Here is a 40717-nt window from a genome sequence, read left to right as displayed (position 1 = left end):
ATAGGGCTTTACAATCAACTCCGTAACACCTATTATGCGCGCCGTACGGAGAGATGGCAGAGTGGTCGAATGCACCGGTCTTGAAAACCGGCATGGGTTTGTAGCCCATCTAGGGTTCAAATCCCTATCTCTCCACCATATTTAAAAAGCCGCCTTATGGGCGGCTTTTTGCTATCTGGAGTTTATATGTCTGAGCCTCGTCAATTAAATACATTACAACGTTTACTAAAACACAGTTTATTGTGGGTTGTATTTGCATATTGTTATCACAGTGCCATAAATTTACTTGTTAAAATGGCTATTGATGCGCAACCTGATGCTGTACTTTTTACTTCATTATTATACTGCTTAGGCTTCAATGTATTAACTGCGCATTTAATGACTAAGTATGATAAGTATTGGCCGGTAATTGGGGCATGTGTGATTGGCGTAGTGGGGCTAATCTTAGTGCCAATTATATTTGTAGGAGCTCATGCGTTACTCAGTCGGGAGTTGCTTGCAGGTATTTTAATCAGCTTACCGATATTTACCCTAATAATGGGTATAGTTAAGCAAAAACTCCATAAAAACTAAGCCCAAAAGGGCTTTTTTTTATGATAGCATAGGCGCGTCTTTTAACTGGTATCAGTGCAGGTTCGGCTGGTACAAACAAACGTGAAACACATTATGTCAGATAATTTTACTACAGATGCTGAAAAAGCAAGTTACGGTATTGGTTTACAAATGGGCGAGCAACTTAAAGCGAACCCTTTTGAAGGTCTAAACTTAAATTCAGTATTTGAAGGCATGAAAGATGCTTATGCCGGCGGTGAATTCCAAGTTGAAATTCCTGAGATCCAAGCTGCATTTGAAAAAATCAACACTGAAATTCAAGCTCGTCGCGAAGAAGAAGCTAAAGTACTTTCTGCTGAAGGTATCGCATTTTTAGAAGAAAATGCTAAGCGTTCAGAAATCACAGTGACTGAATCTGGTCTTCAATATGAAGTACTTGCAACAGGTGAAGGCGAAAAGCCAACAGCTGAGTCAACAGTACGTGTTGATTACCACGGTACGCTTATCAACGGTACAGTGTTTGATAGCTCTTATGAACGTGGTCAGCCTGCTGAATTCCCAGTTGGTGGCGTTATCAAAGGTTGGACAGAAGCATTACAAATGATGCCTGTTGGTACTAAATGGCGTATCTACGTTCCTCATGAGCTTGCTTATGGTGAACGTGGTGCCGGTGCTGCAATCGCACCTTTCTCAACTCTTGTATTTGATGTTGAGTTACACGCTATTCTTTAATAGTAGTCACTGAGCTAACAAAGCTCATGATATAAAAAACCACGCTTATTTAAGCGTGGTTTTTTTATATTAAGTAGTAGTAGCTCAACTATATAGTTATAGATGAGTAACTTATAATCAGAAATATCCGCGTACGCCAATTTTAAAGTTACGCCCAGGTAAAGGAGCCTTTTCTTTAATAAATGAGCTGTGCACAAAGCCAAGTTCATCAGTTATGTTGTCAACGTTAATATAAAACTCTGAATCAACAGGTCCTACACTTAATTGATAATTTGCCTGTGCATCAAATAAGGTGTAGCTCTGTGTGGTTGTTTCATAATTTGTAATATCATTTTGCTCAAAATAATGAGTACCTGTGAGTGTAAACTGCCAATCACTAAGCGTATATTGTAACTCTGAGCCTATTTTATTGGCTGGTATCCTTGGCAGGTTTTCATCATCTTTAAGTTTTGCTGTTGTTGAATCACCAAACACTTTAACCATTGCGTTTGCGTTCACCTGGTAATGAGCATCAAATTCGATACCATAAAGTTCAGCGTCTTTGCTTACGAATTGATATACCGCGACGCTTTCTTCGTGCTCTTCACTATTTTGTTCAAAACCATGCTCTTCATCATAAACAAGGCCTGTATTTTGTTGATAATAAAAGTTTTCAATATCGTTGTAGAATAAATTGACTGTATAACCAAAGTCTCCGCTGAAACGTCTAAAACTTAAATCGAGATTGGTCGATGTTTCTTGTTTAATGTCTTGCGGCTCAAAATGCGCTTTACCATCTTCAATCACATAACCTAAGCCAAGTTCATACGTACCTGTTGCAATATGTAGTCCATTTGACAGCAGCTCTGCAGACAGTGGTGCACGTTCTGAATGTGATACACTTAACGCAACACTTTGACCTGATGTATATTGCCAAATAGCGCCGGCAGATACACTTAAGTTAGTAAAGCTTTTGCTGTAGGCAGTTATTTCATCGTGTTCTTCTTCAGCTTCATCATGCTCTTCATGGTCATGGTCATGGTCATGGTCATGGTCATGCTCATCGTGTGCTGCGATATTACTATCAATGTTGTAATCTTCTAAGCGGGCACCTAACTCAACCGTGACATCACCAAATTGCTGCTCTTCTAAAATAAAGACAGCATGGCTCGTTGTTTTACTCGCCGGCGTAAAGGCTTCTTCGCCATCGGCATCATAGTCAGAGTCGCTAAAGTGGTATCCTGCCATCCCATGCCAGTTACCAAATTTATGCTCTATGTTTAAACGCGCTTCAGTTGTTTGATTTTTAAAGGTTGTGCCAATTACGCCGTCTTCAATTTCACTATGTTGATAATCAGTGTAACCTAAGCGTAAGTTAATAGTTTCAATCCAATTATTGTGCAGTGCATAACTCATAAGACCTTGCCAACGATCTTGCTCTACACTGGCATAAACAGATTCATCTTCATCATGCTCTTCTACATGGTTTTCTTCGTCATGATCTTCTTCTTCCTCATGATCATGACCAATATGCTCATGCGCTGGGATACCATAATCTGTATCGATACGACCATAAGCAACACCTAGGGTGAAATGCTCACCTACATAACTGGTACCAAAATTTACTGTTTGGCTATCAATAAAAGTGTTTTCTACAGAGGTCGCTGTTTCGTGGGCTTCTTCTTCATGATCGTGGTCATCATGCTCTTCGTGTTCATCCTCTGGTAGCTCAAATTCTGGCGTTTGGTAATCATCACCAGTACGCTTTGTTCCATCGAAGTGAAAGTTAAAGTTGTCATGACCTGTTTCAAGCTTTGCAGCATAAGTATTGGCATTTGATACCGTATCGTGGCTGTACTCCATGGCACCAGTAAATTGCTCAATATTGTCAGTAGGAATTCGGTTATCAACCACATTTACCACACCACCAATTGCACCGGAACCATACAGTAGGGTGGCTGGGCCTCTAAGCACTTCAATTTGCTCGGCAGATAGCGTGTCATTAGATGTTGCGTGATCTGGACCAATACGGGATGCATCGCTGCTATCCAAACCATTTTGAGTGATTTTGACTCGTGGACCGTCTAAGCCACGAATAATAGGGCTTGATGACACTGGACCAAAGTAGCTGGCATTAACACCTGGAAGACCTTTTAACGTTTCACCAAGTGTTGGTTTTGATTTGTTTTTTAGTTCATCACCTGACAATACACTCACAGGTGAAATCATCTCTAAACTATTTTTATGTAAAGCAGATGCATAAACAACGACAGTTTCTACCGATGTGGGCGTTAAAGTCACGTTTACAGTTGAATTGGCTTCATTTACGTCAACACGTACATCAAGGTAGTTATTTTTACTGATATGCAATTGACTGTTGGCATCTATATCAATACTAAAGTTACCTTGGTTATCTGTTTTTATAGACTGCGTTTTGCCATGTACGTGAACATCGGCATTAGCTATTGGTTGATTATTAGGATTTACAACATGACCATTTACAGTTGCAGCATGGACAGAGTAAGAGCTAAGCGCTGTAATGATCGCAGCAGAAAGAATTGAATATCGGTTCATAATTACTACATTAATTGATTTTTATGTTGTGATATAATGTAACATCATTATCTTGAGTTATCAATAATGTTATACCATAACCTCGATATGCCAGTTTAGTTATTCTCAACTATACTTATCATTCGTTCACTGCTGGAGTCATGAGAATGACTGACAAAAGCCGTATATTTAAAGCACGATTTACCATTGCAGATTTACGTCAACAACGAAATCATCGCGAAGTTTTTACTACGTCACTGACTAAAAACGAAACACTTGATCATTTCATTTTGAAGCTATTGGGTTACAGTTTTTTGTCATATGATAAATCTGCGAAAATAAATAATTTTTCTGATAAATATAGACCAGATGTTTCTGTCAAAGCGCTAAATGAACACTATACAAAATGGTTAAGTGTTGATAAGCCAGATTTACAACGCATGCTTAAGGCTACAAAAGTCGTCGATGAATTTATTATTTTAACAACTGCTAAAAGTGAGTGGTTAAACCAGGCAAAGCCCCAATTAAGATTATTACCTAATAGCCATTTAATTGAAATTGATAAGCAGTTTATAGATCACATTAAATCAAACCTAACGAGAAACCTTGATTGGGATATTACTATTGATCAACACTGTGTGAGTATTAGTGATGATCGTTATTTTTATCATACTCAAGAGTTTGTATGGCATTAATAATTTAAGTTTATAGTAAAAGAATAAACTTTATTGTTGCATGAAAATCCTGAGCGCTTTAACTGATACATTTACCTTTATTAGCCTGTAATGTAGAGTGTTTTTTAATAGGCAGATTTGTAATTGTGCGAAAAACACTCATTGACGAATTTTAGTAAAACCTGAGTGTATGAACGTTTAAATTATGGGTAAACTATAAATGTTGTATAACTCTAGGAATAGTAAACTAGCAAATGATAAATTATTCAGATCAAAGTGAAAGAAAGTTAATTATAAAATCTTTTGCTTTTACAGGCTCTATTGCAACCGCAGTAATGTCTTTTTTTGCAATTATTGATGCTAATTATCCATTGTTTGCAAGTTTAATTATTGCTTCGAGCTTATTTATACTTCCATGGTTTATTAAAAGTAACGACAGGCTTTCATCTTGTATTGTTTTATACACTTTGTTTATATTGATGCTGTATTTGGTCTATACAGGGGGAAGCCATGGTACAGGCCCTATTTGGATTTTTATCGTTTCTCCTGTTACTTTCTTTATGCGAGGACTGCGTAAAGGGATTATAGATATAACTATTTTCATTTTAGCTGTGATAGCTGCCTTTGTGATAGCTGATAACTTTAATGGTTATCAATATAACTCCCCAGAGTTACTTTCCCGCATATTATTATCTTTTATAGTGGTTGCTTTATTAAGTGGCTTCTATGAGTACTTTCGTGAGAGTTACAGCAGAAAACTCATCCAATTAGCTAAAAGTAATGAGATTCTAGCGACTACGGATCCTCTTACCGCATTACCTAATCGACGGTATACCATGGAACGTTTGTACGAAGAAAAGTTACAAAGTGATAAATCAAATACTTCGTTATCAATTATGCTTTTTGATGTTGATGATTTTAAAAAAATCAATGATAAATATGGTCACCAAGCTGGGGATTTAGCACTCATACATTTAGCTGATACTTTTCGTAAATTTTCTAGAGCAAAAGATATTTTCTGTCGCTGGGGTGGTGAAGAGTTTTTATGTGTACTACCACAAACGAGTGTCGATGGGGCGATTGTGTTGGCCAAAAGTATTCAGCAAGACTTACTTGCACAGCCAGTTAGTGTCGAGCAGGAAAAGATAAACTTATTTGTAAGTGTGGGAGTGTGTGAAGTTATTCGTACGGGTAGTATCGACTGGGCAATAAAAAAAGCAGATGAAAATTTGTATTTAGCTAAGAGTACCGGTAAAAATAAAGTGTGTAGCGCATAAAGCTCAGGCATTCAGATCAAAATCACCAAAGTTAGACGCATCAACTTGCGAATCTATTTGACGAACAAGGTAAGAGCTGAGCTCGGCTTCTTTAATTTTAGATTTTATGTTCAGTACTTTGAAAGTTACAGTACTGAACATAATATTTTATTGGTTATTATAATTAGTTGTGGGTTCGACAATATCTAAAGGATATATTGTGGCATCGTACATATTACCGTTACTTGATGCAAAAGTGGCGCGCAATAAATAAAAGTGTCCTTTTGGTAATTGTGCTGTTGGCGTAAGGCCGTCAAGCGATAGCGTCATTGTTGATTGCCCTGATTGTGTCCCTAATACACTGGTGTCTTTAAGTACGGTGTCTTTTACAGGGATCCACTTTGATTTAAAATGCCTTAGCCAAAAGCGAATACCGCCTTCATCAGCAGCAATGACGGTATTATTTGATCCAGCGTGATAGTCGACATTGAGTACAATATCGTCACCAACTTTAAATCGCATTCCTTCAAGCTGGCTTGCATTGCTTATTCGAATGTATGGGTCAATTTTTTGTGTTACTTTAATTTCAATTTGGTCACTCACTTTTGTATTAGCTAATGCGGTTGCTGAAATGATAGCTTTTCCACTATCAATAGCTGTTACAGCCCCTGATTGATCTACTGTTGCGACAGAGGTGTTACTACTTGTCCAGTTGACCTTACTATTATCTGCGATTCTGGGCGTTGGTTTGGCCGCCAAGTTTAAAGTTTGCCCAACAAACAACGTTGGTTTATTATTTAATTGCTGATTAGTTGAATCTTTATCAAGCGATAGAATATTTATTGATTCGATAGGTATAGGTTGCCATTTAGTAATAGTGACTTGGCGGCTTGTAGAAAGGTTATTAGCCTTGCTGGTGGCCGTAATCGTTGCTTTATCTGCGTTTTTACCTAAGGCTGTGACGATTCCATGTTGATCTACGCTAAGAATAGCTTCATCACTGGATGACCATATCAAACGGGTGTCTGCATGATTTGGCGTTACCTTAGCTTGAAACTTAACTGCCGTACCTTCTCTGATTGAAGTAGGGTTTTGCTCTGATAAAATTAAGCTGGTTGGATCAAGGCTATCTGTTGTATATAAGTGGTTAACGGGCTTATTGCTAATACTGACTGTTTCACCATTTCTCCAGCTAACGTTAATATTTTCAATCGTTTCGGCTTTTCCTAGGCCAAAGTGAACAATGTTAAGTAAACTTTGTGAAAATACAGCTCCTGCAGAACCGACTCGCTTTCGATAGCTGTGGTTCGATGTTTCAACAGTCACTACAGCAGAGGTTGCATCAATATTTGCATCTGGGGAATAGCCCACTTCAACTAACGCATAGTTATTGTTAGCGTTTTCGGTGGACGTGTTGTTATATAAATACCACTGGCCACCTTCACTACCACTGAGTAAATCAAGGTTGCCATCCAAGTCAAAATCAAAAGCTTGTCCCATATCACCATTGCCGGGGCCGCCTATATCATTAGCTCCATGGCTTGTAAGGGCATGGAACTGCCCGTTACCGTCATTTAATAACATGACATCTGAAATTCTATTTCCAATATTACCCCAGCGATAAATTAACAGGTCTTGATGACTATCATTGTTAAAGTCACCGCGAGTAACACCTAAAGAATTTCCACCGAGAGGAATATTCCATGCGCTTGAAACATCAGTAAATTTACCATTATCATTACGAAGTAAGGTATCAGTGATATTGCGGTTTTCGGGTTGAAAATCAGTTTCTATGTTATCAACACCTGCTAAACTAAATTTAAACCCCCAAAATATATCGTCGTTACGAACTAGGGCTGCTTGCCAATGGCCATTTCCTAAGTGTCCAAAGTAAACCCCATTTTCTGAGATATCGGCGGGCCAGCCTTGTGCTTGTTCAGCACTAAAAGACATCTCCTCAGTACTGGCAAGTACGGTAGCTGTTTTTTCTTTCCCTAAGAATAACGGGTAATCTTTGCCTCTAAATGCACCTTGAGCTAAATAGTAATATTGGTGGAATTTAATCACTCCATCAGCATCAAAACTAAATTTATCGACTCCTTTATAACCTCTTGGCTTTATTGAAAACGTTTTTTCAATTGGATCGTGATCGACAAAAGGGGCCTCGCCTTTACCGGTTTCAAACTCTTTACCTCTGGCTAAATATAAATCGAGGTCGCCATCATTATCGATATCAATATCAGTAATTGCCATTATATCTTTATCGTTAATGATGCTTTGCGGTAGGGTATGCGTGACATCAGTAAAAGTAAAATCGCCATTGCCTTGCCAAATAGATAAAGGTGCATACAAAATAATGTCATCAATATGATCATTATTAATATCTGTGATTAATGCCCTTGAAGGGTGCTGATCTTCTATGCCTTTAACACGTTTACGTTTAAACTTTCCATTTCCCGTATTTTCATAAAAAAAATGCTGGGGCTTGTCACCGTTTAAGCTGGTTTCATTTATCAGCATTAAATCAAGGTCGCCATCTAAATCCATATCAGAGAATTTTGCGCCTCGACCGCGGCCGCCTTTATCAATAGCAACATCACCGGTAGTCAATACCAAGGTGCCATTATCGTTAGTATAAAAATTAGCTTTAGAGGGATTAGTCCCATTACCACCACCTTGGGTGACCACTAAATCCAAATCACCGTCATTATCGTAATCTCCAACAGCTGTTCCATGTAAGTCATGCATAAACCAACGAGCTAAGTTTTTGTCGTGTTTGGTTACGGTACCATCACCATTGTTCCAGTAGAGTTTGCTGCTTTCTTGATTGTGATTGTTTACGATAAAATCATAGTCACCATCACCGTCTATATCAGCAATGGTAGGGCCTGCGTATTTAATAGAGTTCACACTATCTAACCCGGCCGTTTTGGTTATATCTGTATAGGTTGGTAACGTTAAATCTGCTACATCTTCAAATGAGGCACTGTGCAGCGTGATATCGCTATTGTTAACTTTGAAACTGAGGGTGGTGTCACCTAGTTGAGGAAATTCTACTAATGCATTAAAAGTGTGTTTGCCAGTACGCGCTATGTTAAGGTTTTCAAATAATAGCGTGTTGTTGGCATAAATATTTAAAGTTGCATAGTCACCGGGATTTGATATGACGAGGTTTATTTTTTTAATCAGGCTTCCTGTCACATGATAGTTAATAGTTAGCGGGTCAGTCGTTTTAATAAGTTCTGTTTGTAGGTTTTGTAAATGAACTGAATTGACATTATTTTTAGTATCACTACACCCCGTCACCATTAGCACACCAAAAGTTAGCATTATAAGAGGGGGTATCCCCTTGATTATTTTATTTTTTAGTACCATGAAAGCCCTTCCATTGTTGTATTATCTTTTGATTGAGACGCGCATAACCAATGAGTTATACACAACTTGATGCAAAACTGACCATAGCGCATTTGACTTATTGTTAAAAGTATTTTGTTGACAATTTATTTATTTTGTTCCTTATTTGTACTAGTCTTTGTTGGTCACATTTTGTGGCTAAAATGACAACATCAATTTAAAGAGGCAAAAATGAACAAAATAACATTGTTTATCGGGTGTTTACTCACTACTACCAACTTGTTTGCAAATGATTGGGACTCAATCCCTTTACCAGTTTCACCTGATGATGGAAAAGTATGGCAACTACAAGAAGACTACTCAGATTCATTTAATTACACCGGGAAACCAGCGACATTTACCAGTAAATGGAATGATACTTACTTTAATAGTTGGACTGGTCCCGGCCTGACCTATTGGCAGCAGGACGAGTCTTGGGTTTCAGATGGTAACCTTATTATTAGTGCTTCGCGTCGTGCCGGCACAGATAAAGTTAATGCAGGGGTGATTACTTCTAAAACAAAAGTTAGTTTTCCGATATTTTTAGAGGCAAATATCAAAGTCAGTAATCTGGAATTATCTTCAAATTTTTGGCTGCTTAGCGATAATGACCAGCGAGAGATTGATGTACTCGAAGTATACGGTGGTGCGCGTGATGATTGGTTTGCGAAAAATATGTCGACTAACTTTCATGTATTTATTCGTGATCAACAATCTAACCAAATAATTAGTGATTACAACGACCAAACGCATAATACTCCTAGCTGGGGAACGTATTGGCGTGAAGGTTTTCATCGTTTTGGCGTGTATTGGAAAAGCCCAACAGACGTCACATTTTACATAGATGGCCAGCAAACGCCTGATGGTTCGTGGGCACAAGTGGTCATGAAAGACAAAGACTACACTGGGGCTACGTTAAATAAGAACACACATAATATGGATCAATCTGCTTATATTATTATTGATACTGAAGATCATGATTGGCGCTCAGAGGCTGGAAACATTGCTACAGATGCCGATTTGGCTGACGGTAGTAAAAATAAAATGTTTGTCGATTGGGTGAGAGTTTATAAACCTGTTAATGCGCCGAACACAAACAACGTTAGTAATGGCGGACAGCTCAAAGCTAAGCATAGTCAAAAGTGTATTGATATAACAGGTGGCGTAATGAGTAATGGCTCTTATTATCAGCAGTGGGGTTGTGGCTCTGATAATGAGAACCAACAATTTAACCTTGTTGAGTTAAGTAATAATGAATATGCAATTAGCTCGCAGTTAACTGGCTTGTGCATGCAGATTGAAAACGCCAGTTCAAGTAATGGCGCTAAGTTGCAGCAGTGGGTTTGTGACAATGCAAAAGCCAGTCAACGCTTTACTCTCAATAGCACGGGTGATGGCTACTTCGAGCTCAAATCAAGTTTAAGTAATAAATGTGTTGATATCGCAGGTAAACTGCAAGCAAATGGTGCTGATATTGTGCAGTGGCAGTGTTATAACGGCGACAATCAACGTTTTCAATTTATTGAATAAAACGATTAGCAAAGTTTTTATATTGAGCGTATTGTTGACAATTAATTGTTATTTATTTTGTGTTGTGTAATTATTCAACATAGTACCTAACCGTTTTTGTACAAAAGCGGTTCTTTAATAATAAAAGAATAGGCTTGCTATGAAACACACACATAAAACCATTTATATCCCAATAGCTCTATTTTTAGGCACTGGGCTTGTCGGCTGTACTAATAATCAACCCAAAGAAAGCACAAAGCTTAGTAATACTATACAAAAAGAACACATGCTGTGGGATTTTGAAAAAGCTGACTATCAGCCATTTTTAAAAAGTCACAATGCCACTACAAGCCTTATTGAACGCCAAGGCAACCATAAATTAAAGGTTACATTTGCTGCAAAAACGCATCACGAAAGTGATATTGAATTTGTAAATAACCAAACTTGGAATTGGCAAGCTTTAGGTAATTTCGCTTTTGCTTTAGATATTGAAAACCCTGATAAAGTGTCTACCCAGTTATATATAAAAACAATCGATAAAACTGGCAAAGCGCAAAGCCGCAGTGTAGTGGTGCCCAGCGAATCAACTAATACTTATTATATTGAATTAAAAGGCGTTGATTTAAATATAGAGTCGGGTATACGCTCTAACCCTCCAAGTTGGCAAAGCAGCTACACACCGGTATTGTATCGAGGTGGTGCAAAAAATATTGATGTCAGCCAGGTCATAAAAGTGAGCTTTGGCACTAAGGGCTTACTAGAAGACAAACAATTATTCATTGATAATGTAAGACTAATAAAGCCAACAAATTTTGATACCGAGTACCTAGTAGGCTTAGTGGATAAGTTTGGCCAAAACGCCAAGCGTGATTTTGCCAATAAAGTGTCTTCAATTGAGCAGTTAATTGCGGTTTCAAAACAAGAGCAAGCTAACCTTAGCAAAGTCCCTTTAGCTGGTCGCTCTAAGTTCGGTGGATGGCAGCAGGGGCCAAAACTGCAGGCTACAGGCTACTTTAGGACCGAAAAGTACAATGGGAAATGGAGCCTAGTTGACCCTCAAGGCTATTTATTTTTTTCAACCGGTATTGCCAATGTACGCTTAGCCAATACCACTACTATTACAGGTTTCGACTTTGATCAAAAATACATAGTACAAAGAGAACCCGGTGATTTAACACCTGAAGATTCGATTGGTTTAAACCCTGCGCCTAAATCGGCATGGCCATCACGTTATGTTAGCTCAGAATTAAGATCAAATATGTTTAATTGGCTACCCGCTGTTGATGACCCACTCGCAGATAATTATGGATATCGCCGTGAGCTTCACAGTGGTGCGTTAAAAAAAGGCGAGACATTCAGTTTTTATAGAGCTAATTTACAACGCAAATATGAAAGTCAAAACGAACAGGTATTAATGCAAAAATGGCGAGAGTCCACCATTGATCGTATGCTCACATGGGGTTTTACCTCGTTCGGTAACTGGATTGATGAAGATTTTTACCAAAAAGATCGCATGCCCTATTTTGCGAATGCTTGGATCATTGGCAATTATAAAACCGTTAGCAGTGGTAACGATTACTGGAGCCCACTGCCTGATCCCTTTGATCCTGAATTTATTAAACGCGCTGATGCGACGTTAGCAACACTCGCCGCGCAAGTTAAAAATAACCCATGGTGTGTTGGCGTATTTATAGATAACGAAAAGAGCTGGGGCATGATGGGCTCAGTTAATTCGCAATATGGTTTAGTGATCAACACATTAACTGTTAATGCAAAGCAAAGCCCGACAAAAGCTGAATTTGTGTCACTGATGAAAGAAAAGTATCAAGACATATCAGCATTAAATATGAACTGGCAAACTAATATTTCATCTTGGCAGGAATTTGCTTCAGGGGTGGTTATCCATGATATCAACGAAGCGGTACAAGCCGATTTTTCAGTGATGTTATACCACTACGCAAAACAATATTTTGCCGTTGTTGAGCAAGCGACAGCTAAGCACTTGCCTAATCATCTATACATGGGTGCGCGATTTGCTGATTGGGGCATGACACCTGAGATCCGACAAGCTGCGAGCGAGCACGCAGATGTAATGAGTTATAATTATTACCGTGAAGGCTTAAATGATGATTTTTGGGATTTTTTAGCCGCACTTGATAAGCCCAGTATTATTGGTGAATTTCACAATGGTGCGTTAGATTCTGGGCTATTAAACCCAGGCCTTATTCATACTCAGTCACAACATGAACGTGGCGTTAAATATCAACAATACATGAAGAGTGTTATCGATAACCCATATTTTGTTGGAGCGCATTGGTTTCAATACATAGATTCGCCATTAACAGGGCGTGCCTATGATGGCGAAAATTATAACGTTGGCTTTGTTAATGTGGCAGATATTCCTTACATGCCCCTTGTAAATGCTGCTAAGGAAGTTAATCAGCAACTTTATCAACGCAGGTATACAAATAATGTTAACTAGTTATATTCAGGCTTGGGTAGTGCTTACAGCTGTGCTTATTAGCACCGCTGTAGATGCAGAGCCAATGATAAAACAAGGCCCGTATGAAGTCTACGATAACAGGGCGTTGCAGGTTTTAAATTTAGATGCACCAATCGAAACACTGGCTACCGGCTTTGAGTGGCTTGAAGGGCCAGTATGGGTTGAAGACGAAGGGTATTTGTTGTTTTCAGATATTCCCACCCACCAAGTCTATCGCTATCAGCCTGACCAAGGTGTGCACCTTTATTTAGCAGATAGTGGTTACTCAAATGGCCTAGTTATGAACAACCAAAATGAGTTGGTGTTATTGCAATCTCGCTCACGAAAAATTGTCACTATGGCATCCTCGGTTAATGATCCTAAAACAAACTACCGCGAATTAGTGAGTCGTTATCAAGGGCAACAGCTCAATAGCCCTAACGATGGTATTTATGATCAGCAAGGTACTCTATTTTTTAGTGATCCCCCTTATGGGCTTGCTAAGCAACTTGATGATCCCGCTAAAGAGCTAAGCTTCCAAGGGGTATATTCATTGAATGCAAAAGGCCAACTCAGGGTGCTTGATAAGCAATTAATTTACCCAAATGGAATTGCGTTATCAAAGGATGAAAGCACCTTGTATGTAGCGGCATCCAATCCGCAAAAGCCTGCATGGTATCAATACAAATTGCATAAAGACGGGACGGTAATAAATAAAAAGTTACTGTATCAATTGCCTGCTGTTACATCGGATAGTCATGGCTTGCCAGATGGCTTAAAAATACACGCGGATAGCGGGATTATTTTTGCAACCGGGCCTAACGGACTTTGGCTATTTGATGAACAAGGGACGTTATTGGCACGGGTAAGGCTTCCTCACATCAGTGCCAATTTAGCCTTTAATGCTCAGCAAAATCGGGTGTATATCACTGCACATCAACACTTGTTGGCGCTCTCATTAAAGAATTAAGCTACTAAGGCTCACCATTACAACTCATAGAGCAAGTCAAGTCAGTTGATTAACTTGCTCGCGCTTCATTCTAAAGCAAATTTCCGCGTTAAGTTATTTTCATTTTATTAACTATATATCCTTTACAATAAATTGGCATTGTTGTAGATTGTTAACAATAGACAGTATCATGTAAACTAATTTGGTGGCTAGATGAGAAATTCATTACTAAAAATAAAAAGCGTAAAGGTGGAGTATTATCAAATTCCTCTGGCTGAGGTGTTAAGTGATGCTAAACATGGAGATCATACCCATTTTGAAGTGATTGCTGTGCGCATCATGACAAACGACGGCTATGAAGGCATGGGTTATACCTACACAGGTGGCAAAGGTGGCCGTGCTATTTATTCATTATTAAATGATGAAATTAAACCAGGCTTAATTGGCGCTGACTCATCAGCCATCATGTCAATTTGGGATAAATTACAGTGGGATCTGCATTATGTTGGTCGCGGTGGTTTATTAAGCTTTGCTATTTCTGCAGTTGATATTGCGCTGTGGGATATCAAATGTAAGCGGTTATCAGCACCACTGTGGCAAGTCGCTGGTGGTCATAGCGATAAAACAGCGTGCTACGCTGGTGGAATTGACCTTAATTTTGATCAGAAAAAGCTGCTGGCGAATATTCAAGGCTATCTAGAGCGTGGCTTTAACGCCGTTAAAATCAAAGTTGGTAAAGAAGACTATAAAGAAGACGTTGCTCGCGTTGAAGCTGTCAGGCAGTTGATTGGTGATGACAGAACATTAATGGTCGATGCTAATTACTCAATGAACGTAGAGCATGCAATTCGTTTTGCCAAAGCTATTGAAAAATTTGATATTACTTGGTTTGAAGAACCAACCATTCCTGATGACTACAAAGGTTTTGCACGTATAGCACAGGCGACATCAATTCCTTTAGCGATGGGCGAAAACCTGCACACTTTGCATGAATTTGGCTATGCAATTGATCAAGCCAAATTAGGCTTTTTACAACCTGATGCCTCTAACATTGGCGGTATCACGGGCTGGCTGCACGTAGCAAGCCAAGCTTATACCCACAACTTACCTATTTGTAGCCATGGTATGCATGAATTACATGTATCGCTTTTGGCTTCACAACCTCATGCGGGATTTTTAGAAGTTCACTCGTTCCCGATTGATGAATACACAACGCGGCCGTTACAACTTGATGATAATGGTAAAGCCTGCGCCCCAGATATTATCGGTACTGGCGTAGAGTTTGACGCGCAATTAGTTAAACCACATTTAGTAAAACAATCATAAGGTATCACTATGCAAGCAGCAGAATATATTGGTAATAAATCGTTTCGTATCGTTGCAGGTCAAGCGATAAAGCCACAAGCAGATGAAGTTCGTTTAGATGTTGGTTTTGTTGGTATTTGTGGTACCGACATGCACATTTACCATGGTGTAATGGATCAACGTGTAAACCCACCACACACCATAGGTCATGAGATTTCAGGTGTTGTCGCTGAGCTTGGCAGTGAGGTTACACATTTAAAAGTAGGCGAGCGAGTAGTTGTGCGACCTTTGGATCATTGTGGTGATTGCCCAGCCTGTAATGCAGGTCATGAACACATATGTCATAACCTTAAGTTTATGGGTATTGACTCAGTAGGCGCGTTTCAAAATTCATGGACTGTAAAAGCCCGTACTATTCATAAATTACCTGATAACGTATCTCTTGAGCAAGGCGCACTGATCGAACCGTTATCGGTTGCTTGCCATGATATTTCACGTTCTCGTTTAAAAGCCGGCGAAAAAGCGGTTGTTATTGGTGGCGGCCCAATAGGTCAGCTTGTCGCACTGGTGGCTAAAAGTGTGGGTGCTGATGTACTTATCTCTGAGGTAAATAATGACCGTCGTAAGTTCTCATCACGTTTTGATATCGAAACAATTAATCCACTTGAGCAAGACTTACAAGAATATGTATCAAAATGGTCAGATGGAAAGGGTGCTGATGTTGTTTTTGAAGTATCGGGTGTGCAACCGGCAGTTGAAGCCATGACCCAAATTGCAGCTGTGCGTGGCCGCATCTGTATGGTTGCTATCCACTCACAAAAACCGCCAGTCGATTTATTTCAATTTTTCTGGCGTGAGTTAGAGCTGGTTGGTGCTCGTGTATACGAAGATGCTGACTTTGAAATGGCGATTGATTTAGTTGCTACGGGCCAAATTGACTTAGAACCATTTATTACCTCTGTCAGTGAGCTTGCAGATATTAGTACTGCATTTGCCAGTATGGATAACAATCCAACGGGTATGAAAGCCCTTGTATCTTGCCAAACTAAGTAATGGAACAAATCATGTTAGATAAATTTAGCTTAAAAGGTAAAACAGCGTTAGTCACCGGGTGTAGCCGAGGCATTGGTAAAGCAATGGCACTTGCATTAGCAGAAGCGGGTGCCGATATCATAGGTGTATCAGCAAGCTTAGCAAAGTCAGGCTCAGATGTAGAAACGCAAGTGTTGGAGCGTGGGCAGAATTTTTATGCTTATCAATGTGACTTTTCATCACGAGAAAGCTTATATAGCTTTATCAATGAGGTGAAAAGCAATCATACGCAAATCGATATTTTAGTGAACAACGCCGGCTCAATATTACGTGACCCAGCCGTTGAACACAGCGATGAATATTGGGATAAAATCATTGAGATTAATTTAAACTCACAATTTATTCTAAGCCGTGAGTTTGGTAAAGAAATGGTAGAGCGTGGCCAAGGTAAAATAATTTTTACTGCGTCATTGCTTACTTTCCAAGGTGGTATTACTGTACCTGGCTACGCAGCAAGTAAAGGTGCGATTGGGCAATTAACTAAAGCATTGGCTAACGAGTGGGCGAGTAAAGGCGTTAACGTTAATGCTATTGCACCAGGTTACATTGCCACCGATAATACCGAAGCACTCAGAAATGATGCTGATCGCGCAAAATCTATTTTAGAGCGAATTCCGCAAGGTCGTTGGGGTACACCCGATGACTTTAAAGGGCCGACTGTATTTTTAGCATCAGACGCCTCAAACTACATGAACGGCAGCGTACTGCTAGTTGATGGCGGCTGGATGGGACGATAAAAAATGACAATTAAAAATAACGTAAACTTTATCAACGGTGAGTATGTTAGCTCATCAAATAGTGAAACTATTTCTGTGCTGTCACCAAGTACGGGTGAACAAGTGGGGACTATTCCTAAAGGCAGCATTGAAGATGCTCAACAAGCGCTTGAAACCGCAACAGTTGCACAAACTCAATGGGCACAAAAAACACCACGAGAGCGCGCGACAATATTACGCCGGTTTGCACAAAATATTCGTGATAATAATGAGCGCTTGGCTGAGTTATTAGTACAAGAGCAAGGCAAGCTGATTGATGTGGCTCGTATGGAAGCTAATGTCACAGCAACCTTTATTGAATATGCGTGTGATAATGCGTTAACGATCAAAGGGGATGTTATTGCCTCAGATCACGAAAACGAAAAAATTTATATCCATAAAGTACCGCGTGGTGTGGTTGTGGCTATTACAGCATGGAACTTTCCGCTGGCATTAGCTGGTCGTAAAATTGGTCCTGCCCTTATTACTGGTAATAGTATTGTTATTAAGCCAACACAAGAAACACCATTAACAACCATGGAACTAGGTGAACTTGCTAACCAAGCAGGTATTCCAGCGGGTGTACTAAACATTATAAATGGTACTGGCTCAGTAGTTGGTCAGCATTTATGTGAAAGCCCGCTAACTAAGCTGATTACGATGACAGGCAGTACCCGTGCTGGACAAATTATTCACCAAGCCAGTGGTAAAAACCTAACTCCTGTTATGTTAGAGCTAGGTGGTAAAGCCCCGTTTATTGTTATGGAAGATGCTGACTTAGATAAAGCAGTAGATGATGCAGTTGCTGCGCGTTTTGCCAACTGTGGACAAGTATGTACCTGCGCCGAGCGTTTATATGTGCATAGCGATGTTTACGACAGCTTTATTGAAAAGTTTATTCCTAAAGTTAAAGCGTTAAAAGTAGGCGACCCGATGGATGCAAGTTCAGATATGGGCCCTAAAGTTAACCAGAGCGAAATTAATAATATTCATTCAATTGTTGAAAAAGGCATTGCCCAAGGCGCAAAGCTGGCTACCGGTGGTAAAGTAGCCACAATAGCAGGCTTTGAAGGCGGCAATTGGTACGAGCCAACGGTACTGGTTGATGTTGAACAAGATAATATCTTGGTGCACGAAGAAACCTTTGGTCCGGTTTTACCAATCATCAAAATCAACAGCATTGATGAAGCCATTGCCTACACTAACGACAGTGAATATGGTTTGTCAGCGTATTTATATACGCAATCAATGAAATATATTCATCGCTCAATTGCAGAGATGGAAGTAGGCGAAGTGTATGTTAACCGTGGTTTAGGTGAGCAACATCAAGGCTTTCATAACGGTTGGAAGATGAGCGGTATGGGCGGTGAAGACGGCCAATATGGTTTAGAGCAATATCTTGAGAAGAAAACCGTATATTTGAATGAGAAGTAATTAGGTAGGGTGGATTCTCTCACATTTGCCCACCTAAAGCCGATGCAGTGCATCGGCTTTTTTGTGCTTGTGGTTTTTTAACAAAAAATAAATAGGACATGAAATTACCATTTTTAAGCGTTAGTTGTGTATTTTGAGCAAAAATAACGGACTAGTATGGTTCATCAAATTTATATTTTACGGTGAAGGTATTAAGTCATGACAACAAAAAACACAAAGGTGAGTGAATTTCCTGATGCATTTAAAGCGCAACGCACTACAGCAGGAATAGGCCAAATGGATGACCAAAATGATCCCGTAAATATGGTCTTAGGCTTAAAAGACGTACGAAAAGCCGCGCATAACTGTGCTGTTTTTCAATCAGGTGCAAAACCTGGTCGCATTGTTATTCCTTCGGAAGTTGCCATTCGTGAAACCCGACAAATTCCTTTTGAAGTTGACCCACCTGAGCATGGTGGTTTTCGTGAATTACTAAACCCATGGTTTAAACGTCCACTTGAACAGCCATATCAGGCTAGTTTACAACAGATCATCGACGAGACAATCGAGAAGGCACTCAATGCTAAATCACTCGATATTGTTAGTGAATTTGCACTACCGCTGCAATCAAAAGCATTAACTTTATTACTTAATACAGCGATGGATAAAGCACAAACATGGATTGATTGGGGTACTCACGTATTTAGAAGTGAAGACAGCGACCTAGACGGCGATAAAGCCAATATTCTTTATGACTATATAGATAATGAAATAGATAAAGCGATTGCTAACCCTAGTGACGACTTGTACTCAGTATTATTGGCTGCGCAAGTTAATGGTAAAACAATGACAAAAGAGCAAGTAAAAGGAGTGATGATTTTAACATTTGCTGGTGGCCGCGATACCGTTATTAACGCTATAACAAATTCAATTGCTTACTTTAGTGAAAACATTAGTGATTTACAGCGTATTCATGACGAGCCTGAGATTGTAAATCGCGCTGTTGAAGAGCTTATTCGTTACTTCTCGCCACTAACACAGATGGGACGTGTTGCAACCGAAGATACTCAATTATGCGAGCATGCAATAAAAGCAGATAGCCGTATATCTCTGTGCTGGGCATCAGCGAATCGTGACGAAAACATTTTTAAGAATCCAGATAATGTTGATTTTGACCGTAAAGTAAACCCCCATGTAAGTTTTGGCTTTAGTCATCACAACTGTTTAGGGGCCACTCATGCACGACAATTATTACGTCAATTAGTGTTATCCCTAGCAAGTAAAGTAGCCAGCATAGACACCTTAAAAGCAGATGAAAATATCGAAAAGCTGGGTGAGTTCTCAAGAAAAGTGGGTTTTAACAGCTTCCAAGTCAGCCTGAAAGCAAAATAATTAATTTAATAACACACTATAGCAAGTGTAATAAGAGCGAGAGGAATCTACTCATGGCAAAAGTAATATTTATGACCAAAACCAATGGCGCAGTTGAAGTTGAAGGTAGTAATGGTTCATTAATGGAGTTAGCCGCGGCGAATGGTGTTGCGGGTATTGATGGCGATTGTGGCGGGGTGTGCTCTTGTGCAACTTGTCATATTTATGTTGCCCCTGAGGATTTTGAAAAAGTGGGTGCAGCAGAGGAAATTGAAAGCGATATGCTAGAACTTGACGATAACGTGACAGAGTATAGCCGTTTATGTTGTCAAATTGAGGTGTCTGACGACATTGATGGCATGACATTTGTTGTTGCGAATTAATCGGTAAACTCTCATGCAAAATACATTTACAGAGCAAAACGACATGGACTCAAATGCAGTGGTAATAGGTGCTAGCCACGCAGGGGTTAACTTTGCGTTTAATTTACGCCAACAAGGCTGGCTTGGGCGTATTACACTCATAGATAGCGACCCTGAATTACCTTATCACAGGCCGCCATTATCTAAAAAAACCTTACAAGCAAGTGAAGCTGTATCAACCCCGTTAAAGGCAGAAAAAGCCTACACAGATAACAACTTAGAGCTATGTTTAGGACAAACGGTAACGGCTATCGATGGTGAAGAAAAAGTCATTACATTAGCGTGTGGTCGATTCATTTCATTTGACAAGCTTGTTATAGCCACTGGCTGCTCAGCGTTTATTCCTCCCATTACCGGGTTGGATGAAACCGTTGATGATGCAGGAAATAATCAGTATTTTGCTATGCGCACGTTTGCCGATGCAAAAGCGATAAAAAATGCACTTAATAGCAGTCGCGATAAACAAGTAGTGATTATTGGGGGCGGTTATATCGGGCTTGAGTCTGCATCGTCTTTTGTGTCATTAGGTGCCAATGTCACTGTGATTGAAAAACAAGACAAAATATTATCCCGCGTGACTTCAGCGGTGATGTCTGATTTTTTAACTGAATTACATAAAACGAAAGGTGTTAGTTTACAAACCAGTAAAGACGTAGTCGAAATAAAACACCAAAGCAATAAACACATCGTGGTATGCGGTGATGGCACTCAATACCCCGCAGATTTTATTTTAGTGGGAGTGGGTGTAAAACTAAATACTCAATTGGCAAGCTCAGCAGGGTTAGAGGTTGAGCAGGGTATTAAAGTAAACGATGTTTGCCAAACATCTCACCCAGATATTTTTGCTATCGGTGATTGCACTCGTCATTTTAGTACACTTTATAATCGTTGGATCCGTTTAGAGTCAGTGCAAAATGCCGTTGATCAAGCAAAATCCGCAGCCTTATTTATTGCCAAAAATCAGCAAGGGCCATCGGCTGTGCCTTGGTTTTGGTCCGATCAATACCAATACAAACTACAAATTGTCGGTTTATCACAAGGGTATAACGAGTTAATTGTCCGTGAAGAAACACAAGAGCAGTTTTCTGTTTGGTATTTTCATGATGACACCTTGCTATGTGTTGAAGCCGTTAATAGCAGTAAAGCTTATGTATTGGGCACTCAAGCAATAAAGCAGCGAGTGTCGGTCAATAAGTCGTTACTAAAGGATACCGCAACAGCATTGAGTAAAACGTTGTTGCAAAGCACATAATTGTGCTTGTCAGCGAAGTTGTTGGCGATACTGGTGTGGGGTGACTTTGAAGTGAAACTTAAATTGCTTAATGAAATAGGAAGGACTAGAAAAACCTAAGTCATAAGCAATATCAGTCACTGAAATATCACTTTGGCCTAATAACCGCGCTGCATTATATAGCTTATGTTGAATAAGGTAATCAGAGTAGGGTATACGGAAGTGCTTTTTAAAGACGCGAGAAAAATAAGACGGAGATAAATGGCACATATCGGCTGCTTGCTCCAACGAAAAGTTAATGCCGGCATTGGTTTTTAGTACATCAATAATTGGTATTAACTTTTTAAAACTTGCGGAACTAGAGCGCGGTTTTTTAACTGTTTCTGTTCCATTTTTACCATATTCGCAAACGAGCGTGATGAGGCTATTAAATAATTGCTTACAGGTTTTACTTGTTGGATTTTCATTATATTCACTGAGTAACCACGCTAATAAATTGTGAAGTTTCTTTTGTACTGCAACAGAAAAGCTAAGGTGTAATCCGGTCTTTAACAGTTCATTAAATTCGCGCAAAGCCTCAGTATTTAACTGTTGTGGCATAAATTGCACTATATACCAAGACTTAGAGCGAGGTTTAAGCTCAAAATCGTGAGTTTCCATAGCAGGGGTAAATACGGCGTCATAGTCTGATAGTTTTGATTCGCCCTGATGATAGAAATAAGTGCCATCAATATGTTCAAAAAAAATAAATTCATGAACTTGGTGAAAATGCATAAAACACGAGTAGCTATCGTGTTGAAGGTAGCTCACGTGATGAATTTCAAAATCGTAGCCATCTTTTATGGTAAATGGCTCGCAATAGATTGCAGGCTTAGACATATAGTTTATTGTTAACAAAGTATGTTTTAAGTGTATCGTGCCTAACACAAAGCTGCAATGTTTGATGAGCCCATTTAATTTATGAGGAAAAGAATATGGAACTAAAATTTTTATGCCCATACTGGGGCTCTGAAGGGATAGCAGCAGAGAAGTTTGTTGCCAATGTAACCGACGCTGGATTTGACGGGGCTGAAATCAACTTCCCTGATGATGATGAGTTTATTGAAACAGTTAAACGTGCTGCCAGTGAAGATAATTTTATTGTGGTAGCACAACAATGGCTTGCACCAACCGTTGAATCGTTTGAGCAATATCGCGCTAAATTTAATGCGCGACTTCGCTTCCTAGCCTCACTTAACCCTGTGTTTATAAACTCACATACCGGGAAAGACTTTTATAGCTTTGCGCAAAATAGCTTATTACTTAAAGATGCTTTAGCGTTAGAGCGCACTTTGGGTATTACTATTACCCATGAGACTCACCGAGGACGGTTTAACTTTGCAGCTTTTGCTACAGAGCCTTTCCTTAAGCAATACCCTGAACTTAAATTAAATGCGGATTTATCTCACTGGACCAATGTCAGTGAAAGTTTACTTGAAGAGCAACAAGGTGCCTTGTTAGCAGCCCAGCAGCAGAGCTACTATATCCATGCAAGAGTAGGGCACACTCAATCCGCGCAAGTGAATGACCCCTTTAGTAGCCAATGGCATGACACATTAAATGTGTATGTACAGTGGTGGCAAACGATTATTGACTTAGCAAAAGCACGCGGTCAGCAAATATTTTATATTTGCCCCGAGTTTGGTCCTTGGCCTTATATGCCGAATGAATTCAATTCTAATAAACCAATAACAGAGCAATGGCAACTGAATGTTACTATGAAAGATTACCTAAAGCAGCACTTGGTTGTGTAACTAGAGGGTATATTTTATAACCGGCTTTAATTTAAAAAAAGCCGGTCATATCAGCGTTTGTATTATTTACCGTAGCGTTTTTCGTACATGGTCGATGTGACTTCTTTTACCGCCTCAATCATTTTAGGGTAAGGAATATCGGTGCCCGTGACGAAGCCGATATTGGCATTTTCGCCATCAAAGGCTCGGCCAGATACAGGTTCATCAACATACTGGAACCAATGCGCGCCAACCATGTAAGGTTTTTCGAGTACGCTTTGCATGTAATTTTTATACATAGCAGCACGGTCTGTTTGATTCGCTGCATGGACAATGCCTGGATTGAATAAGCCAGAGTCAGTAGCTGTACCAATGTGGAATTCGCCAATGACAACCGGTAGGTCGACATCTTCTAAAAATTGCCAATAATGATCTTGCATACCTTCTTCATAAATATTAAAGCTCAATACATCTGAGTATTTTACCGACGCTTTAATAATTTCATCTGGCATGCCCCAGTTAGCCATGCGAGCACCCATGTATAAGTGATTAGGGAGCTTTTTAGCTAACGTACTATTAACCACTTTAAAGTATTGTTCGCCGAGCATTTCTAGCATTTTAGATATATCGGCTATTTGTGCATCGCTGTAAGTGGTAAATGTAACGCCCTTGTCGAGTTCATTCCAGCTAGTGATATCACTTTGCCATGCTTTATTTAATGCATTAATTGAGCTGTACTTTTGTTTAAGGTGCGTAGCAAATGCGTGTTTAGCTGGGCTTTGCTGTGCATCTTTTGAAAGGGCATCGAGTATGATCCCGTAGCGTTTTTCTACGCTGCCTTCACGCTCGCCCCAACTTTTTTCGTTATCTATAAAAATACCGATACACCAAGGGGATGCTTTAATCTTTTGTGCTATTGCATCAATGGTGATTTCAGCGCGTTTTTTAAATTCAGGATCATAAAAGTCCGGCATCAGCCCCCAATGGTTAGTATGTCCAGAGAGCGTTTTGAAGTCGCCAATAATCCAACCATTGGCAAAATAGGGTACTGATTCTTTATCGTAAAAAGCTGGATCGACCCAGTTGCCAAATGATGTAAAACCCCAATCTTTCATGCGGTCAAGTGTTACCTCGTGCCATTTGTCTAAATATGACTGAGGTGATGTTTCGCCGTAGCGACGTTGTAAATTTGCACGATAAAAACTATATGTTTCGCCATGTGCAACAGGGCCTTTATGTGTAGAGCGTCGGTAGCTGTAATGCTCGCTCAGTGGTTCATTGTAATCGGGCAACCATTGAAACATATTATGACGTAAATCAGAGGTAACAAAGCGGCTCTGGCGAGCTTGATCTGAGACTTTAATGATCCCCATCGAATCTTCAGGGGTGATCTCATCGCTACTGCGGTTGCGTACAGAATCATCTTTGAAGTCTACGCCGGTAATAGTGGTAAGATTAGCCATGCGAACGTTGGCCGGGCCATGAGAGAAAAATAAATAGCCTTCAGGGTCAACCATCCACCATTTACCGTCTACTTTTTCAGTTCTGAAATAGCCTGTGGCCTCTAACTTAGGTCCGTTGGCGTAACCACCAAATCGAGAGCGGTCGCTCATGCCTTTGGATTTTGCAAGTTCAGCTAGTTCAATATCAGCCAAACGTTTAAGCTGCTCATCAGAGGTGATTGTCAGTGCATTGGTTTGTTTACTGTATTGACCGTATTTGTCGATGATATTGACCATCCAATTGGGATCGGATGGTGGGTTTTTTCTGAGTTTAATATCGCCAATTAATATTGATTTATCTTCTAACACGCCGATAGTGAAGAGGTTCATTGCGCTAATTTTAGTAAATTCGCCACCGTCATCACGCCAAGAGCGCCACACCATTAATCGATCATTTGTTTGCCAAGGTGGCGCATCTCCCCACATGCCAGTATTGGTTAAGGCTTCTTTACCATCTAAAGGAAAATAGACAGTACCTGAGTAATTCGCCGGTAAACTAACCGAGCGGCTTTGTAGTTGTCCTTCTGGGTTTTCTATTGAAAGGTAAACGTGTACTGAGCTGGCGCTGGTATTTTCAACGTCAAAAGCCACGTTATAGTTATTATATGCTGACAGGTCCCACGGGCTCTGTGGAGCTACTTTTAGTTCAGAAATATTTCCCTTTGCAGAAAAACTTAACGCTAATTGTTTATTATTTGCAGACTCAATCAGTTGATGGGATGTATGACTATCAAAAAGCCAATCTTGCTGTTGTTGATCTGAAAAATCAACCAACTTAGTAAGTGTTTCTACCTCAGTAAATGGGTCTGCTTGTGAGTTAACGGCTGGCTCTTGCACTGGTGCTTTATGTGTATCGCTGCAACCATTGGCAAACACACAGGCTAAGCTTAGCGCAATTAAATTAAGTGTTATTGAAGGGAGAGGTGTTGTCATTATAGTTTGTTCCTGTTGTAAACTAGAATGAATAACATACGATCATTGTTAACAATAAACAATGATCGTATTCACTTTTATCATTATTAATTCTGTTTTACTAACTTCATAGGATAACTATTTGACGAGTTCCATTGGCCAACATAAAGATTGTCATCTTGATCAACACAAATACAGTGCACATGATTAAATACTTGCCAATCAGTTTGCATCGGTTGTAGTTGGCCGTCCAGATAAACTGGTTGCGGCGCACCTACGTTAGCCACGATTTTATTTGTTTCATCAAAAATACTAATAAAACCTGAATCATCGGCATTGCGATTATCAACGTGTGACCAACACACCGGCGCATAAAAAACTGATCCCTTGAATACGGGGCCACCAATATAGGCGCCATTAGCACTGATTGTTTTAAGGTATTGGCCATCTAAAGAAAATACTTTTAAACATTGCTCAAACCGAGAGCTTACGAGCAAAGTTGGGTTATTTTCATCACGTAAGTCCACCTCGATGCCATGGGTATTATGTAAGTTGTAATTGTCATCGTTGTTATCATGCCCACCCCAGTGCTTGATATAGCGGCCGTGTTTATCAAAGTGCAGTAAAAAGTCGCTGCCGTAACCATCAGTAACATATAAGTCACCATTTGGGGCTATGGCGATATCAGTGGGACGAAAAGGTTGCTCTGGTGAATAAGCGCCATAGGTTTGAGGGTGGCCAATCGTGTAAATAAGCTTGCCGTCAAGGGTCATTTTGGCGATAAAACCAGCTTGTGGTATTACATTGTTGGTAGGGCTGTCCCATTGTTCTTTGCTGTGACCATCCCAATGTCGGTTGACAACCCAGCCGCTATCGACAACATATAAGAATTCTTGCTCGCCTTCTTGCACAATTTTAATAGCATGGCCACCTGGAAATAGTGTACCAAATGCATCTAGTAACTCACCTTGTTGCGAGTAAACTAAAATGTTATTGCGCGTGTTATCAGTGATCATAAAAATACGCCCCTGTGAATCCATTACCATGGCGTGGCAATTTTCGATTGGATATTGTTTAGGATCGAGTTTGCCCCAATGCGCATCTACTTTATATTTGAATTTACCATGACCAATTATTTTACCGTGGGGATCTTGGCCGTTTTTAGGGAATGGGTGCGCAAGTTGTTGTTTTTGTTTTTCAGTTAGGCTACAAATCATTGGTTTTCCAAATTAAAAAACCAACTCAGAAAAGGGCTAACAATCTATGAGTTGGTTTGGCTAGAATTACGGATGAACAGTTAAGCGGGATTCCAGTTCAAAATGGCATCGTCGTTAACGGGGTCTAACGGATAATACACAGCTTCGTTTTCTTTAAACGATTGATTAGTAACTGCGTTAAATGCGCAGATCATTGACCAACGCGGCTCTGCAGCACGGTTTTGGTTGGATTTATGTAATAAATTACAGTGGAAAAACAACACATCGCCAGGCTCAAGTTCAACGTTAACCAGCTCATGATATTTCATAGCCTCTTCGACAAACTCTAAGCACGCGCCTTTTTGATCGCCAGTTTTGCTGTGATCTAAACGCCCTAAATGATGAGAGCCTTTTAAAACTTGTAAGCAGCCATTTTCAATCGTTGCTTTATTAATCGCCACCATACAACTGATTGCTTTAGGGTAAAGCATATAGTTATCACGATGCCAGTAACCAAAGTCTTGGTGCCACTCCCAAGCACCGCCTACAAATGGTTCTTTCATCATAATTTTGGTGCTGGTATGGTAAACCTCTTCACCGATGAGGGTTTCACAGACATCAACTAAACGACGACCACGGGAAAACATACTGTAAAAGTCATCTCCCGTTTTTTGCCATAAACACACTTTACTTACTGCACCATCAGCATCTTTTTTATGCCATGCTCGCTCGTATAGCGAATCATCGTTAAAGGCGGTTTGCTGTAAGCGGGCAATTTCTTGTTCGTCGTAATAGCCTTTTGCAATAACGTAGCCGTCTCGATGAAAGTCAGCAATTTGTTGTGGTGTAAGTTGTCTGTTATTCATAACTGGGTGTCCTGTTGGTGACCATTTTGTTGTAAATTGTTGACAATGATGATTTGGTTTACTTGAGCGGTCAAGCTGTAATTTATATGAAAATATGATATTTATATATGAATGCTATCGGAATAAATTAACTAATTGTTTCTTCATAAATTCACTGTAAATACGGTAGAAAAATTATTTTTTAATTCATATATGAAGATGGCAAATTGATGTGTTATTGCGCTAATGGTGGTTTATGAACACAAAAGTAAAAAATAAATACGCAGTACCCGCGCTAGATAAAGGCCTCGATATTCTTGAGTATTTAGCGCACAAGGGCAGTGCATGTTCACAAAGTGAAATAGCAGCTGGGCTTAATCGAAGTGCAAATGAAATTTATCGGGTTTTGGTAGGCTTAGATTCTCGGGGCTATTTAATACGGGATGAGTTTTCTGGGCGTTATAGCTTATCTTTAAAGCTTTATAACTTATCCCGTTCTATTTCACCCATAGATCAAGTACGCCAATGCGCTATTCCATATATGGAAGACCTAGCAGTTAGTTTAGGGCAGTCGTGCTACTTAACTATGCTGTATCAAAGTCAAGCTATGACGGTAGTACAAGCACGCAGCCACAGTGCAATGCATTTGAGCATTGCTGAAGGATCATTATTTACCTTAAGTAAATCAACCGCAGGACAATTACTATTAGCATATAGCAACGAGGACGTACGCAGCATGTTGATTGAGCACGATATAAGTTATAGTAAATTAAAGCCCAAAGGACTAAACCTGTTACGCCAAGAACTTGATGATATTGTTGCAGACTCTCAGCTTGTGCAAAGTAACCCATTGATCTCAGGTGTTGATGATTTTTCAGTGCCAATAGGTCAACCCAACGCAAAGTTGATAGCGGCATTGAGCATCTCCTCTTTTGATGCAGCATTAACATCAAGGGTAAATAAACACGCCATGCTTGTAGAGCTTAAAAGTACGGCAACTAAAATAACCTCTTTACTCAACACTTAGCTTGTTCACAGCGTTAGCCTCATTATTTAAGTGAGGCTCTATCACTACTAGCTGTTTATAATTTCCTCAAATTTAGATAGTTACTTTCTAGCTCCCTTTGCACAAAGCTCTCCCAGTTGTTGATGGTCGTTCTTAATATCAGCGTATTTGTAAAATTTTTGTTTAATTTCGATTGACTTATTGAGTGCTATTCCATTACTGTAAAGTTAATTGTTAACAATGTTTTGGTAACAATTTAGGGGAAACTAAAAAATCATCTATGGCAACTTCGTCTAAACACAACATTTAGGTGTAAAAATGATAAGTACACAATTTAAACTCAATGCAATTTGCATGGCCATGTTAGTCGCAACACCATTGGCTAATGCGCAAATACAAGACACAACTGAAGCTGATAATCTAGAGGTTATACAAGTTACAGGTATTCGTAGTGCGTTAAGTAAATCTGCATCAATCAAACAAACCTCATCGGGTGTGGTGGATGCTATTTCGGCTGAAGATATAGGTAAATTACCAGATACAAATTTAGCCGAGTCATTACAACGTATTAGTGGTGTGTCAATTGATAGAGCCAATAACGAAGGTAACCAAGTAACTGTGCGTGGCTTTGGCCCGAGCTTTAACTTAGTGACGTTAAATGGCCGTCAGATGCCAAATTCATCAGTCATACAAGAAGCAGGCGTGTCACGTAGTTTTAATTTTAGAGAAATTGCAGCTGAAAGTGTCTCAGGCGTATCAGTGTATAAAACAGGTAAAGCGAATGTCGCATCAGGTGGTATTGGTGCAACCATTGATATTAATACTGCTAAACCATTTGATTACGATGGCTTTAAAGCGTTCGCGAATGTTAAAGCGATAAAAGACACCAGCTCAGAAAAATCTAATGTTACACCTGAAATATCCGGCATGATCAGCCAAACATTTGCTGATGATATGTTTGGGGTATTGTTGTCAGTTTCTCACTCAGAGCGTGAAAGTGGTCGTGAACGTGTAGGTACGTCGCAGGGGTGGGTGAAAAATCGTGCTAACCCTGATGGCGTTGATAGCAGTGCGATTGATACTTCAGTAAACCCTACGGGTACTTACTGGGTGCCGTGGACACCAGAAATGGAGCGTTTTGAAACAGAACGTACCCGTGATAACGCCCAATTAGTATTACAATTTGCACCTACAGATAATATAACCGCAACTTTTGACTACACTTTATCGCGTTTTGAAGAAGTTAGTGAAACCAACAAAATGTCGTTTTGGTTCGATAACCCAGGTGGTACAGCAGATCAAAATGGCACTTTATTGGACATCACCAATCCTAATGATGAACTTAATTTTTGGGCATGGGAGCTTTACGAGAAAAAAGAAAATGATTCTTTAGGCCTGAATTTAGCGTGGCAGGCAACTGACTCTCTGAAACTAAGCTTTGATGCTCATGACTCTACCTCTCATTCAAACCCTGATGGTAATACGGCAGAAACCATCGCTAATTTGAAAAATATTCCAGGTTCTGTCGCTTTGATTGGCGCTAACTTCTCTACTGAAGTACCCAGTATCACTATAGATGATTCGACTTTACCCGGTGGTGCATACGCACAAGAAAACATTGTATCTGATTTATACCAGCGCCGTGGTTATGAAATGGAAAACAATATCAAGCAATATCACGCCAGTGGTATGTGGGAAAACTTAAACAGCGGTGCAATTTCAGCAGTTCATTTTGGTGCTATGTACACTGATTATCAAATTGATACCTATTTATCTGAGCAATTTTCATTTGTAGATATTCCTTTAGATAACTTAGGGTTGACGTTTGATGACGCAGCAGGTTTTGCCGATGGTTTTACAGGCTCAGATCAGTTATTCCCTTATATGCCAAGATACAATGCCCATGACTTTGTGGATATTGTTAAAGGCGAAGGGCTATTTAGAGAGCCAGATGTTTCAACCAATGGTGTTCAAGAACAAACCTTGGCGTTTTATGTATCATTAGATGTCAGTACTGAGTTTAATAATATTCCAATTGATATGAACGTTGGTGTCCGTTATGAAAGCACAGATGTAACCGGTTATTCTGTGAAACCAGCTATCATCGCGCTTAACTATCGCCATGCTGAAGAGCTACGTCCTGTGTATGCTGATGAAGCCACACCACAAGAGCTGGAAGGTGAATACACACGTATTTTGCCAAATCTTGATTTAAGTGCAGATCTAGATAACGGCTATAAAGCGCGCTTTTCTTACAGTAGAACACTAGCTCGTGCAGGTATTGATGCTATGTTCCCGTCTACCACAATCAATGCACGTCCTGAAGGCCCATTTGATGCCTCACAGGGTAATCCAAATCTATTACCAATTACCTCAGATAACTTTGACTTTTCATTTGAGTGGTACGGTGATGATGGCAGCTATGCATCAGTAGGTTACTTTAAAAAGTTTGTTGAAAACTTTATTGGTGCAGGGGTTGTACAAGGCACACTTGATGACATTAATGGTGAGCCGCTGCGCGATCCAAGTGTAAACCCGCGCTCTGGCTGTCCAGATGGCTCCGACACACCTAATCCTGCATGTTTGAGCCAACCCTCTGATCCGGTTGTTACCTTTGATATCTCAACACCTGATAACTTACAAAATCGTGAAGTAGATGGCTGGGAATTAAATGGTCAGTACATGATTGAAGATACTGGCTTTGGTGTTGTTGCTAACTATACCTTAGTTAACAGTGATGAAGAGTTTGAACCGTATAACTTTGATCAAACTATTGCATTAGCAGGCTTAAGTGACTCTGGTAACCTTGTTGGTTTTTACGAGAATGACGACTTTGAAGTTCGTCTTGCTTATAACTGGCGCGATGAATTCTTACTTTCGCTAGGGACAGAGCCTACGTTTACTGAAGCCTATGGTCAGCTCGACTTTAACTTTAATTACACGATTAATGAATCGTACTCAGTTAACTTTGATGCGCTGAACTTGACTGACGAAACAGTTCGTCGTCATGGCCGCTTTAGCGAACAGCTGATCTCTGCTGAGCAATATGGTCCACGTTACAGCATAGGTTTCACTGCCAAGTGGTAATAAGCTAAATTTAAAGAGCAAGGCACTTCTAGCCTTGCTCTTTTTACTGGTTATATAGCAATAATAGAGGTTGCTATGAATGACATATTAAAATCAATTGTAATAGTCGGTGGTGGAACCGCTGGTTGGTTAAGTGCAGGGATTATTGCAGCCTATTTAAAAAATCATCACAGTCTTAATTACCACATTACATTAGTTGAATCATCTGATATAGCAACGGTTGGTGTCGGTGAGGGTACATGGCCTACCATGCGCAGGACCTTACAAAATATGGGTGTTGATGAAGCACAGTTTATTAATCAATGTAATGTATCGTTTAAACAAGGTGCCAAATTTGCCAACTGGCATAGCACAAAAGAAAACGACTTTTATTATCACCCCTTAATGATGCCACAAGGATTTGCAGATAATGATTTAACTGCAGCTTGGCTAAACCAAGATACTGACTCAGCAATACCGAACAATCATTTTGCAAATTTTGTTTGCTCACAACACGCATTGTGTGAATACAACCTAGCACCTAAAGCTCTAACAACACCACAATACAGTGGCGTGGCAAATTACGCATATCATTTAGATGCTGGCCTATTTGCCAGATTTTTAAAAAACCATTGCATCAACCACTTAAACGTAACACATGTAGTGGCCAGTGTTTTATCGGTAAATAATAACACCAATGGCGATATACACTCCTTAAGTTTGGATAATAACACGACGCTTTGCGGCGATTTATTTATAGATTGCTCAGGGTTTAAATCTTTATTGTTAGGTGAAAATTTGAACGTTGGCTTTAAATCATGCAAAGACATTTTGTTTGCTGATAGCGCATTAGCAGTACACATGCCGTATGAAGATGAAGCTCAGGCGATTAGTTCACACACCATCTCTACAGCGCAAACAGCAGGTTGGATATGGGATATTGGCCTGCAAACACGACGTGGAGTAGGGCACGTTTACTCAAGCCGCCATATCAGTGAGCAAGAGGCCAAAGAGCAACTTTTTAATTACTTAAACATCTTGCCTGCTAAGCGCGCTGACTTCAATGTTAAAAAGATTAGTTTTGAACCAGGGCACAGAGAAAAGTTTTGGCACAAAAACTGTGTAGCAATTGGTTTGTCGGCTGGTTTTTTAGAGCCATTAGAGGCATCTGCCTTATTGCTGGTGGAAATATCCGCCAACTTTATAGCTGAGCAATTACCGGCTAATCGCCAAGTCATGGATATAACCGCCGCGCGATTTAATCGTACTTTTAGCTACCGTTGGCAGCGTATTATCGACTTTTTAAAGCTGCACTACATGTTAAGTGAGCGAACCGATAGCCTTTTTTGGCAGCAACATTGTGCTGAGAAAAGTATCACGCAAAGCTTACAAGATAACCTAGCATTATGGCGAACACATATCCCAAATGACAACCACTTTGATTATTCTGTTGAGGTATTTCCGGCAGCAAGCTACCAATACGTGCTGTATGGCATGGGGTTTAAAACAGCGACGACCCATTATGGTAATCATTCTAGCACGATTAAAAAAGCGCAAAATCTAGCAACTAAAAATACCAAAGACACGGCAGAGTTAGTGAGTAAATTACCAGATAACCGTACATTATTAAAACAAATCAAGCAGTATGGTTTACAAAAACTTTAGTTAAATCACCGCATTTAAATGAGCAACTTTACGATGACAAAAGCAACATTATTAGATAAAAAAACACACGCAAGCTTATACATAAACAATGAGCCAAGTACTGAATTTGGTGACAATATTAATTACATTCCCATAGTGGCTGACGAGTTAAAACAGTTGGTGCTTGATTACCCTGTGTATTTTATGAAAAATCCACAGACAGGCCAGTTTGAACTGTTTGTTTTAACTGGATTTACAGCGGGAGAGAATCTATTTTTGCACCAAGGAAGTTGGCGAGCGCAACATATACCGCTGCATATCAAGCGCCAGCCGTTCAAACTAGGTCTATTTGATGCAACGATAACCGAGCCAACGGATAACGATTTAGCGGTGCTTATTCATCAAGATCACCCTCGTGTTAATACAGATACAGGAGAGCGCATTTTTGATCAGCAAGGAGAACCCACAACCTACTTAAATACTGTTTGTGAGCAGTTAATGACATTAATGCATGGTAATAAGCGCACTAGCGCGTTTATTACAACCTTGCTAGAGCATGAGCTGCTAGAAGCCGTACAACTGAGCCTCACTCAACAGGGGGAGAAGCAAACGTATAATGGTTTATATGCCATCAATGAACAAGCATTGGCACAGCTTGACGCACACGCGCTTAAGTCATTACACGAAATGGGCTATCTCCAAGCCTGTTATATGATTATCGCTTCAACAGGGCATATACAAAAGTTAATCGGCTGGCTTAACGAAACACCTAAAACAACCGAGCATATAGTGGTGAAAACTCAATAGGTGGCTTATTAAATCAATTGAAGTACTTGAGCCAATTAATAATCTATAGCTAAAGGCAATAGGATTTAGATGAATAAAAATAAAACAGTACGTTGGGGAATTGCCGGGCTTGGTAGCATTGCGCAGCGTTTTGCTTTCGATTTAAAAAATAATGTAAATAATGCCGAGTTATATGCTGTTGCATCGCGCTCTCAAGAAAGAGCGGATAAATTTGCCAATGAGTTCGATTGCCAGGCTGCGTATGGTGATTATAAATCGCTAGCAGAAAATCCACACGTCGATGTTGTTTATGTGGCGACTATTCATCCATGCCACAAAGAGTTAGTAGCTTTATTTTTAGCCCATAATAAGCATGTTTTTGTAGAGAAGCCAGCCTTTACTAATGTGAAAGATTGGGATGAAATGCTCAATTTAGCAAAGAGTAAAAACCTTTTGCTTATTGAGGCAATGAAATCAGTGACTTTTCCTGCTTATCGTGAACTGCTTAAATTTATTAAAAGTCATAATCTGGCAATTACTTGTATTGAGGCTTCATTTGGTACTAAGAATGAGTTTAATAATACTAATCGTCTATTTGACCCTAAACAGTGTGGGGGGGCTACATTAGACGTTGGGGTATATCCTCTATGGTTATATGTCGATATTTGTCGACAGTTAAATATTCCTGTACAGAAACCCTCAGTAAATATTACGCAAGATAATACAATGTCAGCCGTTGATGAAATGGTCTCCTTTGTATTTAACACCAAGGTGCAAGGTAACCTATCAGCTTCAATAACCAGAAACTTACCAACTAAAGCTGTTTTATCAGGCCCAAATGTTGAGATTATTATTCATGAGAAATGGTGGAATCCGCAAATTATTGAGATCACACACCATGGAGCCAAACAAAAAATTGAAATTGATAGTACAGGGGAAAGCTTTGAGTTTGAGATAGAGCATATTTCAACGCTTATCTTAACTAACAAGTTAGAATCTGATGTGATACCTCATGCTAACAGTCGCGCAGTTATTGAGATAATGGAGCAAGCGTTGATAGCCAATGGTTATCAGCATTTGGTTACTATTTAGAATGTTTGATGCTACTTAGTTTTGAGCGAAGTGGTAATTCAATATTATGGTTAATGAAGTCCAGGTTTTAGCTGTTTGCTCTCATTTACTATGTCAGAATCATGGTTAGTGGCAGCGCATGAATAATCTACTGAGTTATTAAATGCTGTGATAATGAAGATAATAAATACTAGCGCAGCTTAAGCCACAGAAATACAGCAGAAGCTTTTTGATGAAAAAATATATGTCCATTTAATTACTTCATTTAAACGGAAATTAATAGTTGGCTTCTACTTCTGGGGTAAAACCAATATTAATATCCGCTTAATGAGTTGATATATTTATAAATGCCCAACTTTAACATAAATCAATGCACCATCCTCTTTTGTAAAGGGCGTATGTTGACTCATGTGAGGACTACGCAGCCATGTACCTTTGGGATAACGCCCATGTTCATCATAAAATGTGCCTTCCAATACAAAGATTTCTTCTCCTCCCCAATGGGTATGTGATTTGAATTGCGTATTAGGAGCCCATTTTACCAAAGCTATGTGCTCACCTTGAAACTCATGTAAAGACATTACCCTTAGCCCATCAATAAGCCCCTGTTGCCAAGGAGTATTTTGCGTATAGATTATTTTTTTCTCTGTGTCATATTGGTCAAATTGATGTAGTTTTACCAATATAGTTGCCCCTTCTTTACCTATATTAGGGCTGTGAGAGGTACCAATCGGATTACGTACGTAGCTTCCCTTTGGGTAGTCTTGATACTCGTCTGAAAACACACCTTCTAGCACGAGGAACTCTTCTCCGCCATCATGGTTGTGTGACGGAAAAGTACTGTTCGGTGCAAAACGAACGATCGAAGTTGCTCGTGCCACTTCATCCCCAATTCGGTCAAGTCGTATACGCTCAACACCGGGCGCAGTGGAACCTACCCATTCATAGTCAGTAGGTTGAATTACTACACGTTGTTCAAAGTTAGCATTGATTAAAGTAGTCATTTAAATTTCTCAATAACAATATTTATTTAATTTCGACCAGACATGATACCACCGTCAATATCTAAAATTGTTCCCGTTACCCAACTTGCATTATCTTGAAGAAGAAAGATGATAGCATTTGCTATGTCATCCGGTGTCCCAATACGACCAATGGGATGAAAACTATTAAAGCCAGCAAGGACATCGTCCATTTCTTCAGGATTAATAAAGGTTTCATAGATCGGCGTATTTACCACAGCGGGTGACACGGCATTAACTCTAATTTTGTACTCAGCTAACTCCATTGCCATGTGCTGTGTCAAGGCATGTAGCCCTGCTTTCGCCATAGAGTATGCGGAAGACGGTGTCGCTTTAATTGCTTGTTTAGCCCACATAGAGCCAACATGAACAACAGATCCTCCTCCATTATTACTCATATTATGAGATACCGCTTGACTTATAAAAAAACTAGCCCGATTCAGTGCAGCATAAGCATCATAATCCTCTAATTCGTGCTCTAAATATGGCTTAGGGTTGAAATAACCCGCCGAGTTCACCAAGTATTTAATATGGCGTTTTTCTGTATTTATCGCTTTAATGACTTTATCAACATCTTTTTGTTCATAAAGGTTAGCTTGTAAAATCTCAACATTAGTATCAGTATTTGCTATTGCGGCTAACGCTGATTTTGCCGACTCCAGTTTTGCAATGTTATTGCCTAAGATAATCACACTCGTGCCTTGAATGATTAGCTGTTTTGCTGTGGCTAAGCCCATACCACTTGAGCCGCCAATGATGAGAGCAATGTTCGATATTGTCATGAATTTCTCCGATATATGTTAAAGTTCGGAGATAATTTATCGCAGTAACCTAGTGTTAAAAAGTAAGTACATATTGGTAAGGTAGGTACTTTGGAGTACATCTTAATGAAAAATAAAGAAAATAAATATTTGAGAAAAACGGCGCCTAGTGAAAGTGCAAAAATGGTAGAGACTATTTATGGCTGTAAATGGTCTCTGACCGTTTATCAGCTTATCGCTGATGGAGTAAATCGGCCAGGGGAAATGGTACGAAGTATTGAAGGCTTAACCACTAAAGTATTAAATCAATGTTTACGTAGAAATACTGAGTTTGGTATTTTGGAGCGGGTTTCATACAATGAGGTACCTCCAAAAGTGGAGTATAGGGTCACTAATTTCGGTGAAAAATTTATCAGAATTCTTGATGAACTTGAGAAACTTCAAAGTGAAATTGACAAGACAGAATAAACACATTTATTTTGTAAAATCCATAGTATTATCACTTAATCTCAAGATCCGTGAGTCGCGCATTCTTGTGTATGATGATAAATACACAAGTAAAAACTTTGAGCGCCTTAGAGTGTGGTTATTATAGAGAATTCATAGGTTAGATCTTAAGAGAATTTGAAGTTTAACCCTTTTAATAATTAAATTGTTACGAAAATAATCGTTTAACCAAAAACAGAGTTTACATGCAGACTAACCAAGCTCCAAATCAATTAAAAACCTGCATGAGCAGGCTTTTCGTATTTAAAACTGGCTATTGTGCTTGAATGATTTCAGTAATCCCTTCAGGTGAGAGTATTTCAATCCAGTATCCGTCAGGGTCTTTAATAAAAGCTAAGCCTTTCATAGAACCATCATCTGGTTTTTTAATAAACTCGACATCGAATTTGGCAAAGCGCTCACACGCTGCGTACACATCAGGTACGCTAATGCCAATATGGCCAAAACCTTTGGGTTCTTCATTACCACTTACATAGCCGCTAAAGCTATCATCGTTTTCAGTGCCCCAATTATGAGTAAGCTCAATAAGTGCTGGGCGGCCAAATACCCACTCGGTCTTTTCTTTATCATCACCTTTTGGCATCTCTTGTTCGTAGCCTAAAAAGTACAGTGTAAATTTCATCGCAGGGAAGTCATACTTATCTAGTAGCTTCATACCTAATACGTTTTCATAAAATTCAAGCGAGGGTATGGGATCTTTAATACGCAACATAGTTTGTTGCATCACATAGCCCTCGGTGGCCTGCGCAACTTGCTCTGGCGTTTCGTTATAGCTCGACATGAGTTCATCCTTAGTGAAAATTACTTAAAAAACCTTAATGAATATTAAAAAGGCAGGGAATACGCACATCATAAGCAACAGCAGCAAAAATTAAAACCACCTAGCTAAATTACCAGCCAATGAGTCGTATGTTTTATAAGCGAAAAATAGTACATCTATCAATACTAATTATTTGTACAGTGGTTGGCGTTTTGTCCAATAACATTATTAAAAGTCGTTTTGGTGTATTTTAGCAGTGGTAATTTTATAACATACGTAATTGTTTGTTTACATTGGAGTTGTTTAGTGGAATTATTAAGCCATGTAATATACGCCGTTTTGGGGTGTCATAACCCCCCAAAGTGGTGTTCAATAAGCTGTTAGCAGTACAAGGAAAGTTTCGTGGATTCATCCTATTTCAGAGATAAAATGATCTCTCAAATCACCATCGGATATGATTGGGAAACATCAAATAATTTCGTTGAAATCAAACTTATTTCAAACAATGGAGTAATCTCTTCATTTAAAATTTGCAAACTAAGGGAGTATTCTCTTTACGAAGACTTTTCAGCTAGTTACATTAGTCAATGCAAGCTCATTGTTAATAGTTCTATGGTTTATTTAAGTTTGGATCCATTTAATGAGTTATCTAACGAAATAGACCTAGACAACGATTGCCTGTGGTTTAAGGGTAGTAACATTGAGGCAGTGTAATGTACTGCTAACAAGGCATTCAAACGGACAAAAAACAGTTGGCTGTTTTCACTCCGTTCAACATTTTAGCCAACAATTTTTTGCCGCTTAATGTGGCGTTAGCTGCCTTGTGAGGAATTATGCAGACTGAAAACTATAGGAATTGGCTGGCAACCCAGAATTATCAGGGCGGAACCATCACAGCCCAGATGCATAGAGCTGGCAGGGTCGAGGATTACTATGGCGATCTTGATGCGCTTTATGCTGAGGATCGATTGGAATCGTTAATCCAAGAACTGACCTATACCACCCAAGACCGACGAAATAATAGACCCAATGAATCGAAAATTCCTTTTGAAGGAAATGCCTATAACAATTTAGCATCCTACCGAGATGCCATCCGGCGTTATCGCCGTTTTCTGGAAGATGATATAGAGCGCATCGAGCCCGAAGATGTGCCGGTGATAGAAATGCCCGAACCGGATGTTCAGTCCCAAACTATCGGTCTAGAAAAGGACATGCAGGCCGCTATCCGTCAGAACATCGGCCAGATTGAAACGGGGCTCCGCGTAACCGACAACGGTCGGGAACGTTCCGTTGAAACTGGGTTCATCGACATTACCGCTGAAGATTCAAATTCGGTCCCTGTAGTTATAGAGTTAAAGACAGGGGTAGCTGGGCAGCGGGCTGTAGCTCAAATACTGAGCTATATCGGGAGTGTGATGGAAGAGGAAGGAAACGATCAGGTTCGCGGCATCTTGATTGCGTCGGAGTTTGATCGAAAGGCTCGTGCAGCCGCAAAAGTAGTTCCGAATTTGACGTTGATGCGCTATCAGTTCTCTTTTCAATTTATTCCAGAATAATGGGTGTCAGCTTGGTGTGGGCGGAAGCTAACAAAGCAAATCAATTCGCGCCTTGCGTCGCCGGACACTCACTTCGTTCGCGCCTTTGTTTGCGACGTTAGCAGGAGATGTACCACGATGGAATTTTCAGATGTTTGTAAGATTATATTTGGTGCTTTATTGGGAGCTGGTTTAACTATACTTATTGATTGGTTACGTATTCATAGAGAAAAAACGCTTTTGACTAAAATGTTAAAAGTGGAAATATCAGTTTTTGTTAAAAATATTTCCCCATGGATAAAAAAAGATGTAAATCTATTTAGTGAAACAGAATTACCTTCATTAACGCCATTGCCAATGGCTTCTTACGGTGCTTTACCTTTATCTATATCAGCCAAAGTTATGAATACTCATTGGGCTATTAAGCAAGCAAATGACCTGCGTATTTTAGCTATTAATGCTAGAAATAATGGTAACGATACACAATGTAATATGTTTGCAACATTATCCAAAGACTGGCTAGTAAAATCTAATCAGATGGCACATGAATTAACCGAAAACTTATAAACCTGCTAATCGGGTAGCCAGAGGTCTCCTCCAGCTCCCGCAGCACTCATCATGCGTTTTTTATTGATAGGAAGTGCAATGGGCGGTTCATCTCCCG

Annotated in this window: 33 protein-coding genes and 1 tRNA gene; 24 read left to right on the top strand and 10 right to left on the bottom strand. The window is 39.7% G+C overall.

What is annotated here, in order from left to right:
- Positions 1-47 precede the first annotated feature (47 nt).
- From B5G52_RS17615 to B5G52_RS17605, 3 genes are all read left to right on the top strand, one after another.
- A tRNA-Ser gene (locus tag B5G52_RS17615) sits at positions 48-138 on the top strand.
- Positions 139-186: 48 nt separating this feature from the next.
- Positions 187-573: a hypothetical protein gene (locus tag B5G52_RS17610; protein WP_087533954.1), complete on the top strand. Its 387-nt coding sequence runs from the start codon at positions 187-189 to the stop codon at positions 571-573.
- A 93-nt stretch (positions 574-666) separates the two neighbouring features.
- Complete coding sequence (locus B5G52_RS17605; protein WP_087533953.1) at positions 667-1284, top strand: FKBP-type peptidyl-prolyl cis-trans isomerase; 618 nt, start codon at positions 667-669, stop codon at positions 1282-1284.
- A gap of 117 nt (positions 1285-1401) precedes the next feature.
- Here the strand turns inward: B5G52_RS17605 and B5G52_RS17600 are convergent, their stop codons facing one another.
- A complete protein-coding gene (locus tag B5G52_RS17600; RefSeq protein WP_087533952.1) occupies positions 1402-3837 on the bottom strand; it encodes a TonB-dependent receptor in 2436 nt (811 codons plus the stop codon).
- 146 nt (positions 3838-3983) lie between these two features.
- Here B5G52_RS17600 and B5G52_RS17595 point away from each other — a divergent pair, with 146 nt between their 5' ends.
- Both B5G52_RS17595 and B5G52_RS17590 read left to right on the top strand, forming a co-directional pair.
- Positions 3984-4511: a YaeQ family protein gene (locus B5G52_RS17595; protein WP_176372575.1), complete on the top strand. Its 528-nt coding sequence runs from the start codon at positions 3984-3986 to the stop codon at positions 4509-4511.
- A gap of 233 nt (positions 4512-4744) precedes the next feature.
- A complete protein-coding gene (locus B5G52_RS17590) occupies positions 4745-5767 on the top strand; it encodes a GGDEF domain-containing protein (protein WP_254911239.1) in 1023 nt (340 codons plus the stop codon).
- A gap of 3 nt (positions 5768-5770) precedes the next feature.
- Here the strand turns inward: B5G52_RS17590 and B5G52_RS22105 are convergent, their stop codons facing one another.
- Both B5G52_RS22105 and B5G52_RS17585 read right to left on the bottom strand, forming a co-directional pair.
- Complete coding sequence (locus B5G52_RS22105) at positions 5771-5908, bottom strand: hypothetical protein (RefSeq protein WP_176372574.1); 138 nt, start codon at positions 5906-5908, stop codon at positions 5771-5773.
- A 6-nt stretch (positions 5909-5914) separates the two neighbouring features.
- Complete coding sequence (locus tag B5G52_RS17585; RefSeq protein WP_087533950.1) at positions 5915-9076, bottom strand: FG-GAP-like repeat-containing protein; 3162 nt, start codon at positions 9074-9076, stop codon at positions 5915-5917.
- A 255-nt stretch (positions 9077-9331) separates the two neighbouring features.
- Here B5G52_RS17585 and B5G52_RS17580 point away from each other — a divergent pair, with 255 nt between their 5' ends.
- From B5G52_RS17580 to B5G52_RS17535, 10 genes are all read left to right on the top strand, one after another.
- Positions 9332-10669 carry an RICIN domain-containing protein gene (locus B5G52_RS17580; RefSeq protein ID WP_087533949.1) on the top strand — a complete coding sequence of 446 codons (1338 nt, stop codon included), beginning with the start codon at positions 9332-9334 and terminating at the stop codon, positions 10667-10669.
- Positions 10670-10808: 139 nt separating this feature from the next.
- Positions 10809-13130: an agarase gene (locus B5G52_RS17575; RefSeq protein WP_087533948.1), complete on the top strand. Its 2322-nt coding sequence runs from the start codon at positions 10809-10811 to the stop codon at positions 13128-13130.
- A complete protein-coding gene (locus tag B5G52_RS17570; protein ID WP_087533947.1) occupies positions 13120-14100 on the top strand; it encodes an SMP-30/gluconolactonase/LRE family protein in 981 nt (326 codons plus the stop codon). Before B5G52_RS17575 ends, B5G52_RS17570 begins: the two co-directional genes overlap by 11 nt.
- 192 nt (positions 14101-14292) lie before the next feature.
- Positions 14293-15405, top strand: coding sequence for a mandelate racemase/muconate lactonizing enzyme family protein (locus B5G52_RS17565; protein WP_087533946.1), 1113 nt, complete (start codon positions 14293-14295; stop codon positions 15403-15405).
- A gap of 9 nt (positions 15406-15414) precedes the next feature.
- Positions 15415-16437, top strand: a complete 1023-nt coding sequence (locus tag B5G52_RS17560; RefSeq protein ID WP_087533945.1) for a zinc-binding dehydrogenase — start codon at positions 15415-15417, stop codon at positions 16435-16437.
- Between the two features lie 11 nt (positions 16438-16448).
- On the top strand, positions 16449-17213 hold the full coding sequence (locus B5G52_RS17555) for an SDR family oxidoreductase (protein ID WP_087533956.1): 765 nt from the start codon (positions 16449-16451) through the stop codon (positions 17211-17213).
- A 3-nt stretch (positions 17214-17216) separates the two neighbouring features.
- Positions 17217-18665 (top strand): aldehyde dehydrogenase, encoded by a 1449-nt coding sequence (gene aldA / locus B5G52_RS17550; protein WP_087533944.1) that lies wholly within the window; start codon positions 17217-17219, stop codon positions 18663-18665.
- A gap of 198 nt (positions 18666-18863) precedes the next feature.
- Complete coding sequence (locus tag B5G52_RS17545; RefSeq protein ID WP_087533943.1) at positions 18864-20036, top strand: cytochrome P450; 1173 nt, start codon at positions 18864-18866, stop codon at positions 20034-20036.
- A 53-nt stretch (positions 20037-20089) separates the two neighbouring features.
- Entirely contained in the window at positions 20090-20398 is a 309-nt protein-coding gene (locus B5G52_RS17540) for a 2Fe-2S iron-sulfur cluster-binding protein (RefSeq protein ID WP_087533942.1), read from the top strand.
- A gap of 13 nt (positions 20399-20411) precedes the next feature.
- Positions 20412-21689 carry an NAD(P)/FAD-dependent oxidoreductase gene (locus tag B5G52_RS17535; RefSeq protein WP_087533941.1) on the top strand — a complete coding sequence of 426 codons (1278 nt, stop codon included), beginning with the start codon at positions 20412-20414 and terminating at the stop codon, positions 21687-21689.
- 9 nt (positions 21690-21698) lie between these two features.
- Here the strand turns inward: B5G52_RS17535 and B5G52_RS17530 are convergent, their stop codons facing one another.
- The gene (locus B5G52_RS17530; RefSeq protein ID WP_176372573.1) at positions 21699-22547 is read right to left on the bottom strand and encodes a helix-turn-helix transcriptional regulator; all 849 of its coding nucleotides are present in this window, start codon (positions 22545-22547) and stop codon (positions 21699-21701) included.
- 95 nt (positions 22548-22642) lie between these two features.
- Between B5G52_RS17530 and B5G52_RS17525 the strand changes: the two genes are divergently transcribed.
- Complete coding sequence (locus tag B5G52_RS17525) at positions 22643-23461, top strand: hypothetical protein (RefSeq protein ID WP_087533940.1); 819 nt, start codon at positions 22643-22645, stop codon at positions 23459-23461.
- A 62-nt stretch (positions 23462-23523) separates the two neighbouring features.
- Here the strand turns inward: B5G52_RS17525 and B5G52_RS17520 are convergent, their stop codons facing one another.
- The 3 genes from B5G52_RS17520 to B5G52_RS17510 form a co-directional block, all read right to left on the bottom strand.
- Positions 23524-25875 (bottom strand): beta-galactosidase, encoded by a 2352-nt coding sequence (locus B5G52_RS17520; protein WP_087533939.1) that lies wholly within the window; start codon positions 25873-25875, stop codon positions 23524-23526.
- Between the two features lie 86 nt (positions 25876-25961).
- The gene (locus B5G52_RS17515) at positions 25962-27071 is read right to left on the bottom strand and encodes a 6-bladed beta-propeller (protein WP_087533938.1); all 1110 of its coding nucleotides are present in this window, start codon (positions 27069-27071) and stop codon (positions 25962-25964) included.
- Positions 27072-27151: 80 nt separating this feature from the next.
- A complete protein-coding gene (locus B5G52_RS17510; RefSeq protein WP_087533937.1) occupies positions 27152-27916 on the bottom strand; it encodes a phytanoyl-CoA dioxygenase family protein in 765 nt (254 codons plus the stop codon).
- Between the two features lie 235 nt (positions 27917-28151).
- On the opposite strand from B5G52_RS17510, the gene B5G52_RS17505 reads away from it, so the two are divergent.
- The 5 genes from B5G52_RS17505 (at position 28152) to B5G52_RS17485 (ending at position 35489) form a co-directional block, all read left to right on the top strand.
- Entirely contained in the window at positions 28152-28922 is a 771-nt protein-coding gene (locus B5G52_RS17505; protein ID WP_087533936.1) for an IclR family transcriptional regulator, read from the top strand.
- A 297-nt stretch (positions 28923-29219) separates the two neighbouring features.
- Entirely contained in the window at positions 29220-31988 is a 2769-nt protein-coding gene (locus tag B5G52_RS17500) for a TonB-dependent receptor (protein WP_087533935.1), read from the top strand.
- Positions 31989-32063: 75 nt separating this feature from the next.
- Positions 32064-33632, top strand: coding sequence for a tryptophan halogenase family protein (locus B5G52_RS17495; RefSeq protein ID WP_087533934.1), 1569 nt, complete (start codon positions 32064-32066; stop codon positions 33630-33632).
- 33 nt (positions 33633-33665) lie between these two features.
- Complete coding sequence (locus B5G52_RS17490; protein WP_087533933.1) at positions 33666-34418, top strand: SapC family protein; 753 nt, start codon at positions 33666-33668, stop codon at positions 34416-34418.
- Positions 34419-34487: 69 nt separating this feature from the next.
- The gene (locus tag B5G52_RS17485; RefSeq protein ID WP_087533932.1) at positions 34488-35489 is read left to right on the top strand and encodes a Gfo/Idh/MocA family protein; all 1002 of its coding nucleotides are present in this window, start codon (positions 34488-34490) and stop codon (positions 35487-35489) included.
- Positions 35490-35809: 320 nt separating this feature from the next.
- On the opposite strand, the gene B5G52_RS17480 is transcribed toward B5G52_RS17485, so the two are convergent.
- Complete coding sequence (locus tag B5G52_RS17480) at positions 35810-36472, bottom strand: cupin domain-containing protein (RefSeq protein WP_087533931.1); 663 nt, start codon at positions 36470-36472, stop codon at positions 35810-35812.
- A gap of 26 nt (positions 36473-36498) precedes the next feature.
- Positions 36499-37272: an SDR family NAD(P)-dependent oxidoreductase gene (locus tag B5G52_RS17475; RefSeq protein WP_087533930.1), complete on the bottom strand. Its 774-nt coding sequence runs from the start codon at positions 37270-37272 to the stop codon at positions 36499-36501.
- Positions 37273-37377: 105 nt separating this feature from the next.
- On the opposite strand from B5G52_RS17475, the gene B5G52_RS17470 reads away from it, so the two are divergent.
- Positions 37378-37719, top strand: a complete 342-nt coding sequence (locus tag B5G52_RS17470; protein ID WP_087533929.1) for a helix-turn-helix domain-containing protein — start codon at positions 37378-37380, stop codon at positions 37717-37719.
- 292 nt (positions 37720-38011) lie between these two features.
- Here B5G52_RS17470 and gloA read toward each other — a convergent pair whose 3' ends face one another.
- A complete protein-coding gene (gene gloA / locus B5G52_RS17465; protein WP_087533928.1) occupies positions 38012-38539 on the bottom strand; it encodes a lactoylglutathione lyase in 528 nt (175 codons plus the stop codon).
- An 812-nt stretch (positions 38540-39351) separates the two neighbouring features.
- Between gloA and B5G52_RS17455 the strand changes: the two genes are divergently transcribed.
- Both B5G52_RS17455 and B5G52_RS17450 read left to right on the top strand, forming a co-directional pair.
- Positions 39352-40074, top strand: coding sequence for an endonuclease NucS domain-containing protein (locus B5G52_RS17455; RefSeq protein ID WP_087533926.1), 723 nt, complete (start codon positions 39352-39354; stop codon positions 40072-40074).
- Between the two features lie 117 nt (positions 40075-40191).
- Positions 40192-40620 (top strand): hypothetical protein, encoded by a 429-nt coding sequence (locus B5G52_RS17450; RefSeq protein WP_087533925.1) that lies wholly within the window; start codon positions 40192-40194, stop codon positions 40618-40620.
- Positions 40621-40717: the final 97 nt, after the last annotated feature.

This window comes from Pseudoalteromonas sp. A601, from assembly GCF_002165575.1.
Taxonomy (GTDB): Bacteria; Pseudomonadota; Gammaproteobacteria; order Enterobacterales; family Alteromonadaceae; genus Pseudoalteromonas.
This window is presented reverse-complemented; position numbering and strand designations above follow the sequence as displayed.

Bases quoted from the DNA above. Each gene is read 5' to 3' on its own strand.
- B5G52_RS17610 (WP_087533954.1), top strand. From the start codon at position 187: ATGTCTGAGCCTCGTCAATTAAATACATTACAACGTTTACTAAAACAC.
- B5G52_RS17605 (WP_087533953.1), top strand. From the start codon at position 667: ATGTCAGATAATTTTACTACAGATGCTGAAAAAGCAAGTTACGGTATT.
- B5G52_RS17600 (WP_087533952.1), bottom strand. From the start codon at position 3,837: ATGAACCGATATTCAATTCTTTCTGCTGCGATCATTACAGCGCTTAGC.
- B5G52_RS17595 (WP_176372575.1), top strand. From the start codon at position 3,984: ATGACTGACAAAAGCCGTATATTTAAAGCACGATTTACCATTGCAGAT.
- B5G52_RS17590 (WP_254911239.1), top strand. From the start codon at position 4,745: ATGATAAATTATTCAGATCAAAGTGAAAGAAAGTTAATTATAAAATCT.
- B5G52_RS22105 (WP_176372574.1), bottom strand. From the start codon at position 5,908: ATGTTCAGTACTGTAACTTTCAAAGTACTGAACATAAAATCTAAAATT.
- B5G52_RS17585 (WP_087533950.1), bottom strand. From the start codon at position 9,076: ATGCTAACTTTTGGTGTGCTAATGGTGACGGGGTGTAGTGATACTAAA.
- B5G52_RS17580 (WP_087533949.1), top strand. From the start codon at position 9,332: ATGAACAAAATAACATTGTTTATCGGGTGTTTACTCACTACTACCAAC.
- B5G52_RS17575 (WP_087533948.1), top strand. From the start codon at position 10,809: ATGAAACACACACATAAAACCATTTATATCCCAATAGCTCTATTTTTA.
- B5G52_RS17570 (WP_087533947.1), top strand. From the start codon at position 13,120: ATGTTAACTAGTTATATTCAGGCTTGGGTAGTGCTTACAGCTGTGCTT.
- B5G52_RS17565 (WP_087533946.1), top strand. From the start codon at position 14,293: ATGAGAAATTCATTACTAAAAATAAAAAGCGTAAAGGTGGAGTATTAT.
- B5G52_RS17560 (WP_087533945.1), top strand. From the start codon at position 15,415: ATGCAAGCAGCAGAATATATTGGTAATAAATCGTTTCGTATCGTTGCA.
- B5G52_RS17555 (WP_087533956.1), top strand. From the start codon at position 16,449: ATGTTAGATAAATTTAGCTTAAAAGGTAAAACAGCGTTAGTCACCGGG.
- aldA (WP_087533944.1), top strand. From the start codon at position 17,217: ATGACAATTAAAAATAACGTAAACTTTATCAACGGTGAGTATGTTAGC.
- B5G52_RS17545 (WP_087533943.1), top strand. From the start codon at position 18,864: ATGACAACAAAAAACACAAAGGTGAGTGAATTTCCTGATGCATTTAAA.
- B5G52_RS17540 (WP_087533942.1), top strand. From the start codon at position 20,090: ATGGCAAAAGTAATATTTATGACCAAAACCAATGGCGCAGTTGAAGTT.
- B5G52_RS17535 (WP_087533941.1), top strand. From the start codon at position 20,412: ATGCAAAATACATTTACAGAGCAAAACGACATGGACTCAAATGCAGTG.
- B5G52_RS17530 (WP_176372573.1), bottom strand. From the start codon at position 22,547: ATGTCTAAGCCTGCAATCTATTGCGAGCCATTTACCATAAAAGATGGC.
- B5G52_RS17525 (WP_087533940.1), top strand. From the start codon at position 22,643: ATGGAACTAAAATTTTTATGCCCATACTGGGGCTCTGAAGGGATAGCA.
- B5G52_RS17520 (WP_087533939.1), bottom strand. From the start codon at position 25,875: ATGACAACACCTCTCCCTTCAATAACACTTAATTTAATTGCGCTAAGC.
- B5G52_RS17515 (WP_087533938.1), bottom strand. From the start codon at position 27,071: ATGATTTGTAGCCTAACTGAAAAACAAAAACAACAACTTGCGCACCCA.
- B5G52_RS17510 (WP_087533937.1), bottom strand. From the start codon at position 27,916: ATGAATAACAGACAACTTACACCACAACAAATTGCTGACTTTCATCGA.
- B5G52_RS17505 (WP_087533936.1), top strand. From the start codon at position 28,152: ATGAACACAAAAGTAAAAAATAAATACGCAGTACCCGCGCTAGATAAA.
- B5G52_RS17500 (WP_087533935.1), top strand. From the start codon at position 29,220: ATGATAAGTACACAATTTAAACTCAATGCAATTTGCATGGCCATGTTA.
- B5G52_RS17495 (WP_087533934.1), top strand. From the start codon at position 32,064: ATGAATGACATATTAAAATCAATTGTAATAGTCGGTGGTGGAACCGCT.
- B5G52_RS17490 (WP_087533933.1), top strand. From the start codon at position 33,666: ATGACAAAAGCAACATTATTAGATAAAAAAACACACGCAAGCTTATAC.
- B5G52_RS17485 (WP_087533932.1), top strand. From the start codon at position 34,488: ATGAATAAAAATAAAACAGTACGTTGGGGAATTGCCGGGCTTGGTAGC.
- B5G52_RS17480 (WP_087533931.1), bottom strand. From the start codon at position 36,472: ATGACTACTTTAATCAATGCTAACTTTGAACAACGTGTAGTAATTCAA.
- B5G52_RS17475 (WP_087533930.1), bottom strand. From the start codon at position 37,272: ATGACAATATCGAACATTGCTCTCATCATTGGCGGCTCAAGTGGTATG.
- B5G52_RS17470 (WP_087533929.1), top strand. From the start codon at position 37,378: ATGAAAAATAAAGAAAATAAATATTTGAGAAAAACGGCGCCTAGTGAA.
- gloA (WP_087533928.1), bottom strand. From the start codon at position 38,539: ATGTCGAGCTATAACGAAACGCCAGAGCAAGTTGCGCAGGCCACCGAG.
- B5G52_RS17455 (WP_087533926.1), top strand. From the start codon at position 39,352: ATGCAGACTGAAAACTATAGGAATTGGCTGGCAACCCAGAATTATCAG.
- B5G52_RS17450 (WP_087533925.1), top strand. From the start codon at position 40,192: ATGGAATTTTCAGATGTTTGTAAGATTATATTTGGTGCTTTATTGGGA.